Below are 49,253 nucleotides of genomic sequence, written 5' to 3'. Positions count from 1 at the left end.
CACTCTCGCCGCACCGGCCGAAAGCCCACGTACGTCCAGTACGCGGGCATCCGGCCGGCACGCCGAGAGCACGCACCGGACACCGCTCCTTCACCGCGGACCTCCGTCAGACACCCCCTAGCCTGGAGGCATGGGCGGCGAGCTCGTGACGCTGTTCCTCGCCGGTGACGTGATGCTCGGGCGCGGCGTGGACCAGATCCTCCCGTACCCCGGCGATCCGCGCCTGGCGGAGGCGTACGTGCGTGATGCCCGCACGTACGTCGAGCTCGCGGAGGCCGCGAGCGGCCCGATTCCCCGGGGGGCGGCCTTCACCTGGCCGTGGGGCGAGGCGCTGGGCCTCCTCGACGCGGCCGCGCCCGACGCCCGGATCGTCAACCTGGAAACCTCCGTCACCCTGAGTGACGACGCATGGCCCGACAAAGGGGTGCACTACCGCATGCACCCCGACAACCTGCCGTGCCTGGCCGCCGCGCGGCCCGACGTCTGCGTCCTCGCCAACAACCACGTCCTGGACTACGGCCGCCGCGGGCTGGCCGAAACCCTCGACGCGCTCGCCGGCGCGGGCCTGCGGACGGCGGGAGCCGGACGGGACCTCGCCGAGGCGCGCAGGCCCGCGGTCCTTCCCCTGCCCGGGGGCCGGCGCCTGCTGGTGTTCGCCCTGGGGATGGCGTCCAGCGGTATCCCCCACGCCTGGGCGGCCACCGCGGACCGCAGCGGGGTCGACTTCCTCTTCGAGGCCTCGGAGGCCGCCGCGGCGGAGGTGGTCCGCCGCATCCGCCGGGCCAAACGCTCCGGCGACCTCGCGGTCGTCTCCGTCCACTGGGGCTCGAACTGGGGCCACACCGTCCCCCGCGACCAGATCCGCTTCGCGCACGCGCTCGTGGACGGCGGCGCGGACCTCGTCCACGGGCACTCCTCGCACCATCCGCGCCCGGTCGAGGTGTACCGCGGACATCCGGTGTTCTACGGCTGCGGCGACCTGATCGACGACTACGAGGGCATCGGCGGCCACGAGCGGTACCGGGACGACCTGCGCCTGCTGTACCTCGTCGCGCTGGAGCCGGACACCGGACGGCTCGCCCACGCCCGGCTTGTCCCGCTGCAGGCGCACCGGATGCGCCTGCGCCGCGCCTCCCCGGAGGACTCCGGCTGGCTCCACGGGGTCCTCGCCCGCACCAGCCGGGACTTCGGCACCCGCATCGCCCTGGACCCGGAGGGCGCTCTCACCGTCCACCCGGTCCGTCCGCCGGCGCGGCCCCCGGCCGCCGTCAGGGAATGGTGAGTTCGCCTCCGCGGTGGAAGCTCTCGCGCTCCTCCACGACGTACGGGGCCATGACCTCGCGGCGCTGCTCCTCCGCGTCGGAGGACCGCCACTCGTCGCAGGCCTGCCGGGAGTCCCACAGGGACACTCCGGTGATCTCCTGCCCGTCCTCGGACCAGTACGCGAACGCGCGGCGCATGCCGTCCGGGTGGGACGCCGGGCGCCACGCCCTCTCGAACTCCTCCAGCGTGCCGGGCTTGATGCGGCGCGTCGTCACCCAGACGAACGTCTCCTGCATGGCGGCCTCCTCGCCTCCTCGTTCTCTGACCACCGTAGGTCCGCGGAGCCGCTTCCGCCTGCCGCCGGTGCCCGGCGCACCCTCCACCCGTAACCGATCGGACGGCGGCGGGTTAACACGAGGGGCCTTCGAGAGGCGTGCCGATCCGAAGGAAACGTGCATGGCGCAGGAGTACACGACGTCCCTCCGGCTGCGCCTGCGGTACCGGTTCGACCATCTCGTGGCAGGGGGGACCACCGCACTGATCGGCTGGCTGGCGCTGGCCTGCCTGGCCGTGGTGGTCCCGGCGAGCGCGGTTCTCGTGTGGGCCGACCGGTCGGCCCCGACGACCCTCTCCGGCCGGCTCACGGCGATGTGGGTCAGCGTCGGGCAGACGCTCAAGATCGGCGGCGCGGTCGGCCCCCCGCTCTACGTACTGGCATCGGTGGCGCTCGCCCTGGTCGCCCTGCTGTTCGTGTCGACGCTGGTCAGTCTGATCACCACCGGCATCAACCGGCGCATCATGGCGCTTCGGCTCGGGCACTCCACGGTGCTGGAAGCGGGGCACACGGTCGTCCTGGGATGGTCCGACCAGATCTTCCCCGTGGCCGGGGAGCTGGTGGCCGCCAACGCCAACCAGCGCCGGTCGGCCATCGCGGTGCTCGCCCCGAAGGACAAGGTGGAGATGGAGGACGAGCTCTCCACCCGCATCACCGACCGGGGCAGGACGCGCATCATCTGCCGCAACGGCAGCACCACCGACCCCACGGAGCTGGTCAGGGTGAGCCCGCGGACGGCGAAGGCCGTGCTCGTGCTGCCGCCCGCCGGGGAGGCCGGCGACTCGCACGTGGTGAAGACCCTGCTCGCCCTCAACGCGGCCGTACCCGGGGGCGGTGAAACGGTGGTGGTGGCCGCCGTCCGCGACGCGCGCAACCGCGCCACCGCCAGGCTGGCCGCCGGGCCGGGCGGACACGTCCTGTGCGTCGACGACATCGTTGCCCGGCTCCTCGTGCAGACCGCCCGTCAGCCCGGCCTCTCGCTCGTGTACCAGGAGCTGCTGGACTTCGCGGGCGACGAGTTCTACACCGTCGCCGCCGGGGACCTCGCGGGGCGCCGCTTCGGGGAGGCACTGCTGTCGTTCGCCACGTCCTGCGTGGTCGGCCTGCTGCACGCCGACGGACGCGTCGCCCTCAATCCGGATCCGGAGGCGGCCGTCATCGGACCGGGCGACCGGATCATCGTCATCTCCCGGGACGACGACACCGCCGTACCGGCTGACGTGGGCGCCTGCGTCGACGAGGAGGCGATCGTCGCCGCCCGGCCCGGGGCCGCCGTGGCCGAACGCCTGCTCCTGCTCGGCTGGAACCGCCGTGCTCCGTTCCTGGTGGATCAGCTCGACCAGTACGTGAGCCCGGGCAGCGCTCTCGATGTCGTCGCCCTCGACGACGGGGCGGGCAGCGCCTGCACCACGGCGATCCGGCGGCGTCTCGAAGTGGCCTTCCACAGCGGCGACATCACCGACCCGCACGTCCTGTCCAAGCTGGACGTGCCGTCGTACGACAGCGTGATCGTGATCGGTGAGGCGGACGCGGTGGTCACGGGCACGGCCGCGCCGGCCGACCAGGAGGACGCGCTGGCGGACGACAGGACGCTGGTCACGCTGCTGCACCTGCGGGCCATCGCGGAGGCCGCGGGGCGCGAACTCGTCCTCACCACCGAGATGTCCGACGACGGCAACCGGCTGCTCGCGCCCGCCCGGGACGGCGCCGACTTCATCGTGAGCGGCAGGCTGATCAGTCTGCTGATGACGCAGATCTCGGAGAGCCGCTACCTCGCCGAGGTCTTCGAGGAGCTGTTCGACGCGGAGGGCAGCGAGTTCCACCTCAAGCCGGCCGCGGACTACGTCCGGGCCGGCCGTGAGGTCCCGTTCGCCACGTTCGTCGAAGCGGCGCGCCGCCGCCGTGAGTGCGCGGTCGGCTACCGGCTGCGGGCTCAGGCCGCCACGGGCCCCGGCTACGGGCTGAGGATCAACCCCGACAAGCGGGAATCGGTCCGTCTCTGCGAAGGGGACTGGCTGATCGTGCTCGCCGAAAGCTGACGGCGCGCACGACCCGGGCGGTGGGGGCGAGCGGGGCGCTTCGGCGGCCGGGACGGCGCGGCCGCCGAAGCGCCGGCAGCCGCTCAGGGCGCCAGGTGGACCTCCAGGGCGGTCCGCACCGCGGACTCGAGGGCTCCCTCGATCCAGGCGGGCTTGATGGAGGTGTGGCACCCGGCGAAGTGCAGGTTGCCCTCGGGCTTGCGCACGTGGGGGAACAGCTCGGTGTGCTGGCCGGGCAGCAGTACGGAGGCCTCTCCGTAGGCGTACGGGTCGCGCATCCAGGACTGGGTGCGGCCGACTCCGGTGTAGAAGACCTCGATCCGCTGCCCGAACACCTCCTGGACTCCGGCCAGGGCGCGCGGGTAGCGCTCCTCGTCGTCGAGGGAGTCCCACTTCAGGGCGTCGTCCGACCAGCTGTACGAGGCGAGGACCACCCCGCCGGCGCTGCCCTCGACGGGGTAGGACGGCTGGAACATGAAGCGGTTGGGGTTGTCCGTGGCCGAGCCGCCTCCGATGACGCCGGCCGCCTCGGGCTGGTCGCGGCTGACGGACCGGCAGGCGGCGTAGTGGGCGCGCTGGGCGTCCGAGATGTGGCCCTTCGGCACGGACGGGTGGGCGCCCAGCAGGCTGCCGGCCTCGGGGGTCTGTGCGACCTGGTACTTCCGGTAGAGGCCGGGCTGCACGGCCTCCAGCTCGCGCTTCCAGTCGGCCTCGTCGAACTCCCACCACCGGCGGCTGAATTCGAGCAGCACCTTGGTGGCGGCGTCGTAGTGCAGTTCGGTGACCGCGCGCCGCTTGCCGTACGAGAGCGCGGGGGCGACCGGGATGTGGCGCAGTCCGGAGAAGGGGACGGTGATGATCGCGGTGTCGGCGGTGAAGCTCTCGCGGCGCACCGGGCTGCCGCCGCGGCCCTCCGAGACGGTGTCGACGGTGACCTTGCCCTCGCCGTGCGTGATGCGGGTGGCCCGGCGGTCGAGCCGTACCAGGTCCTTGACGCGGGCGTAGAGCGCGTCGGCCAGGGTGGCGGTGCCGCCGGGCAGTTCGAAGAAGGCTGTGTCGGGGCTGATCAGCGAGGCGCCGATGAAGCTGTGCACGAAGGCGAGGTGCAGCCGGGAGGTGAGGTTCTCGACCGTTCCGATCAGGTCGATGGTGCGCTCGTCGAGCTCGGCCACCTCGGTCAGGTAGCGGTACATCGACATGTGGCCGTAGCGCTGGATGACGCGGGCCCAGCCCTCGACGAGTTCCTTGTCCTTCTTGCCCTCGATCTCCTTGCGTACGGGAGCGAAGGCGTTGCGGACGATCTGCGCGGCGGGTACGGACTCGTACGCGGCCGGAACCCCGAAGGAGCGGTTGAGCGCCTGCGGGCTGCGCGCGTAGTCGGCCCGGCGGACGCGGATGCCGTTGACGAGGATCCACGTGCGGTAGGCGGGGCGGCCCGACCCGTCGACGTCGACCAGGTGGAAGCGCCTGCGCTTGAGGCCGAGGCTGTCGATCAGGCCGGTGACCAGCGGGTGGCTGTCCGGGATGCGCATGGCGCCGGCCTCGGCGTACTGCTTGGGGTCGGCGAAGGGTGCGGCCGCCTTCTCGTGGCCGCCGGTGCGGAAGGTCTTGATGCGGCCGCCGACCCGGTTGGCGTTGGCCTCGATGACGGTGACCTGGTGCCCGGCCTCGCGCAGCAGGTGCGCGGTGGTGAGCCCGGCGGGCCCGGCCCCGACGACCAGCACCTTCTTGCCGGGGCGGCGGGACCGGGGCAGGCCGTTCTTCAGGAGGACGTCCGCGTAGCGGGGTACCAGGGGCTGGTCGTCGTCGTCCCGTACGAGGATGGCCCGGGCGACGGTCAGGCAGGTCTCCCAGTCGGGGCGTGCGGAGCCGGACGGTGCCTGCGGGGTCCCGGCGGACGCGGCCGCGACCGAGAGCGCGCCGGCTCCGGCGACGGCGGCCGCGCCGGCGATGACGGTACGGCGGGAGGGGCGGCGGGCGGGGGCCGGTGCGGGCTCGTCCGGGGAGCCGGAACGGGAGGGCGGGTCGATGATCATGGGTCAACTGTTGCGGGCGGCAGGTGCCTTGGGCCCCGAAAAGCGCCCCGGCGGGGAACAACCACCCGGACGTGGTCACGGCCGACCGACGCTGACGAACTGGGTTTCGTACCGCGTCACCCGGCGGCCGGGTGGAGGGTGGCCTCTCCGGTGACCTCGATGCCGGTGCGTTCGCCGGGGGCCGCGGGGGCCGGGCCCGCGACGCGGACCTCGACGGGGGCGTCCACTCCGTCCACGTCGACGGTGACCATGGCGTCGTGGCCGTAGAAACGCACCTCGGTCACCGTGCCCGTGGCCGGGGCCGACTCCAGGTCCGTCAGCCGGATCTGCTCGGGCCGCAGCAGCACCACGCCGTGGCGCAGACCGCCCGGCGGGTCCGCCAGGGGGACGCGGCCCAGGGGCGTGGCGGCGGCGCCCTGTTCGACCGTGCCGGTGAGGAGGACGGCGTCACCGACGAAGGCGGCGACCCACGGATCGGCGGGGCGGCGGTAGACCTCGTGCGGTGTGCCGCACTGGGCGATCGCCCCGTTGCGGACGACGGCGACGAGGTCGGCCGTGGAGAGGGCTTCCTGCTGGTCGTGGGTGACCAGGACGGCGGTGGCCCCGGTGGCGTGCAGGGCGGCCCGTACGTCGTCGCGCAGACCGGACCGCAGGGCGCTGTCCAGGGCGTTGAACGGCTCGTCGAGCAGGACGAGTTGCGGCTGCGGGGCCAGGGCGCGGGCGAGGGCGACGCGCTGCTGCTGGCCGCCGGACAGTTCGTGCGGCATGCGGTCGCCGTAGCCCCCGAGGCCGACCAGTTCCAGCATCTCCTCGACGCGCAGGCGACGGGCGGCCCGGTCGAGGGCGGTCAGCCCGAAGGCGACGTTGCGCGCCACGTCGAGGTGCGGGAACAGGGCGCCTTCCTGGGGGACGATGCCGATGCGGCGGCGTTCGGGCGCGAGGTGGGTGCCGGGGCCGCTGAGGGTGCGCCCGCCGATGGCCACGGTGCCCGCGTCGGACCGCAGGAAGCCGGCGATGACGCGCAGCATGGTGGTCTTGCCGCAGCCCGAGGGGCCGAGTACGGCGGCCAGGGAGCCGGCGGGGACGGTCAGGTCGAGGCCGTCGAGCACGCGGGTACCGGAGCCGTACCCCTTCGTCAGGCCGGTGATCCGGAGGTCGTTCATGTGCGGTGCCTTCCCAGGAGGTAGGACGGGACGGCGGCCAGGACGATCAGTGCGGCCGCGTAGGGCGCGGCAGCGGCGAACGATCCGGTTCCGGTTTCCGTCCAGAGGCGGGTGGCCAGGGTGTCCATGCCGGTGGGGCGCAGCAGCAGGGTCGCCGGGAGTTCCTTCATGCAGACGACGAAGGTCAGGGCGGCTCCGGCGGCGACCCCGGGCGCGGCCAGCGGCACCGTCACCTCGCGCAGCACGCGCAGCGGGCTGCGGCCGAGCGAGCGGGCGACGTCTTCCAGCACGGGCGGGGACTGGAGTACGGCGGCGCGGGTGCCGGCCACGGCGACGGGCAGGAAGAGCACGGCGTACGCGCAGACCAGCAGCGGGAGTTCCTGGTAGAGCGGTTCGGCGTAGCGGACCGCGAAGAAGACCAGCGACAGCGCGACGGTGATGCCGGGCAGGGCGTGTCCGGCGTACGCGGCCTGCTCCAGGAGCCCGGCGGTGCGGCCCCGGTGGCGGGCGGCGATGACCCCGACGGGCAGGGCGAGGAGGGTGGTGAGCGCGGCTCCCGCGGCGGCGGCGCCGAGGGTCGTGCCCGCGGTGTCGAGGAGCCCGGCGGGGTCCCAGGTCGCGGAGTTGCCCACGGCCAGCCAGTAGGCGAGCGTGCCCAGCGGGGTGAGGACGGCGACGGCCGTGACGGCCGCGCACCAGGCCAGCGCGGGTATCCTCCACCGGCCCAGGGGTGCGGGGAGGGCGGGGCGGGCGGTGCCGCTGCCGGTCCTGGCGTGGCCGGCCCGGCCGCGGGTGCGGGCCTCGGCGGCCACGAGCAGGACGGTCATGACGACCAGGACGACGCTCAGCGCGGCGGCCGGGGTGCGGTCGAAGCTGGCCCGGTAGGAGGTGTAGATGCCGCGGGTGAAGGTGTCGTACCGCATCAGGGAGACGGCGCCGAAGTCGGAGAACACGTAGAGCGCGACGAGTACGGCGCCTCCGGCGGCCGCGGGGCGCAGCTGCGGCAGCGTGACGCGCAGGAAGGTGCGCAGCGGTCCGTGGCCGAGGGAGCGGGCGACCTCTTCCTGGGCCGGATCGGTGCCGCGCAGTGCGGCGGTGACGGGGAGGTAGACGTACGGGAAGCTCACCAGGGTCAGGGCGAGCGCGGCCCCGGTGAAGCCGGCGAGCGCCGGGGCCGCGGAGAGCCAGGCGAAGGCGGCCACGTAGCTGGGCACGGCCAGGGGCAGGGTCACCAGCACCGACCAGGCGCGGGCGCCGGGCAGGGCCGTACGTACGGTCAGCCAGGCCAGCGAGACGCCGAGCAGCAGGCAGGCGGCGACGACGACCGCGGCCAGTGCCAGGCTGCGGCCGAGCAGCTGGGCGGTGCGCTCGTTGGCGACGGCCTCCCAGGCGAAGGCGGGGCCGCGCTCCAGGGAGCGGACCGCGAGGTAGCCGAGGGGCAGCAGCGCGAACACGGCGGCGACGGCCGCGGGAAGGAGCAGGACGGCGGGCGGACGGCGCCCGGCAGGCGTCCGCCCGGCGCGCGTCCGCCCGGCGCGCGTCCGCCCGGCCGGCGGGGTGGCGCCGGTCGGGCGGACGGCCGGATCGGTCTGCGGGGCAGGATCCGCGGGGTGCATGACGGTCAGACCATCCCGGCTTCCTGCAGCATCTTCAGGGTCTCCTGAAGGGACTCGAGTTTGCCGAGGTCGATCTTGGGGGCTTCCAGGGAGGCCAGCGGCGGCAGGTTCTTGACCGAGCTCTGCACGCCCGCGGCCAGCGGGTATTCCTTGGTCTCGTCGGCGAAGTACTTCTGCGCCTTCTCCGAGAGGAGGAAGTCCACGGCCTTCTGGGCCGCGGCCGCCTGGTCGGTGCCCTTGACGATGCCGACCCCGGCCGTGTTGACGAGTGCGCCCGGGTCGCCGCCCGGCAGGAAGTGGATCTTCGCGCCGACCTTGCCCTCGCCCTTCTCGGCGACGCGCTCGTACCAGTAGTAGTGGTTGATCAGGCCGAGCGAGACCTCGCCCTTGCCGACGGCGTCGAGGACCTTGAGGTTGTTGTCGTAGACCTTGGGCTCGTTGGCCTTGAGGCCCTTGAGCCAGGCGCGGGTGGCCTCATCGCCCTCGAGGACGCGCATGCCGGTGACGAAGGCCTGGAAGGAGGCGTTGGTCGGCACGTAGCCGATCCTGCCCTTCCACTCCGGCTTGACCAGGTCGTGCACGCTGTCGGGCACCTTGGCCACCTGGCCCGGGTGGTACGCCAGGACGCGGACGCGTCCGGAGGTGCCCACCCAGTCGCCCGCGCCGCCGCGGAAGGCGGCATCGACCTTGTCGAGCGATTCCTGCGGCAGCTTCTCCAGCAGGCCCTTGGCGGAGAGGGCTCCGAGGGCGCCGGCGTCCTGGGAGAAGAACAGGCCGGCCTTGGTCTTGCCGCCTTCCTCCTGGATCTGGGCGGCGAGTTCGGCGCTCTCGCCGTAGCGGACGGCGACCGTGGTGCCGACGGCCTTCTCGAGGTCGTCCAGGAGCGGTTTGACGAGCTTCTCGTTGCGGCCCGAGTAGATCACGAGCCCGGCATCGTCCTCGTCGGCGCCGCAGGCGGCGGCAGCGGGAAGCATGAGCATCGCCGCGAAGAGCGCGGTCAGACGTCGGGCCAAGGGGCGTCGCATGGAATGCCTTCCTGCACTGCAAGAGGAGATAACTACTCCCGAACGCCCAATAAGTAAGGTAAAGCTAACCTAAAGGTCAAGGGTGACGCACGCAACGTTTCGGTTGCACCACCCTCCTGCCGGAGCGGCGGCGGAGCCGACCCTACCGGCACGCTCGCCCGTGTACTCACAGTGGATCTTCCGTGTACCGGATGTGATGTTTCTGTGACTATCCCGCCAGGTAAGCCTTTCCTAAGATGCGCTCGTGACAGCCCCCTCCGACCTGCTCCCCGGCGCCCACGACGCCGCGGCCGCCCCTGGTGCCGCGTCCGTCGCGTCCGTCGCGTTCGCCCGCGGGCTCGCGGCGCACGGCGACCGCACGGCCGTCATCACCGCCGACGGCCACGTGACGTACCGCGAGCTGGCCGCACGGGTCGGCGCGACCGTCCGCCGCCTCGGCCGGGAACGCCGTCTGGTCCTGCTGGTCGGTGCCAACACCCTCGACGCCCTCGTGGTCCACCTGGCGGCGCTCGCCTCGGGGCACCCGCTGCTGCTGGTGCCGGGCGACCACCCGGAGGCCGTGCAGTCCCTGATCGATGCGTACGACCCGGACGTCGTGGCCCACTGCGACGGCGGGGAATGGGTGCTCGACGAACGGCGCCCCGTCTCGGCACACGTGCTCCACCCGGATCTCGCGCTGCTGCTGAGCACCTCCGGCTCCACGGGATCGCCCAAGCTCGTCCGGCTGTCGCACGAGAACCTCCAGTCCAACGCCGAGTCCATAGCCGCGTACCTGGACGTCCGCGACACCGACCGCGCGGCCACGACCCTCCCCCTGCACTACTGCTACGGGCTCTCCGTCGTCCACAGCCATCTGCTGCGCGGCGCCGGGCTGATCCTCACCGACCTGTCCGTGGCGGACCGCTGCTTCTGGGAGCTGTTCAAGAACGGCCGCGGGACGGCCTTCGCGGGCGTCCCGTACACCTTCGACCTGCTGGACCGGGTCGGTTTCGACACGATGGAACTGCCGCACCTGCGCTACGTGACCCAGGCGGGCGGACGGCTCTCACCCGACCGGGTGAGACGGTACGCGGCCCTCGGACGTGCCGCCGGCTGGGAGCTGTTCGTGATGTACGGGCAGACGGAGGCGACGGCCCGCATGGCCTATCTGCCTCCGGCCCTCGCCGCGACCCGGCCCGAGGCGGTCGGGGTGGCCATCCCCGGCGGGTCCTTCCGGCTGGAGCCGCTGCCGGACCGGCCCGAGGACGGCGCCGGTGAACTCGTCTACAGCGGGCCGAACGTGATGCTCGGCTACGCCCGCGCCCCCGAAGACCTCGGTCTGGGCCGGACCGTGGAGGAGCTCCGCACCGGTGACGTCGCCCGGCTCGCTCCTGACGGGCTCTACGAGATAGTCGGCCGCCGCAGCCGGTTCGTGAAGATCCTCGGCCTGCGGATCGACCCCGGGCAGGTCGAGGCGATGCTCGCCCGGCACGGCATCGCCGCGCTGTGCGCGGGCGACGACGAGGGCCTCACGATCGCCGCCGTCACCACCACCACCGGCGCACGGCAGGTCCGCAAGCTCGTGACGGGCGAGTGCGGTCTGCCGGCGCGCGCCGTCCGGGTCCGGGCGGTCGCCGAGCTGCCGCGCCTCACCTCCGGCAAGCCCGACTACCGGGCGGTGCGCGAGCCCGGCCGTCCGGCCGACGAGGCGCCGGCCGCGACCGGGCCCGCCGGCGGCGGGGATCCGGAGGACCTGTGCGCGCTGTACGCGCTGGTCCTCGACCTGCCCGGTACGGAAGTCACCCCGGACAGCAGCTTCGTCGGCCTGGGCGGCGACTCGCTCTCGTACGTGGAGATGTCGCTCCACCTCGAGGAGCGGCTCGGACACCTGCCCGCCGACTGGCACACGACGCCGATCCGCGCACTCGGAGCGCCGGAGCGGCCGGTCGCCGGGAACCGGCGTGCCCTGGAGACCAGCGTCGCCCTGCGCGCCATGGCCATCTTCTGCATCGTCGGCTCGCACATCCACGTCTTCGGGATCAAGGGCGGAGCGCACCTGCTGCTCGCCCTCGCGGGCTACAACTTCGCCCGGTTCCACCTGACCACGGCCGACCGCCGCGAGCGCGTCCGCCGCATCGGGACGAGCATCGGCCGCATCGCACTGCCGAGCATCGCCTGGATCGGCTGCATGCTGCTCCTGGGCGACGACTACACGTGGGCCAATCTCGCCCTGCTCGACAGCGTCTTCGGCGACCAGAACAGCAAGACGGGCATGCACTTCTGGTTCATCGAGGCGCTGCTCTACATCCTGATCGCCGCCGTCGCCGTCCTGAGCCTGCCCTGGGTGGACCGGGCGGAGCGCCGCTTCCCGTACGCGCTGCCGCTGACGATCGCCGCGCTGGGGACGCTCACGCGCTACGACCTCCTCGGCCTCCCCGACCGCACGGCCATGCCCGACGCGGTCACCCTCTTCTGGCTGTTCGCGCTGGGCTGGGCGGCGGCGAAGGCCGCCACCGCCCGGCGCCGGCTGGTGGTCACCGCCGCGGCCCTGGTCACCGTGCCGGGATTCTTCCCCGGCGACCCCGGCCGCGAAGCGATCATCATCGGCGCCTTCACCCTGCTGGTGTGGGTGCCCACCCTGCCCGGCCGCGAACGCGTCAACCAGCTGGCAGGCCTGCTGGCGACCAGCTCGCTGTACATCTACCTGACCCACTGGCAGGTCTTCCCCCTCATCGACGGGTTCTCGCGGCACGTGGCGTTCCTGGCCTCCCTCGCCTTCGGAATCGCCTACGCCGCCGCCGTCACCTCCGTCACCCGCGCGGTGCGAAGCCTTTCCCCGTTCGGTCGAGCGGGTCTCCGGGCAGGCCGAGGAAGAGGGCGCGCAGCGAGTCCCACGGGTTGGACAGCAGGACGGTCATCATCTGTTCGCCGCGGCCGTTGAACAGGCGCACGCCCCGGCTCACGGGGGCGCCGCCCGAGCCGATGCGGCGGTAGGGCTCGGCGCGGGAGCAGCGCCGGGGCTTTCTACGACGGCCGGCCGGGTGGTGGTCATGCGGGTGTCTCCTCGCGGTCGGGGACACGCCGAACACCTCGTGGACGGTGTCGGACAGCGGCCGCAGTTTCCGTACGGCGCCGGTCTCGTGCGGTGCGCCGGCCGGGTCCTGCGGCAGCGTGCGCACCTCGGGCAGCCAGAGGTCCAAGGGACCGGAGGGCGGCCGGCGCCACCACGGCCGCCGTGGGCTCAGGTCGGGAACGCCACCGGTCAGCGACCGCACAGGCGAGCGCCGGCGACCAGAGCGGGAGGCCGTCCCCAGGTGCAGGGTGGAGGGGCCACGCGCAGCCGGCCGGTGCCGAGCCGCTGGGCCACGGCCCGTACGCGGCCCGGTCGGCGTACAGATCGGTCATCGGCCGGGAAGGGGTGGTCGGCGTCGAAGGCTGTTCCAGGCCGTGCGTACTGACGACCACCGTCAGGCCCTTGTCCCTCAATGTGCCTCGAGCCACAGGAGATCAGGTGCGGCGGCTCCTGCCCCCATGGCTGCCGGCGGGAGGCACGGCAGGAGGCACGGCGCGGCAAGATATCAGCCTTTCGGGGGCTCGCCCGGATGTTTATCCAAGGGTGATGTCCTCCGGTCCGGGCACCACCCGGGGCACTAGCGTCCCATGACACCCCGGGAATGCGGGTGTGCCACGCACGGCGCGTGCGGACCCTCCGGCCCCGCTGCCCCTCCCGGCCCATGGACCTAGGAGGCACTGTGCTGTCACTCCGGTGGCGTTCCCTCAGCAGGTATTCGGTGGCCACGAGATACACGATCGGCAGCGCCTTCGTCATCATGGCGCTCGCCGTCACGCTGATCGCCCTGCTGATCCCCGTGGAGAAGTTCGGCGCCCGGGCCTCGGCTACGGCCGCGCGGCCGGCCGCCGAGGACGACGGCGCCGGGATCATGAGTACGGCGTACGGTCCGCTGACCCCCGCGGACCGGGACTTCGTACGCAAGGTACGGCTCGCCGGCCTGTGGGAGCTGCCCGCGGGACGGCAGGCCCAGCAGCGCGGAACGCGCGCGGCGGTGCGCACGGCCGGGGAGCACCTCGTGGAGGGCCACACCGAGCTGGACCGTCAGGCCATCCAGGCCGGCCAGGCCCTCGGGGTCGACCTGCCCAACCAGCCGTCCGAGCAGCAGCGGGGATGGCTGGGCCAGCTGACCCGGGCTCAAGGGGACGAGTACGAGCGGCTGTTCATCCAGCTGCTGCGCCGTGCGCACGGAAAGGTGTTCGCGCTGCTGGCCCAAGTGCGGGCGCAGACCCGCAACTCCATGGTCCGCGCCCTGGCCACCTCCGCCAACGCCACGGTCCTGGACCACATCACGGTCCTCGAGGACAGCGGGCTGGTCGACTTCGACGCGCTCAACGTCCCCGACGGGACCCCTGCCCCGTCCGATGTCCGAACCACGAAGTGAAGTGAAGTGATCGCATGAGCGAAAAGGGCCGCAAACGCCCCCGGTTGTCGAACAAGTTGCTGGCCGTGGTCTCCGCACTCGTCCTGGGCGGCGGCGGGGTCGCCGTCGTCGCCGGGAGCGCCAACGCGGGTCAGGACGGCCGCCTGGACGCGGGCGGCGCGGCGCAGGTGACCGCCACCATCGACTGCCCCGACGTCGGTGACCGGCTGACCGCCGTACCCGACCAGGCGCGGGCCGAGGTCGACGAGGGCCTCGCCCAGCTGGACGTCCAGGTGGCCGACGCCTACCGGCGGCTCGCCGCGGGCGAGGCGGGGGGAGAGGAGCTGATCGGCGGGCTGCGCGAGCAGCGCGAGGAGACCATCGGCCGCATCTCCGACGCGATAGCCCGCTCCGCGGCCCGCCCGGAGGAGCTCAAGGCCATGAGCGGGTGCGAGGTGAAGCAGGCTTCCGTGGAGGAGGACCCCGCGCAGGACGGGGAGTTCGGTGCGGCCGCCGACGCGGGCGCCGCGCGGAGCATCGGCGGCAAGGGCGGTCCGGCGCGGAGCGACTTCGTCGCCATCGGCACGGTGCGCCCGAACGTCCGCACGCCGGGGGCGTCGGCCGGGGCCTCCGCCGGCTCCTTCAGCTCGCGGTGCGGGCGCAACGAGAACGGCCACTTCAACCCCGACAACGTGATCGTCGCGCCCGGTGTCTCCAACGGCGCCCACCACATGCACGACTACGTGGGCAACGAGTCCACCGACGCCTTCTCCACCAACGACAGCCTCGCCGCGGCCGGCACCACCTGCGGCAACGGCGACCTGTCCAGCTACTACTGGCCGGTCCTGCGGCTGCGCGACGGCAAGGCGGAGCGGGACGCGCAGGCGCCGGGCGGCGGCCTGGACGCGAACGTGGGCACGATCCTGCGGCCCAAGCAGGTGACGATCACCTTCAAGGGGAGCCCCGAGGGCAAGGTCAGGGCCATGCCCCGGTTCCTGCGGATCATCACCGGCGACGCCAAGGCGTTCACCAACGGCACCGGCAACGCCAACGCCTCGTGGAGCTGCACCGGATTCGAGAACCGCCAGCTGAAGGACAAGTACCCGATCTGCCCCAAGGGCAGCGACGTGGTGCGCACCTTCAGCTTCCAGAGCTGCTGGGACGGCCGCAACACCGACAGCGCCAACCACCGCACGCACGTGGCCTTCGCGAACCGCGACGGGCGCTGCCCGAAGGGCTTCAGCGCCATCCCGCAGCTGGTGCAGCGGATCACGTACGGGGTCGCGCCGGGGTCGCGGTTCGCCGTGGACAGCTTCCCCGAGCAGCTCCACAAACCGGTGACCGACCACGGGGACTTCATCAACGTGATGCCGAACGGCCTGATGGCCACCGCCGTGGACTGCATCAACAGGGGGCGCACCTGCCGCTGACGCGGCGGGTTCCGCGAACTCCCGGGCGGGGTGCGGCACCTCCCCCTCGCACCGCCCCCGTCCGGGACCCGAACCCACGAGGAGTGCCATGTCCGGCCCTCTTGAATCCGCGGACGGTCCGCGGTCCGCGACCGCGCCCTCCGACGGGGAACTCACCCGGCGGCTCAGGAGCGGATACGGCTCGGGCACCGTGGACGAGGCCGTGGGCGATCTCCTCTACCGGCGGCACCGGCGGGCCGCCCTCGCGTACGCGCGCACCTGCTGCCGGACCCCGCAGGACGCCGAGGACCTCGTCTCCGAGGCCTTCGCCCGGACCTTGCAGGCCGTCCGCTCCGGCGCGGGGCCCCGGGGCCCGTGGCGCGCGTACCTGCTGGCCGTCGTCCGCCACACGGCCATGGAGTGGAGCGACGGCGACGGCAGGACGCTCCTGACGGCGGATTTCGACACCTGGTGCCGGCAGGCGGCGGCCGGAGGCGATCCGCAGCGCCGGCTGCTGGCCGACGAGGACCGCCGGCTGCTGGCCCGCTCCTTCCGGACGCTGCCCGCCCGCTGGCGGGCCGTCCTGTGGCACACCCTGGTCGAGGAGGACTCTCCGCACGAGGTCGCCGCGCTGCTGGGCATCACCCCCGGCGCGGTGGCCTCGTTGGCCTTCCGGGCCCGGGAGGGCCTGCGCGAGGCGTACCTCCTCGCCCATCTGAACTCCGCGGCGGACGGGCGGTGCGGCCACTACGGCCACATGCTCGGTTCGGCCGTCCGGCGCGGCCGTGCGCAGCGACCCCGCGGCCTCGTACGCCATCTGGCGGGGTGCGAGGCCTGCGCGCGGGGGTACGAGGAGCTGCTGTACCTCGACTCGACGCTGCGCGGGGCGGTTTCGGCCGCCTCGTGAACGGCCGGCCCGGCCCCGTCCGTACGGGGCCGTGCCGGCCGTCGTTGCCTCCTCGTCCGTCCGTCACAGGCCGTTGACGCGGGCCATCCGTCCGACGACCACCGGGGTGAAGTCCGCCGTGACCAGCCGGGCCGTCCTGCGCCCCACCCGCGAGTGCCGGCGCACCTGGGCCATCAGCCGGCGGCTGCGCAGGGCCATCTCCAGTTCGAACCGGGTGCGGGGGTCGCGCAGGCCGGGTCCGAAGAGCTTCTCCAGCTGGCGCATGCGGTACCGCACGGTCTGCGGGTGCACGCTCAGGGCCTTGGCGGCTTCGGGTGCGCCGCCGCCCTCCAGCCAGGCGAGGAGGGTCACTTCCAGGCGCTCGCTCTGGCGCGGGGTCAGGTCCGCCAGCGGCCGGAGCCAGCGGGCGGCCAGCGCATGGGCCAGGGGTTCGTCCTGGAGCAGCAGCAGGGTCGACAGGTGGTCGTCCACGAAGACGGGGCGGGCCTCCAGACCCGCGCGGGCGGGGGTCAGCGCGAGCAGGCGCAGGGCCCAGCGCAGCGAGGACGCGGTGTCCCGGAGCGGTACCGCGTGGCCGACGGCGGCGAACCGGCCGCGCAAGGGGAGTTCGAACGGGGCCCGGGTGTCGGGATCGGGGCTCGGGACCAGCAGGCAGGGGCGGCCCGCGAACGTCCCGGCGAGGGCGTCGTCCAGTACGGTCGCCAGCTGCTGGGCCTCTCCGGGCGCGGCAGGCGCGATGGCCCGTACGGCCACCGGGAGGGGCCAGCCGGCCGTCTCGGCGAGCTCGGAGAGCTCGGCGAGGGAGGTCCCGGAGGCGGTCCGGTCATCGGTGAGGGCCTTGAACAGCTCCTCACGCGCCCGGTCGCCGGCAGGCCCGGGGTGCCGGCGCCTCTCGTGCTGCCTTCCGTGAACGACCTCCAGGCCCGCGTGCCGGTGCCCCGGGTCGGTCTCCGCGGGTATGTCGGCTTCCGCGCAGGGGTGTTGCTGCCGGTCCGGGTCGGGGTCTCGGTCCTGGTCGCGGTCTCGGTCCTGGTCGCGGTCGCGGTCTCGGTCTCGGTCCTGTTTTTCCTTGTGCGCCCCGTCTGCCTTGGCGCGGTAGCCGAGTGCGATGAGCAGGGCTTCCTCCACCCGCCGTCTGAGCACTTCGTCGTCGATGGCATCGTTGTCATCGATAAGGGCGGAAAATCCCGGAATTCCATGCAGAAGCTCCTCCACTATCTCGGCGGCCAGTGCGGGGAGTTCCCGTCGCAGGACGCGGGTCCACTCGCCGCGGGGGCGGGACCAGATGCGGTTCAGAAGTTCGCACATCGTTTCCTCGTTCGTGCCGGGGTGAGGCCTGTCCGGTTGCGGAGGACAAGCCCGCCGAGGTTGCCTCTCGCGCCAATGTCCCGGCGCGACAAGGGAGTTGTGGCCCCTCGTACTCCCTCCTGGAGGGGTCCGGCCCCGTTCGGTCCCGCGGTTTTGCCGTGTTTTTGCCGTCGGGGACGCGTAGGCGGCGGGTGGCGTGGTGGCCTGTCGCAACCTCCGCTGGAGGGGAATCTTCCGGGGTTGTTCGATGCCCCGGAGACGCGGTGCGAGAAATTATCACGTTTCGATAAATCCTGTGGAGGCGCCGTGTAGCTCCACGATGCTTCTGCACTCCGGCCCCAGCTCCTCGGCCGGCGCGGGAATTCCACAGCGCTGCCGGGCAGAGCGACAACGACCCCCGGGTACCGAGCGCCAGGTGGAGTGCTCGGGGCCCCGGGCGCACAGGAGATCTGGATGCCCCTGTCTCAGCCGTACCTACGCCGCTCGCACCGGGCCCGCCGCAGGAGTCGCCACCCGGCGACCGCACCGGCGGCCCTCGCGGCCCTCGCCTCCCTCATCGTGGTGGTCCGCGCGGGCGCCCTGACCCAGCTGTGGGACTTCCTCGACTTCGGAGCGGGCGTGCTCTCGCTCGTCTCGCTCACCGCCACCGTCCTGTGGGGGCTGGCGGCCACCGACCGGGTGCTGCTCGGTCCGGGCCACCGGCTGCTCGCCCAGGGCGCGCACCGCGGACTGGCCGTGGCCGGGCTCTGCTTCCTGGCCCTGCACATCTGGGTCAAGGTCGCGGAGGCACAGACCACCGCCGCCGCCGCGGTGCTGCCGTTCGCGGACGGCGACCGGCCCGTCCTCATCGGACTGGGCACGGTGGCCGGCTACCTCTTCGTGGCCGTCGCGGTCTCCGGCGCGGTGCGCAGCGTGTTCGCGACCAAGAGCCGCTCCCTGTGGTGGCGGGCCCTGCACTTCGGCGCCTATCCGGCCTGGGGCGCCTCCCTGGTGCACGGGCTCAAGGCGGGCCGCCCGGGCGGCGCCTGGGTGACGGCGGCGTACGCGCTCTGCCTCCTGGGTGTCGCCGCGGTGCTCGTGTTGCGCGTGAAGTCGCGGGCGCACGGCGGCCGTTCACGCCCCACTTCCGCTCCCTCTCCGGCTCCGGCTCCGGCTCCGGGGCCGCGTACGGGCACCGGTCCGCGCACGGGAACGGCCCCCCGCCGCGGCGTCGGTGCCGGCTCGGGCACCGGAGCGGGCGCCGGCGGCGGGACGCGTCCGCTGATGGCCCCCGGACGGGCGCCGCTGCCGCGGCCGGGCCCCCGGGCCTACGCCACGGCCGGCCGGAGAACGCGGATCTACGGCGAGCGGCCGGCCGCCGCGGAGCGGTGGCTGTGACCGGCGAGCCGCGCCCCGGACTCGGCTGTGTGGGCGCCCCCAGGCTGCTGGCCGGACTCGACCGGCTCCCCCGGCTGGACCGCGCCGCCCATCTCGCCGTGCACGGGACGCTGCCCCGGTTCCGCCCGGACGACCTGGTCCGGCTCGCCGACGACATCGACCTGCGGGGGCGGGGCGGAGCGGGCTTCCCGTTCGCGCGCAAGCTGCGCGCCGTCACCCGCTCGGCCCGGGGGCGGGACGCGCCCACGGCCGTCGTCGTCAACGGCAGTGAGGGCGAGCCGAGTTGCCTGAAGGACACCGCGCTGCTGCTGCACGCCCCGCATCTGGTGCTCGACGGCGCGCTGCTGGCCGCCGCGGCGCTCGGCGCCGACGACGTCGTGGTGGCTGTCACCCGGGCGGACGTGGAGCAGTCGGTGCGCGACGCCGTGGCGGAGCGCGGTCCGGCCGGGCGCCGGGTGCGCGTGTCGCGGCTTCCCGAACGCTTCGTCACCGGGGAGGGCACGGCCCTCGTCAGCGGTCTGAACGGCGGTGCGGTGCTGCCGTCCGGCCGGAAGGTGCGGACCAGCGAGCGGGGCCTGGGGGGCGTGCCCACCCTGCTGTCGAACACGGAGACCTTCGCCCAGCTCGGCCTCGCCGCACGGCTGGGCGCGCGGGAGTACCGCTCCACGGGGCTGCCGGCCGAGCCGGGCACGGTCCTGCTGACCGTGGCCGGTTCCACGGTCGTCGAGACGCCGACCGGCTCCTCGCTGCCGTACGTCCTGGAGCTGTGCGGTACGGGCCCGGGGCAGGGCGTCCTGGTCGGCGGCTACCACGGCAGATGGCTGGACCCGGTGGCCGCGCGGTCCGCCCTGGTGTCCCGGCACTCCCTGGCGGCCTTCGGCGCGGTCCTGGGGGCGGGGGCGGTACTGCCCCTGCCCGAGGAGACCTGCCCGGCCGGTGAGGTGGCGCGGGTGGCCCGGTGGATGGCGAAGGAGTCGGCGGGCCAGTGCGGGCCCTGCGTACGGGGGTTGCCCGCGCTGGCCGACGTACTGGACGACGCGGTCCGCGGCGGGGGCGGCACGGCCCTGGAGACGGTCGAGGCGCGACTGACGGCGGTCCGTGGGCGCGGTGCGTGCAGCCATCCCGACGGCACCTCGCACTTCGTCGCCTCGGCGCTCGCCGCCTTCCCCGACGAGTTCCACGACCACGCCCTCGGCAGCGGGTGCGGCCGGCGGGTGCTGGGGGCGCTGCCGCTGCCGCGCGACGAGAGTCCGGAACGGCTCGTCGTGGACTGGACGCTGTGCAAGGGGCACGGGCTGTGCGTGGACATCCTCCCCGATGTCGTACGGCTCGACGCGGACGGCTATCCGGCCGAGGCCGCCATGCCCGTGCCGGCCCGGCTCCGGCCCAAGGCGCTGCGCGCGGTCCGCCGCTGCCCGGCGCTCGCACTGCGCATCCAGGACTGATGGGGGTGCACGTCCGCGGACCGTCCCCCGGTTCATTTCTTGGCGCGATCCGATAAATTCCCCGGGAATGGGTTCCGGTCCGGTCCCGGCCCCGTATCAATTACGGCAGGGACGAACGGAAAAGCTGGACCGGACCTGGAGGAGAGATCGTGCGGAAAATGCGTCGGGAGATGGGCATCGGGTCGGCGGCGGTCGCGGTATTGCTGCTGACCGCCGGATGCGGGCTCGCCGAGAAACCTCCGGGAAAGGCGAATGCGGTACAGCCGGCGGGTGGCAGCAAGAACGTCGGGTCGGTGTACGGCGCGGACGGCGGGGACGGCGCGTACGGGTCCGGCTCGGGGGCGGATCCCGCCTACGGGGACAGCGGCGCCGGGGCCGCCCCGGCGGGCGGGGCCGGAGCCGGGGCCGGAGCGGGAGCCGGGAAGAACGGTCCGGCCGGGGAGCTGAAGGTCGCCGAGCTCCCGAACGTGGGCGGCGCGGTCACCGACAGCGAGGGCTTCACGCTCTACCGGTTCGACAAGGACACGCCCAAGCCCCCCAAGTCGGCCTGCGAGGGGGACTGCGCCACGGCGTGGCCCCCGGTGGCGGCGGACGACGTCACCGCAGGTGAGGGCATTGACGCAGGGCTGCTCGGCTCGGTCGCACGGGCCGACGGCACCCGTCAGCTGACCCTGGCGGGCTGGCCCGTGTACCGCTACGCGAAGGACGCCGCACCGGGGGACGCGCTCGGTGAGGGCGTCGGCGGAACCTGGCACGCGCTCGGAGCGGACGGAAAGCCGGCCGCCGCCGCCGAGAAGGCGCCGGCGCAGGGCGCCGGACTCTCCGTCGCGCAGAACGCCATGCTCGGCGCCATCCTCACGGACGGGGAGGGCCGCACGCTCTACCGGTTCGACAAGGACAGCGCCTGGCCGATGAAGATCGGCTGCCTCGATGCCTGTCTGAACACCTGGAAGCCGGCCGAGCCGGTGGACAAGTCCAAGGTGTCGGGAATTCCCGCCGAACTCATCGGCTCGGTGAAGCGTCCCGACGGTTCGGAACAATTGACGATCGACTGTTGGCCGGTCTATTCGTTCACCGGCGACAAGGGGCCCGGTGATATCACCGGGCACAACAAGCAGGGCCTCTGGTTCGCCGTGACCGACAAGGGAAAGAAGGCGAAGGCGGCGCATTAGGAAAGGCCCTGGACCCGTGGCGCCCGGGCCCCCTCCCCGCCCGGGCACCACGGCCGCTCCCCCGTCGGCCCGTGAGGAAGAGAGAGCCATGCCGTCGCCGTCCGCCGCCCTCCCGCACCACCGTGTTCCGCGTGCCGCCGCGCCGGCGGTCGCCGCCCTGTGCGCCGTACTGACGGCCGGCGGCTGCGCGGCAAGTCCGTCCGCGCACGGCGCGCGGGACCACGAGAGCCGGGCACCGTCCGCCTCGATCGAGGAGATCGCCGCCGCCGTCGGCTGCACCGCCCATGTGGACGTCCAGGCGGAGGAGTTGCGCGAGGGCGGCTGCGAGACGGGGCAGGGCGCCTACCGTATGGCCACCTTCGCCGCCGACGAGGGACTGCGCTCCTGGCTGACCGAGGCCCGGGCGTACGGCGGCACCTACCTGGTGGGGAGCCGCTGGGTGGTCACCGCCCCGTCAGCGGACGCCCTGACCGCGCTGCGCGGCCGCATCGGCGGCGCCGTCGAGACCGGCGCCGCGCACGGCGGCCACCACTGACCGCTGCGCTTCCTCGGACGGCATCCGGCGGTCGATGGCCCACAGGAGCGGACCGCACAGCGCCGTGGTGAGCAGCGCCATGACGACGAGCGCCAGATGGAGCGGGGGCGTGAGGATCCCGGCGCCGTAGCCGACCTGCAGGACGACGATCTCGGTCAGGCCCCGGGTGTTCATCAGGGCGGCCAGCCGGAGTCCGGTGGGGTGGGACAGGCCGCCGAGGCGCGCGCCGGCGTAGCTGCCGGCCAGCTTCGCGACGACGGCCAGGGTGGTCGCGAAGAGGAACACCCGCCAGGAGAACGCCGGTTCGGGGCCGGCCGCCAGGGTGGTACCGGTGATCACGAACAGCAGGGGCAGCAGCAGTCGTCCGGTGCGGCCGAGCGCCTTGGCCGCGGAGGTCCACGGGCCGCCCCGGCCGTCGGCCGGCAGGGCCAGGCCGACCAGTACCGCGCCGAACACGTCGGTGAGCCCGAAGTGCCGGGTCGCTCCGGCCGCCGCCCCGGCGGCGGCGGCCACCGCCAGGGTCGCGGGGAGGGGGAACCGTACGGCGAGCGCGGCCGCCGCATGGGTGCCGGCGAGCCGCCGCAGTACGAAGGCCGCCGGCACCCCGACGGCCGGTACGGCCAGGGCCGTGCCCAGGCCGCCCCGGCCCGTGGCCAGTGCGACCGCGACGGCCAGCAGGACCCAGGTGACCGCGTCGATGGACACGGCGGAGGCCATCGCGAGCCTGCCGCTCTCGGTGTGCTCCATCTTCCGGTCGGCGAGGATCCGGGCGAGTACCGGTACCGCCGTGACGGCGAGGGAGATCGCCAGCATCAGCACGAGGGCGGCGGCCGGCGCCGTCCCGCGCAGCCGCGGGTCGTCGGAGCGGATCACCCATACGGCCAGCAGCGCTCCGGCGGCCATGGGCAGCAGCGCGGAGCCCGCCGAGAGCCACAGGACCGCTCTTCCCGGCAGCCGGGCGACGCCCGAGCGGATCTGGTGGACGGCCCCGGCCAGGAAGACGGCGAGCCCGAAGTGGCCCAGCTCCGCCAGCAGTTCCCGGCCGGGTGAACCGGGCCCGCCCCAGCCGGCCCGCGCGACCAGGAGCGCTCCGAGCAGCAGGCAGAAGGTGATCTCGCCGATGACCTCGGGCTGACCGATCCGGCGGGCCAGCCGGCGGCCCAGCAGGGTGCCGGGCACCACGGCCGCGACGACCAGGACGGGTGCGATCAGCCGGAGCGCTTCCACGGTGCTTCTCCTTCGCAGGTTTCCGGGAACTCCCCCTGGCCCCCTGAGCGGTCGGGGATTACCCGGCCGGCGGTCGGAAGACACGGTTCGGCTCCAGGCGACGGCGACTAGGTGTACTCGAACGGGCCGGGAACCGCGCCGAGCGCCTACGACGGCGGCGTGTCGGCCAGTTGTCCGGATTTCGGCTCATTCGTGAGACGCACATGTCCCGGCCTTCGGGATGATTCGCCCCGCCGCCGCATACAACAAGGTGGGCGGGTAAGCGACTTCGCCGAAAGGAACGTCACATCGTGCGCATGAAACGCCTCGCACCGCTGCTCGCCGCCGCGGGACTCATCGCGTCCACCGTGCCCCTGCTGACCGCGACGCAGGTCTCCGCCGCGTCGGCGCCGAAGTACCTGAGCCAGCAGCCGTCCTGGCACCGGTGCAGCCCGGACCAGCCGGCGTCGTACGAGTGCGCCACCCTCAAGGTGCCCCTCGACTACCGGCGTCCGCAGGGTTCCACGATCGATCTCGCGATATCCCGGGTGAAGAGCGAGAACCCCGCCAAGCGGCACGGTGTCATGCTCCTCAACCCGGGCGGTCCGGGTGGCAGCGGCCTCGATCTGCCGTTGATGGCGGGCGAGTTGATGTCCAAGGAGGTACGGGACCAGTACGACCTCATCGGCTTCGACCCGCGTGGGGTCGGCGCCAGCAGCCCGATCTCCTGCGGGCTCACCGACAGCGAGCAGGCCTTCGACCGGGCGTACCGGCCCGAGACCTTCTCCTCCGACGTGACGTGGGCGCGCACGGTCGCCGACAAGTGCCGTGAGAACGCCGGGTCCGTGCTCCCGCACATCACCACCCGCAACACGGCGCGCGACATGGACACCATCCGTGCGGTGCTGGGCGAGCGGAAGGTTTCGTACCTGGGCTACTCGTACGGCACCTACCTCGGCGCGGTGTACTCGCAGATGTTCCCGGAGCGGACCGACCGCTTCGTGCTGGACAGCGGCGTGGACCCGCAGCGGATCTGGCGCGGCATGATCCAGGTGTGGGCCACCGAGGCCGAGCCCGCCTACGCGCGGTGGACGGGCTGGGCCGCCGAGCGGTCGGCCGAGTTCGGGCTCGGCGACACCCCGAAGGCGGTCTCCGACACCTTCTGGTCGCTGGTGGCGCGCGCCGACCAGGAGCCGATCGACTTCGAGGGGCAGAAGGTCGACGGCGACCTGATCCGCTCGGCGCGCGGGGTGTTCTTCTACCCGGCGCAGGCCACCCCGCTGATCGTGGCCCTCAAGGCCGCGGCCGAGGGGAAGCCGCAGCCCGCGGGCGCGGACCGGGCCGAGCTGAAGCGGCTGCTCACCGGCGGGCGGGCGGCGGACGGGCCCGCCCCGGACAACGGCACGGCCGTCTTCTGGGCCGTGGTGTGCGGGGACACGGGCAACTGGCCCCGCTACACCGAGCAGTACGAGCGGGACGCGGCGAGGGACAAGGTCCGGTACCCGCTGTACGGGGACTTCGCGTCGAACATCAAGCCGTGCGCCTTCTGGGACCGGCCGGTCGAGTCGGCCACCCCGATGAAGAAGAAGGCGAACGTCCTGACCGTGCAGAACGAGTGGGACTCGCAGACCCCGCTGACCAGCGGCGAGGGCCTGCACCGCGCGCTCAAGGGTTCCCGCATGGTGCTGGTGGCCGGCGGCGAGGGCCACGGCGTGTACCTCACCAACCCCGGCTCCTGCGCCGACGTCCAGGTCAACTCCTACCTGACGACGGGCCGGCTGCCCGCCGAGGACGTGACCTGCCAGACCGCGCCGGCCGCTGCCGAGCGGCAGGACTCGGCGAAGCCGTCGAAGCCGCTGCCGTTCCCGGTGGGCCCCGGCCGGTTCTGACCGCTACCGCCCGCGCTTGAGGGACGCCCCCGCGGCCGCCTTGATACGGCGGCCGAAGCCGGGGGCGTCCTTGCGGGCGGCCCGGCGCGGGCGCAGCGGCGTCAGCAGGCCGGCGCCGAGCACCAGCAGGCAGAAGGCGCCGGCGGCCAGGCTGACCGCGGGGACCCCGTGGCGGGCGGCCAGCACCGTGAGCACGGCCGCGCCCACCGGGCCCGAGGCGTTGTGCACGGTCCAGAAGGCGGAGGTGACGCGGCCGAGCAGGTGGTCGGGGGTCACCTCCTGGCGCAGCGTCATACTGCACACTCCGGCCAGGGTCAGCCCGAACATGAGCACGGCGGCCAGCGCGGCGATCACCGGCACGCTGCGGCCGGCCCCGGTCACCGCCACCGCGACCCCGATCATCGCGACGGAGGCCAGCCAGCAGGGACCGAAGCCGAAGGTCCGGCGCAGACGCCCGGCGGTGGCGGCCGCGGCGACCACGCCGGTCCCGCTCACGGCGATCACGTAGCCGACGGTGGCGGCGTCCCGGCCCAGATCGTGCTGGACGCGGTAGATCAGCAGGTCGGTGGCGCCCATGGTGACGAAGGTCAGCAAGGTGAGCAGCACGGTGAGGGGGCGCAGCAGCGGATGCGCCCACAGGAAGCGGAAGCCGACGACGAACACCTCGCGGAACACCCCTGCCGCCGGTTCCGCACGCTCTCCCGCCGGCTTGCCGAACCGCACCCAGGCAAGGCTGGCGGCGGAGACGAGGAAGGTCGCACCGTCCACGGCCAGCGCCCGCTCCGCGCCCACCCCGGCCGTGAGGAACCCGGCCGCCACGGGCCCGAGGAGCGTTCCGACGGCGAAGGTGCCCATCAGCCTGCCGTTGGCGGCGGTGAGGTCCTCGGTGCGCACGAGCTGCGGCACGGCCGTCACGTAGGCCACGTCGAAGAGCGTCGTCAGTACGGTGGCCAGCGCGGTCAGCACGTACAGCAGCCAGACCCGCGGTCCGGCGGCCCACCACACGAGGGGCACCGCGCAGAACAGCACGGCCCGCAGCAGATCGCAGACGATCATGAGCCGGCGGCGGTCCGCCCGGTCCACGACGTAACCGGCGAACATCCCCGTGGCGATGCCGGTGACCCCGGAGATGACGGTGATGAGGCCCATCTGGACGAGGGACCCGGTCGCGTCGAGGACGAGCAGCGGCAGCGCCAGCAGCGAGATGGACCCGCCGAGGACGGACAGCGCCTGGCCGAGCAAGAAGACGTTGAAGTCCTTGTTCCGCCTCAGGGGCTCCGCTCGCAGCACACGGGGACGGTACGTGAGGTGCCGGTGACGTGTCGCACGCTTTTCATGCGGCAGGGTGACCGGCGGTTCGCCGTCGCCCTCGTACGGGGCTTCGCGCTCTCGCGCACCGGTGAACTCGGCACCTTCTGGGCCGACCTGGTCCGCGGTGTCTTCCGCGTCCTGCTGCCGATCTCGGTGATCGGCGCGATCGTCCTCGTCACCTGCGGCGCCCTCCGGAATTTCTCCGGCATCCACGAGGTCGGCCAGTTCGCGGGCGGCACCCCGCTGGGGAACGGCGGCGCGGTGGCCTCGCGGACATCTCCGGCCCTGCGGCCCGTCGCTGCCTGCACGGGAGTACTCGCCCGCGACCTGTGGCTTCTGTCTAAATCTCGCCTTATCGCATGGCGCTAAACATGAGAGATCGATTTGCTTTCTCACCTTTTGATAACTCTCGATCAACCTAAGGCAGGGCGTGGGTGGTTCTGTCCGGTTCTTAGAAGCGGAACATCCGGTTACTCTTCGCTCCGCGCTGTGCCATTTTGAGCCATGCGCTGAGCACTTTCCTGGGGGGATAGTGAATTTTCGTAGCAGATCGGGCATGCCCTTGCGGCGTACCCGTCCGTTGACCGGTGGCCCACGCAGGTGGGGTGTCACCGCGCTGGGTTTGGCCCTCGTGATGGGGGTTACGGCGCTCCACGGCTCCGAACCGGCGCTCGCCGCTCCTCAGCCCAAGCCCGCCGGGAAGCCCGAGGCGCCGGCGGCGACGACCGCGGCGGACATGGCTTCCGCCCGCGTGGCGGCCCGTTTGTCGGGCAAGCGGGTCGAGGCCCTGTCGGAGCGGACGGAGACGTCGACGACATGGGTGAACAAGGACGGCTCGCTGACCTCCGAGGTCGCGGCGGGGCCGATCCGTTTCCAGGACGCGGTCACCGGCCAGTGGCGTGACGTGGACGTCGACCTGACCGCGGCCGCTGACGGCTCGGTCGTGTCCAAGGCACACCCGCAGGGGCTGAGGCTGTCCGGCAAGACGGGCGCGAAGGCGCAGTCGCTGAGCGCTGCCCAAGCGACGCCCGCCACCGACCTGGTGACGCTGGGCCAGGGTGACGAGGCGATCACGCTGCAGTGGCGTGGCGGGCTGCCCGCGCCGAAGCTCGACGGGACCCGGGCGACCTACGCGGAGGCGGTTCCGGGTGCGGACGTCGTCGTGGAGGCGACGCGCACCGGTTTCGAGCAGTTCGTCGAGGTCAAGGCGAAGCCCGCGGCGGGCTTCGGCTACACGCTGCCGCTGAAGACCAAGGGTCTGAAGGTCGAGCAGCAGCCCGACGGCAGTGTGCTGTTCACCGACAAGAAGTCGAAGAAGACGGCGACGATGCCCGCCCCGGTCATGTGGGACGCCACCGTCGACCCGGTCTCCGGTGAGCACACCCGCCGCGCCAAGGTCGGCCTGAAAGTCGTCAAGACCAAGGACGGTGTCGACCTCGTCCTCACCCCCGACGCCGCGTTCCTCGCGGACCCGGCGACGAAGTACCCCGTGACCGTCGACCCCTCGACCTCCTCGATGGGCAACCTGTTCGACACCTACGTCCAGCAGGGCGAGACCGTCGACTGGTCCCACGACACGGAGCTGGACCTCGGCAATCCGGGAACCAAGAACGCAGACGGCACCTGGCGCACCGCCCGGTCCTTCATCACCTGGAACACCGCGCCGGTCGCCGACGCGCTGATCTCGGACGCGAAGTTGTCGCTGTGGGCCTTCCACTCGGCCAACACGGACTGCACCGCCCAGCCCTGGGAGGTGTGGACCGCCAACGGTGCCACCACCGCCTCCCGGTGGACCGACCAGCCGGCGATGGTCACCAAGATGGCCACGTCGACCGAGACCAAGGGCAACCCCGCCTGCACCTCGGCCCCGGACGGCTGGATCAACGCGGACGTCACGAGCCTGGTCCAGCACTGGTCCAACAACAAGTGGACGTCCTCCGGCATGGGCCTGCGGGCCACGGACGAGAACAACGTCAAGCAGTGGAAGCGGGTCAACTCCGCCAACGCCGCGAGCAACGTCCCGAAGCTGGTGGTGACGTACAACTACCGGCCCAAGACCGGCACGAACCAAGAAGCCGGGCCGCCGTTCTTCTCCTACAACGGTGCGTACACGGTCAACACCTTGACCCCCACCCTCCGCGACACCTTCGTCGACGCGAACGGTGACAGCGTCAACGGCACGTTCCAGATCTTCGACTCGGCCACCGACACCCAGGTCGGCGGTGTCATCGCCTCCTCGTTCGTTCCCTCCGGCCAGGTCGCCTCGGTGACCGTCCCCGCAGGGGTTCTGGCCGGCGGCAAGACGTACAAGTTCCGCACCAGCCCCTACGACGGAACCCACTACAACACCAGCTGGTCGGCGTGGAAGACCTTCACCGTCGACACCACCGCCCCGGCCACGACCGGCATCTCCTCGGCGGCTTTCCCCGTTGATGCCTGGTCCGGCACCCCGGATGCGGACGGCAAGCTGTCCGGCGGATTCACCTTCACTCCCCCCGCCTCCGATGTCCGCGACATCCAGTACTCGCTGGACGGCGCGCCCTGGACCACCCTCACCACGACGACTGCCGTCACCCAGCAGCTGACCTTCGGCGCGGGCCAGCACACCGTGCGGGTCCGGACCCGGGACGAGGCGGCCAACCTGTCGGCCGAGACCTCGTACTCCTTCGCCGCCGGTACGGGTGCCGCCCTCACCTCCCCCTCCGAGGGCGACCGGGCGGCGCGCCGTACCGTTCTCGCCGCCGAGGGCAAGGACACCTACACCGGGGTCACCTTCCAGTACCGGCGCGGGGACACCGACGCCTGGCAGGACGTTCCGGTCGCCGATGTCCGCAAGGCCGCCGACGGCTCGGCCGTGGCGTCCTGGCCGCTGGCCTCGCCGCAGGGCCGCCCCGAGGCCCTGAACTGGAACATCACCGACACGCTGGCGCAGGACGGCTCCGTCTCGGTCCGCGCGGTCTTCACCGTCGGCGCCCAGACGGCGAACTCCCCCGCCCGCACCCTGACCGTGGACCGGAACGCGGGCACCGCCCCGACCCAGACCATGGGCCCGGGCGTACTGAACATGCTGACCGGCGACTACGTCATCTCGGCCACCGACGCCAGCGCCTACGGCCTGACGGTCGCCCGCAGCGCTGCCTCCCGGGGCCGCGTCCAGGCCGCTTCGGACACGGTGCCGATCTTCGGCAAGGAGTGGCTGTCCGGCACCGCGCTGGACGGCAACAGCTCCTGGCTGCACGTGCGCAAGACCTCCGAGACCTCCCTCGCGCTGGTCACCCTCGGCGGCCTGGAGATCGGTTTCACCTCCGTCGCGGGCGGCGGCTGGAAGCCGGAGCCCGGGTCCGAGGAGTTGACGCTCACCGGCTCCTTCGCCACCTCCTTCTCCCTGAAGGACAACGGCGGCCACGTCACCGAGTTCGCCAAGCAGGACGCGGCCCAGCTCACCTGGCCCGCGACGACCTCCGAGCAGGAGGGCCTGTCCGGCAGCGAGACCAAGGTGATCGCCGAGACGGTGACCATCGACGGCAAGAAACTGTCGCGCCCGAAGCTGCTGGTCGGTTCGACGTCAGCGGTCCCGCTGACGACCTGTGCCACGGCCCCGGCCACCAAGGGCTGCCGGGTGATCGAGTTCGGCTACGCCACCAGCACGACGGCCACCACCTTCGCGTTCGGCGACTTCACGGACCGGGTCAAGGAGATCAGGCTCTGGTCCACCGAGCCGGGCGCGTCCGAGGCCACCTCCAAGCCGGTGTCCACGTACCGCTACGACAGCACCGGACGGCTCCGCCAGCAGTGGAACCCCAACCTGGCGCAGTCCACCATGGTCGAGTACGACTACGACCCCGCGGGCCGCATCACCTCGCTGAAGTCGCAGTCGGAGCTGCCCTACACGTTCACCTACGGCAAGGCGGGCAGCAGCCCCGCCGCCGGTGAGGGCATGCTGCTGAAGCTGTCCCGTCCCGGCCTGAAGCAGGGCACGGTCGACGTGGAGGAGGGCTCCGCCGCCTCCTCCATCGTCTACGACGTCCCGCTGACCGGTGCGAAGGCCCCGTACCAGATGGGTCCGAACGACGTGAAGGCCTGGGGTCAGCAGCAGCTGGTCACCGACGCCACCGCCATCTTCCCGGCGGACAGCGTGCCTTCCTCCGGCGACGGCGCCCAGCTCTCCGCGTCGCACTACACGCGTGCGGCGCTCATGTACACCGACGCCTCCGGGCGCGAGGTGAACTCCGCGGCCCCCGGCGGGCACATCACCACCAAGGAGTACGACCGGTACGGCAACGCGGTCCACAGCCTGTCCGCCGCCAACCGTGCACTGGCCCTCGGCCTCAGCGCCTCCGACCAGGCCACCCTCGCCGACCTGGGCATCCAGAACCTGCCGTCCGCGGAGCGCGCCGAGCTGCTCTCGGCCCGCACGGTGTACGACAGCACCGGGACCCGGGGCCTGGAGGCCCTCGCCCCGCTGCGCAGGGTCACCCTCGCCCAGCCGCTGACCTCCGGCGGTTCCACCCTGGTGGCGGCCGGCCAGTCCGTCGTGGCGCGCAACTGGACGAAGAACACCTACGACGAGGGCCGTCCCACCGACGGCTCCGCCACGGTGGAGAACCAGATCACCCGCGTCTCGATCGGCGCCCAGCTCCTGGCCCACCCGTCGCTGATGGCGGAGCCGCGGATCACCGAGCACACCTACGACTGGGTGAAGGGCCTGAAGACCAGGACGGTCGAGGACCCGCACGGTGTCGCGCTCGTCGAGACCACCGAGTACGACGACCAGGGCCGGGCCACCAGCGAGACGCTCCCCGGCGGTGGCGGCCAGGCCGCGACCACCCAGCTCACCACGTACTGGTCGGCGACCGGTACCGGCGAGTGCAAGGGCCGTCCCGAATGGGCCGACCGTCCCTGCATCACCCGTCCCGCCGGCGCCATCACGGGCGGCGGCACCAATCCGAGCGAGCGGCCCTCCGTCGCCGCCGAATACGACTTCTGGGGCAACCCGACGAAGTCCACGGAGACCATCGGCGGCCAGACCCGGGTCACCGAGAAGACGTACGACGCCGCGAGCCGGCAGATCGGCGTGAAGGTCACCGGCGGCCTCGGCACGGCGGTGCCGGAAACCCGGACCGAGTACGACCCGGTCACCGGGCGGGCGGTCAAGAGCGTCTCCCCCACGGCCGGCACGATCACCACCGCCTATGACAAGCTCGGCCGTGTCGTCTCCTACACCGACGCGGACGGCGGGGTCAGCACGAGCGAGTACGACCTCCTCGACCGCCCGGTCAAGGAGAGCGACTCCGTTCCGTCCACGGTGACGTACACCTACGACCACGCGACGGAGCCCCGCGGCGTGGCCACCCAGACCACCGACTCGGTGGCGGGCACCTTCAAGGCCGTGTACGACGCCGACGGCGCCGTCGTGTCCGAGACGCTCCCGGGCGGCTACTCGCTCACCCAGCGCCGAGACCCGGCGGGCGGTGTCCTGCTGCGCCAGTACACCCGCACCAGCGACGGCACGGCCGTCCTGTCGGACAGCGTGACCCGTTCCATCCACGGCCAGGTACTGGAGCACTCGGGCCTGACCTCTCAGGCCTACGGCTACGACGGCCTCGGCCGCCTGACGTCCGTCCGGGACGACTCCGTGGACGGCTGCACCACCCGCACCTACTCCTTCGACACCCGGAGCAACCGGACCGGACAGACCACCGCGACCGGCGCCGCCGGCGCGCCCTGCCCGGCCTCGGGCGGCACCTCCGTCACCCACACCTACGACAGCGCCGACCGGCTGACCGACAACGGCTACACCTACGACACCTTCGGCCGCACCACGGCCCTGCCCGGCTCCACGATCGGCTACTACGCCAACGACCTGGTCCGCCAGCAGACCACGGGCAGCCAGCGGCAGACCTGGGAGCTCGACGCCTCCATGCGCTTCCGCTCGTGGACGGTGGAGCGCAACACCTCCGGCACGTGGACGCAGACCGCGTCCAAGCTCAACCACTACGCGGCGGACGGCGACAGCCCCAGCTGGATCGTGGAGGACGGGTCGGGCGCCGTCACCCGCATCGTGAACTCGGCCCCCGGCGACTTCGCCGCGACCACCACCGCCACGGGCGGCACGGTGCTCCAGCTGACGAACATCCACGGTGACGTGGCCCTCCAGCTCCCGCTGGACGCGTCCCAGCCGCCGGTGGCGATCGCCACCGACGAGTACGGCAACCCGCGTGCGGGACAGGCGGACACCCGCTACGACTGGCTGGGCGGCAAGCAGCGCTCCAGCGAGAACGTCGGCGGCCTCACCCTGATGGGCGTGCGCCTGTACGACCCGGCCATCGGCCGCTTCCTGACCCGGGACGCGGACCCCAAGGGCGGCGCCAACGCCTACGCGTACTGCTCGGGCGACCCGGTCAACTGCTGGGACACGACGGGCCTGCTGGACTACAGCTTCCAGTTCTTCATCGGCTCCGGGAACGCAACGCCGCAGGGAGTCTTCAGCTACTGGATGAACTACTTCGGCAAGATCTTCCCGCTGGCCGGTCGCGCCAGCCGCGTCTCCTCCTACTGGCAGTACATGCCGCTGCGCGACAGCATCGCCGGCTGGGGAAGCATCAACTTCAACGTGCGCGTCGGCTACATCGGCTCCACCTATCTGCTGCTGTGGGCCGCCCCCGGCAGCATCGTCTACGGCCGGAACTCCTACATCGAGTTCTGGATCACCAAGTGGTGGACCGGCGGAAGGTGGGGCTACCTCTACCTCAACGTCCACGGCCACACGGAAGGCAACACCTTCGCGGACCGGTGGATCCCGGGCTGGATGTACAGGGCGGGTGCGGGAGCCACCTGGCGCCGGCTGGCCAACAACCTGAACCGGATCCTCTGGTAATCGCTTCACCGCACTGAACCGAACCGGACCGATCCGATCCGATCCGGGGACCTGAAACCCGGCACCCCGGCGGGGGTGGTGCGCACGAACTGCGCACCACCCCCGCTCCACGATCACCGAACCCCCAAGGCTGGACGTCTCCCATGAAGATCCTCGAAGTGGCAGTGCCGGCCTGGCGGGAGCCGGTCTCCCGCGTGTACATGGCACTGCTCGCGGTGTGTGCGCTGTGGGCGGTGGCCGGCGGCATCGGCCTGGGCGAGGAATGGCGACTGCCGCGCTTCCTCGCGGTGGTCCTGACCATGCCGTGGATCCTGGTCGTCCACCTCTTCCTGCTGGTCACCCAGGCCGACTGGTGGCTGCTCGGCTACAGCTTCTACGCCGACTCTCCCGCCTGGCTGTTCGAACCCCTGTGGATCGTCTACTGCCTCACCGCGGGCCTGCTCAACGCCCGCCTCCTCGCGCGCTGGTCCCGAGCCGCGAAGCACCCCTGGTCGGTGCCGGTGTGCGCGCTGGTCTTCTTCGCGGCCGTGTTCACGCTCTGGCACCTCTGAGTACCACGCGGGTACGCCCCGCCCCTCCGCCACGAAAGACAATCCTTTGAACGACATACGACGCCCGCTGGGCGCGGGCCTCGCCGTGCTCGCCACCGCTGTCACCCTCACGTGCGGCATCAGCGGCGCCGCGCAAGCCCACACCGCGGCCGGCACCGTTTCGACCAACTGTGACGTCCCGTGGATCACCTGCACCCAGGGTGACCTGTGGCTGTTCTACAACAGCAAGGAACTCGCCATCCAGGACGGCAGGATCGTCTCCGCGTACGCGCTGTTCTACGGGAACGTGCACGACTACTACGGCAGCAGCGCCTACCAGGGCTCGACGCTGGTCACGTACCGGTACGTGTTCGACGGCGCCGCCAACGGCCACGGCCAGTACGTGAAGAACAACGCCGCCAGCGTGCAGAACTGCTCCATGGATGACAACTACCGCGTCTACTACAACTCCGGGTACGGCGGCACGTCCCAGTACTTCGCGAAGTCCCTCGGGTGGGACTGCACCCACACCAATCTGATCACCGCGCTGAAGAACGAAAACGCCTCCCAGCACTTCGCCTGAGAAAGAGAACAGCCGTCCCATGAAGCGCATCCCCGCCGCCGCCGTCGTCGTGGCCGCCACCGCGGTCCTCACCGGCTGCGGCACGCAGACCGTCACAGGTGGCGCCGCGGCCGCCCCGGCAGCCCTCCCCGGCCCGGCGGCCGACAAGGGCCACTGGCCCGCCGCCGCCCCCGAGCGGGGGCTGGCCAAGGGCCTGAACCTGCCGCTGGAAACCTACATGCAGGACTACGCCGACACCGTCGCCATCGCCAACGGAAAGCGCCTGCTGGCCCAGGACTGCATGAAGACCTACGGCCTCGAGGTGCAGCTCCCCGTCGCGGGGCTCAACCCCTCGCCCACCGAGAACGACGCCAACATGGAGCGCCGCTACGGCCTCACCGACCGCGAGACCGCCGCGCGGCACGGCTACGGGCTGCCCGGCCAGGACAAGCCCCGCCTCAAGCAGCCGACCGCGCAGCTCACGGCGGTCCAGGTGGAGGTGCTGACCGGCCGCAAGATGCCACCGCAGGCCGGTGACGGCAAGCAGACCCCGCCGGTGCCGATGGAGGCCCGCGAGAAGGCCCGCGACTCCTACAACGGAAAGAAGATCCACGACAAGGGCTGCGGCGGCTGGGCCGAGGATCAGCTCAACGCCCCGTCCCCGGACGAACTGACCCGCATCAGCGAGCTCAACGGCACCAGCTTCACCGAGTCGATGAAGGCCCCCGCCGTCGTCAAAGCCCTCAAGGACTGGTCGACATGCATGGACGGCAAGGGCCACCCCGGGCTGAACAGCCCGTTCGAAGCCGCGAACGGCATCCAGCACATCGAAGGACGGCCCGCCTCGAAGGAGGAAATCGACCTGGCGCTGGCAGAGGTCGACTGCAAGGCCGAGACCGGGCTGGTCGGAACCTGGTTCTCCGAAGAGTCGAGGATTCAGCAGACGATCATCGTCGAGCAGCGGCACGTGCTCGACGGCTTCAAGAGCAAGAACGAGGCGGCCGTCAGCGAGGCCGGCGAGAAGGCCGGGCACTGACCTTCCCCCGTTACGAGGGCATGGAAGCGGTCCTGCCCGGTGCGGGCTGACCCCTGGGGCCGGGATCGTTGAGGGCCGGCCCGGCTGTTGTCGCAGCCGGGCCGGCCCGTGTGTCATCCGGTGTGCGCCACCCGCTCGCGCCACCAGTCCACGGTCGCCCGGACCTGCTCGTCGAGGGGCGTGGCCCGTACCGTGAACTCCGCCTCGTAGGCGCTGGAATCGACGACGAACGGGCGGTCGAACTGGTAGCGGATCTCCTTCAGTTCGCGGAGCAGCGGGGAGAACAGCGAGGCCGCGCCCAGCACGGCCGGCGGCAGCCTGCGCACCGCGACCGGCCCCGTCCCCGCCTGGGCGGCCAGGCGGTCGACCATCTCGCGGACGGACCGCGCGGTCTCCGTCGGGACGTGCCAGGCCCGTCCCCAGGCCCGCTCCTCGGCCGCTGCCTCGGCCAACGCCCGGGCCACGTCGGGGAGATAGGTCCAGCTGTGCGGCGCGTCCGGGTTCCCGAGCGTGGAGACCGCCTTGCCGCGCAACAGCGGCGGCATGACCCGCGAGGCCAGATGGCCGCCCTCGGTGACGCCGGGCCCGAAGAAGTCCGAGGCCCGCACCTCGACCGCCCGGACGCGCCCCTGCTCGTGCAGGGTCCGCGCCTGCTCCCAGGCCGCGGCGCGCACCTGCCCCTTGGGGCCGGTCGCCGCGAGCGGCAGCCCCTCGGTCAGGGGGCCGGCCACCGGACCGTACCCGTAGAGGTTGCCCAGCATCACCAGGACGGCCCCGGTGGCCTCGGCCGCCGCGCAGGCCGCGGCGCTCAGCGGCGGCCATTCGCTCGCCCAGCGGTGGTAGGGCGGCGCGGCGCAGCCGTAGAGCGCGACCGCGCCCTTCGTGGCCTCGGTCAGCCGCTCGGGGTCCCTCGCGTCCAGCGCGACATGTTCGATCCCGGGCTCCGGGCTGCGGCCCGAGGCGGTGACGACCCTTACCTCATGGCCCTGTTCGGCGAGCAGCCGAGCAGTGGCGGCGCCGGCGGGTCCAAAACCTACAACGACATGAAAGCTCACCCGGCGCACACTAGCGCGGGGTGCGGGAGCCTTGGCGGCCGGTCCCCCGCCCGCGGCCTGGCGGGGGTTCCCTTCCCGGGAACAGCGGCGCCTGCGCGCCGCCGTACCCGGTCGTGGAGCGGCCGGACCGGCCCGACTACCGCCGGGCGACGGGGACGTTGCTGGTGACGGTACCGTCCGCGCCGGAGACCGTCACCGCGTGGCGGACTCCGTCCGGTCCGAGGACGACGGCCAGCCAGGCGCTGCCGCCGCCTTCCTGGGCGACCACGCGGATGCTCTCCACCTTGCCGCCGTCCACGGCCCCGGCCGCCTTCTCGGCCGCCGTCGCGATGGCCAGCGACGGCAGCGGCGCGGGGGCCGCCTTCACGGAGCCCCCCGGGCCGGCTTCACCGGCGCCGTGCTCCGGGTCCGCGCCCTGCATCCTCCGCATCTCCTTCAGGGCCTTCAGGTCCATGGGGTGCCGGGGATCCTTGAAGTTCTCGGGCCCGCGGAACGCGCGGTCGCCGTGCTCGCCGTGGTCGCCGTGGTCGCCGTGGTCACCGCCGTGTCCGGGGCCGCGCAGCTTGCCGCCCTCGTGGCCGGCCTCGGCCCAGGCGAAGCGGGGACCGGCCATCCGCGTGTCGTGGTGGTGGTCCACCGCCACCGCCACCGCCGTACCGCCGACGATCACCACGGCCGCGCCCAGCGCCGCCCAGCGGGCGCCCTTGCTCCGGGGCACCAGACGCCCCAGGTCCACGCGCTTGCGCTGCCGCGCACCTGCCTCCGGGGCGTTCACGGGCTGCGTGGGCTGCTCGGGCCGCTCGGACGGCGGGAAAGACTCAGACATACCGGGACTCCTCATACACAACCGGGCACGGCACCCGGCTCGTTGGAGAGCATGCTGAGCGGATGCTGAAGCCCACCTGAAGCCGGCTGAAGACCTCTTCAGCCGGCCGCGGACCGGGCCTGAGACCCTGGTCGGCATGCGCGTACTGGTGGTGGAGGACGAACGGCGGCTGGCCGTGGCCCTGCAGCGGGGCCTCCAATCGGAGGGGTTCGCCGTGGACGTGGCCCACGACGGGCTCCAAGGGCTGTGGATGGCCACCGAGCACGACTACGACCTGATCGTGCTCGACATCATGCTGCCCGGCCTGAACGGCTACCGGGTGTGCGCGCGGCTGCGCGCCGCCGGGAACGAGTCCGGGATCCTGATGCTCACGGCCAAGGACGGCGAGTACGACGAGGCGGAGGCCTTGGACACCGGCGCCGACGACTTCCTGTCCAAGCCCTTCTCCTACCTCGTCCTGGTCGCCCGATTGCGCGCGCTGGCCCGGCGCACGGGCCGCCGCGGCCCGCAGATCATGCGTTTCGGGGATCTGGTGCTGGACCCGGCCCGGCACAGCTGCTCCCGCGGTGACACCGAGATCCGGCTGACGGCACGGGAGTTCGCGGTCCTGGAGTACCTGGCCCGGCGCCCCGGGGAGGTGGTGCCCAAGCGGGAGATACTGGAACAGGTGTGGGACATCGCCTTCGCCGGCGATCCCAACGTGGTCGAGGTCCACATCAGCGCCGTGCGCCGCAAGATCGACGCGCCGTTCGGCCGCGCCGCCCTGGAGACGGTGCGCGGCGCGGGCTACCGGCTGGCGGTGGACGGTGGCTGAGCCCGCACTCCCCCGCCGCCGGTTCCCGCACCTGGACGGCCTGCGACAGCTGCACGGCCCGCGCTACCTGCGCCGCGGCCTGCGCGGCCTGCGACACCTGCGCGGCCTGCGACACCTGCTTCAGCGCTCTCCGCTGCGCCGCCTGTGGCCCACGACCGTCCGGGCCCGCGCCACGGTCGGCGCGGTCGCGGTCGTCGCCGCGGCCCTGACGCTGGCCTCCTTCGCCCTCCTCGGGCTGCTGGAGGCCAACCTGCTGCGCAATGCCGAGCGCGACGCCGCGCGGCATGCCGAGACCGTCGCGCGGCTGGCGGCCTCCGGGGAGCTCGAGACGATGCGGCCGAACCTGCACGGCGTCGAATTCGTCCAGGTCGTCAACGCCCGCGGCCGGGTCCTGCGCGCCTACCCGAACCTGGCCGGGGACTTCCCGCTCGCCCCCGTCAAACCCCTGCGCCCCGGGAGGGAGTCCCACACCTGGCAGAGCGGCCCGCTCGGCGGGGAGCACCGCCAGCGGGTCGTGCAGGTGACCACCGAGACCCCGCAGGGCATGGTCACCGTCTTCGTGGGGACCTCACTGCGCGATGTGGACGCGGCCGACGACACCACCGCCGCCGCGCTCGCGGTCGGCGGCCCGCTGCTCCTCGCCACCGTCGCCTTCGTCACCTGGCGGGTCACCGGCCGGGCGCTCGCACCGGTCGAGGCGATCCGCGCCGAGGTCGCCGGGATCAGCGACCGGGACCTGCACCGCCGGGTCCCCGTACCGCCCACCCAGGACGAGGTGGCCCGCCTGGCGCAGACGATGAACACCACCCTGGACCGGCTGGAGTCCGCCGGGATCCGTCAGCGCCAGTTCATCGCGGACGCCTCCCACGAACTGCGCAGCCCCCTCACGGTGCTGCGCACCCAGCTGGAGGTGGCCCTGGCCGTCCGGGACCCGGAACTGTGGCCGGAACTGATCAGTGGCGCGCTCCAGGACACCGAGCGGCTCCAGCAGCTCTGCTCCGACCTCCTGCTGCTCGCCCGGATCGACGCCTCCCAGCCGATGGCCTCGGTCCGGCTGGACCTGGGCGCCGTGGTCCGGGGCGCCGTGGAGGCACGCCTCGGGGACCGCGTACCCGTGCGCACGGAGCTGGCGGCCGGCATCCGGGTGGAGGGCAGCGAACTGTGGCTGGCCCGGGTGGTCACCAACCTGCTCGACAACGCCCAGCGGTTCGCCGCCCGGCGGGTGGACGTCGTCCTGCGCGCCACCGGTGGACCGTACGGACCGACCGCCGTGCTGGAGGTGACCGACGACGGCCCCGGCATCCCGAACGGCGACCGGGAGCGGGTCTTCGAGCGCTTCACCCGCCTCGACGACGCCCGCAGCCGCGACCACGGCGGGGCCGGCCTGGGCCTCGCCATAGCGCGGGACCTGACCGCCCACCACGGCGGCACCCTCACCGCCGAGGACTCCCCGCGGGGAGCCCGGCTGGTGGTCCGGCTGCCGGTGGCGGACGGGACCAAGGACGGGACCAAGGAATGGACCAGGGACGGGACCCCGGGCGGGGCCGCGGAAGGGGCTCAGCCCAGCAGGGCGTAGACCGTGGAGGCGGTGGCGGCCGGCTCCGCGGCTCCCTCGGGGGTCATGGTGATGTCGGCGAAGGCCATCCGCCGGCCGAGCTTGGTGACCTGTACGCGGATCAGGACGTCGGCGCCGGTCACCGGGCGCTGGAAGCTCGTCGACTGCTGGACCGTGGTCATCGGCCCGTACGCGCCGCGCGCGCTGGAGATCGCGATGACGGTGGCGGTGTCGGCGGCCGCCATCAGTGCCTGGCCGGAGAGGCCGCCGCCGTCCCGGGCCAGGGTGTCGGACCAGGGCAGCCGCAGCACGGCGTGCCGTTCGCCGGTCTCCTGGACGCTCAGGCCCAGGGCGAGCACCCAGGGGGCGAAGTTGTCGGCGAGGATCTTGTCTGCGTCTGCGGGTGAGAACGTCACCGGGAGATTGTGGCGGCCCGGCCGGACCACCACAATCCCTTTCGTTCGGACGGTTCAGGTGCTAAAGGCTTGCGGCCAGTTCGGTGCCCTGGCGGATGGCCCGCTTGGCGTCGAGTTCGGCGGCCACGTCGGCTCCGCCGATCAGGTGCGCCTCGACACCGGCCGCGCGCAGCGCCTCGTACAGGTCGCGGCGCGGCTCCTGCCCGGTGCACAGGACGACGGTGTCGGCGGGTACGAGACGCTGCTCGCCGTCGACGGTGATGTGCAGGCCCTCGTCGTCGATGCGGTCGTACGCGGCCCCCGCGACGGAGACCACCCCGCGGTGCTTGAGCTCCGCCCGGTGGATCCAGCCCGTGGTGGTGCCGAGGCCTGCGCCGACCTTGGTCGCCTTGCGCTGGAGCAGGTGGACCTGGCGCGGCGGTGCGGGGCGCTCGGCGGCGGTGAGTCCGCCGGGGCCGGTGTACGAGGTGTCCACGCCCCAGTGGCGGAAGTAGACGGCCGGGTCCTGGGAGGCGCCCTCGCCGCTGTCGGTGAGGTACTCGGCGACGTCGAAGCCGATGCCGCCGGCGCCGACGACGGCGACACGCTCACCGACGGGGGCGCCGTCGCGCAGCACGTCGAGGTAGCCGACGACATTGGCGTGGTCGACGCCCTCGATGTCCGGGGTGCGGGGGGTGACTCCGGTGGCGACGACGACCTCGTCGTAGTCCTTAAGCGTCTCCACGTCGGCGCGGGTGTTCAGGCGGACCTCCACCCCGCTCTCCTCGAGCTGGTGGCCGTAGTAGCGGATGGTCTCCTCGAACTCCTCCTTGCCGGGGATGCGGCGGGCGATGTCGAGCTGGCCGCCGATGTGGCCGGAGGCCTCGAAGAGGGTGACGACGTGGCCGCGGCCGGCGGCGGACACCGCGCAGGCGAGTCCGGCCGGACCGGCGCCGACCACGGCGACGCGCTTCTTCAGCTGCGTCGGGGAGAGCACGAGCTCGGTCTCGTGGCAGGCGCGGGGGTTGACCAGGCAGCTGGTGATCTTGCCGCTGAAGGTGTGGTCGAGGCAGGCCTGGTTGCAGCCGATGCAGGTGTTGATGGCCTCCGGGCGGCCGGCCGCGGCCTTGGCGACGAAGTCGGCGTCGGCGAGGAAGGGCCGGGCCAGCGACACCAGGTCGGCGCGGCCGTCGGCGAGCAACTCCTCGGCGATCTCCGGGGTGTTGATGCGGTTGCTGGTGACGAGCGGGACGGACACCGCGCCCATCAGCCGCTTGGTGACCCAGGTGTAGGCGCCGCGAGGGACGGAGGTGGCGATGGTGGGGATGCGGGCCTCGTGCCAGCCGATGCCGGTGTTGATGAGGGTGGCGCCGGCCGCCTCGATCTCCTTGGCGAGGCGCACGACCTCGTCGAGGGTGGAGCCGCCGGGGATCAGGTCGAGCATGGAGAGGCGGTAGATGACGATGAAGTCCTCGCCGACGGCCTCGCGGGTGCGCCGGACGATCTCCAGCGGGAAGCGCACGCGGTTCTCGTACGCGCCGCCCCACCGGTCGGTGCGCTTGTTGGTCGCGGCGGCGATGAACTCGTTGATCAGGTAGCCCTCGGAGCCCATGATCTCGACGCCGTCGTAGCCGGCGAGCTTCGCGAGGCGGGCGGCGCGGACGAAGTCCTCGACGGTCCGCTCGACCTCTGTGTCGGTGAGCTCGTTCGGCACGAAGGGGCTGATGGGGGCCTGGAGGGCGCTGGGGGCGACCAGGTCCTTGTGGTAGGCGTACCGGCCGAAGTGGAGGATCTGCATCGCGATCTTCCCGCCTTCGGCGTGCACCGCCTCGGTGATCACCCGGTGCTCGGCGGCCTCGTCCTCGGTGGTGAGGCGGGAGCCGCCCTCGAAGGGGCGGCCGGCGTCGTTCGGGGCGATGCCGCCGGTGACGATGAGGCCGGCGCCGCCGCGGGCGCGCTCGGCGTAGAAGGCGGCGAGGCGCTCGAAGCCGCCCTGGTGCTCTTCGAGACCGGTGTGCATCGAGCCCATGATCACGCGGTTCGGCAGCGTGGTGAATCCGAGGTCCAGCGGGCTCAGCAGGTGCGGGTACCGGCTCTGGGACATGGGGGGCGCCTCCTCGCGCGGGGGTGATGGACCTGTTCTAGCGAGGGCGGCCCGGTTTTGCAACTAGGTGCAAAACCGGGTGGGGGCCGTCCTCCCCGGTTTTCGGGGGAGGACGGCCCCTCTTGTGGCGGAGTTCACTGCCGCGACCGCACCGGCGCGGGGCGGGCGGGGCGGCGACCGGCCCGGCCCTCAGGCCCGCCGGAGGCGCAGCGTGAGGATCTGGAACGGGCGCAGGGTGAGGGTGAGCGTGCCGGCCGGGGTGAGGGGGCCGGCCCCCGATCCGGACAGGGGGCGCTCGAGGAGGTCGCTCTCGACTGCCGCCGTGACCGGGAACCCGGGCGCCAGGGTGGCCGTGGCGCGGCCGCCGCGGGACTCGTACAGGCGGACGATCACGTCGCCGCCGCGGTCCTCGGCGAGTTTGACCGCCTCGACGACCACCGCGTCGTTGTCCACGGCCAGCAGCGGGGCGACCGGGCCCGCGCCGGGCACCACCCGCTCCGGCAGGTTGAACGCGTGGCCCTCGCGGACCGCGTCGCCGATCCCGGCGCCCGGCGCCAGCGCGAACCGCAGGGTGTGGGCGCCCTGGTCGGTCTCCGGGTCGGGATAGCGCGGCGCGCGCAGCAGGGAGAGCCGGACCGTGGTGGTCTGGCCGCCGTCGGGCCGCATGTCGCGGGTCACGTCGTGCCCGTAGGTGGACTCGTTGAGCAGGGCGACGCCCCAGCCGGGCTCCTCCGCGTGGATCCAGCGGTGAGCGCAGATCTCGAATTGGGCGGCCTCCCAGGAGGTGTTGGTGTGGGTGGCCCGGTAGACGTGCCCGAACTGGGTTTCCGAGGCGGTCCGTTCGGCCTTGACGTCCAGCGGGAAGGCCGCCTTGAGGATCTTCTCCGTCTCGTGCCAGTCCACTTCCGTGGCGATGTCCAGCGTCTTGGGCCCGGACCGCAGGGTGAGCGACTGCACCGCCGTCGAGGAGCCGAAGGAGCGGGTGACCCGGACGGTGACGGCCGACGGGCCGCTCTCGGCGACCTCCATGGCGTCCAGGGCGACGAGGTCGGTGACCTTGTTGCGGTAGAACGCGTCGATGTCCCAGGCGTCCCACATGTTCGGGAAGTCGGGGTGGATCTGGAGCAGGTTCGCCGCGCCGCCCGGCGCGACCGCCTCGCGGCCCGCCTCCAGGTCGTACGCGGAGACCACCAGCCCGCGGGCGTCGATCTCCACCAGCAGCCGGCCGTTGGCCAGGACGTGGCCGCCGCCGTGCCGCTCCTCCACCGTCACCAGCTGCCCCGGCCCGGCCGGGACGCCCGCGCCGCCGGCCGGGATGCCGCGCCGGGTGTGCGGGGCGCAGTTGAAGACCAGCTCCTGCCCGCCCGGTCCCGCCAGTGCCGTCTGCGCGGCCAGGGTGATCCCCTCCAGTTCCTCGCGCACCGACCGGTACGTCTCGCGCGCCTCGCGGTGCACCCAGGCGATGGAGGAGCCGGGCAGGATGTCGTGGAACTGGTGCAGCAGCACCGTCTTCCAGATCCGTTCGAGGTCCTCGTACGGGTAGGCGTACGCCGGCACCCGTACCGCGGCGGTGGCCGCCCACAGCTCGGCCTCGCGCAGCAGTGATTCGCTGTGCCGGTTGCCCTGCTTGGTCTTGGCCTGGGAGGTGTACGTGCCGCGGTGCAGCTCCAGGTAGAGCTCGCCGGCCCAGACGGGCGCGTCCGCGTACTCGGCGTAGGCCTTCTCGAAGAAGGCGTCCGGCCGCTCGACCTCGACCCGCGGGGAGCCTTCGAGGTTCCGCTGGCGCTTGGCGCGGGCCAGGTGTTCGCGGGTGGGGCCGCCGCCGCCGTCGCCCCACCCGAAGGGCACCAGCGAGCGCGAACCGCGGCCCTTCTCCCGGTAGTTGCGGGCGGCGTGCGCCAGCTGGGCGCCGCCCAGGTCGGAGTTGTAGGTGTCGACGGGCGGGAAGTGGGTGAAGACGCGGGTTCCGTCGATGCCCTCCCACCAGAAGGTGTGGTGGGGGAAGCGGTTGACCTGGGACCAGCAGATCTTCTGGGTCAGGAACCACGTGGAGCCGGAGAGCTTGACGATCTGCGGCATCGCGGCGGTGTAGCCGAAGGAGTCGGGCAGCCAGACGCCCCGGGTCTCGATGCCGAACTCGTCCAGGAAGAACTTCTTGCCGTAGAGGAACTGGCGGGCCATGGCCTCGCCGCCGACCATGTTGGTGTCGGACTCCACCCACATCCCGCCGACCGGCACGAACTGCCCGTCCGCGATCTTCTTCTTGATCCTCTCGAAGAGCTCGGGCCGGTACGTCTTGATCCAGTCGAGCTGCTGCGCCTGCGACATGGCGAAGACGAACTCGGGGTGCTCGTCCATCAGGCTGACCATGTTGGAGGAGGTACGGGCGACCTTGCGGACCGTCTCGCGCAGCGGCCACAGCCACGCGGAGTCGATGTGCGCGTGGCCCACCGCGCTGATCCGGTGTGCGGAGGCGTGGGCGGGGGCGGTGAGCACGCCGGTCAGGCACGCGCGGGCGGCGGCCGCGGTGCCGGGCACGTCGCCGAGGTCCACGGCGTCCAGCGCCGCCTCGACGGCGCGCAGGATGTCGTACCGCCGGGCGTCCCGGGTGTCGAGCTGGGTCATCAGGTCGTGGAGGACCTCCAGGTCCTGGACCAGTTCCCAGACCTCGGTCTCGAAGACGGTGAGGTCCATCCGGGCGATCCGGTAGAGGGGCTGGTCGCCGCTGGTCCGCTTGTCGCCCTCGTAGGTGGCCGTGTGCTCGACGAGGACCGGGTTGGAGGCGGCCTCGACGTACCACTCGACGCGCTCGCCGCCCTCGGCCCGGTCGGCGACGCGCACCCAGTCGTTGTACGGGTTCAGCGCCTTGACCTCGCTTCCGTCGGCCCGGTGGACCAGTCCCTCGCACTGGAAGCCGGGCATCATCCGGTCGAAGCCCAGGTCGAGGACGGCCTCCACCGTACGGCCCGCCCAGTCGGCCGGGACGGTCCCGGTGATCTTGAACCAGGTGGTGCCCCAGGCCGGGCCCCACGGCTCGCCGACCGTGCAGGGCTCGTACGGCGCGGCCAGGCCCCGGGCGACGGGGACGGGCTCGCCCGGGGCCTCCCAGCGGGCGAGGGTCAGTGGGACCGGACGGGAGTGCACGGCGGGCTTGATGCGCTCCTTCAGGACCCGGCGGAGGCGGTGTTCGGTGATGCTGCGGTCGTCGTGCATGACGGCTGCTCCAGGAGGCAGAGGGGTCGGGTCAGGTTTTGACGGCTCCCTCTCCGACGCCCTTGAAGAAGAAACGCTGGAGGGCGAAGAAGAGGAGCATCATCGGGAGGAGCGCGGCCATGGCTCCCGCGGCGATGAGCCGCTGGTCGTTGACGGTGGTGGCGCCGGCCAGGGTCTTCAGGCCGAGCTGGAGGGTGTAGTGCTCGCTGTTGGTGAGGACCAGCAGGGGCCACAGGAAGTCGTCCCAGGCGCCCATGAAGCTGGTGATGCACACGACGGCCAGTGATCCCTTGGCGGCGGGGAGGAACACCCGGGTGAAGCGGGCCCACTCACCGGCGCCGTCCAGGATCGCGGCTTCCTCCACCTCCTTGGGTACGGAAAGGAACGACGCCCGCATGATCATGATGTTGAGGACGGAGACGGCGCCGGGCAGCCACACGCCGACGAGGGTGTCGACCAGGCCCATCTCGCGGACCGTGAGGAACATCGAGATCATCACGGACTCGAAGGGGAACATCAGGGTCGCCACGAGCACGGTGAAGACGGCCTTGCGGCCCTTCCAGCCGGGCCGGGACAGGGCGTAGCCTCCCATCGCCGCGAAGAGCAGGTTCGAGGCGACGGCGAGGGCGGCCACGACGAGGGTGTTGCCGACGTACTGGAGCAGCGGGAAGGACTCGGCGACGCGCACGTAGTTGTCGAGGGTGGGCTGCGAGGGCAGTGCGCCGTCGTAGACGTTCTCGGTGCGGCCGCGGATCGAGGTCAGGAACTGCCAGACGATCGGGCCCAGCATGATCACGAGGATCAGCAGCAGCGTGGCGTACCGGCCGGCGAGACCGGTCCAGGGGCGCCTCACGTCTCGTCCCCCTTCGTCAGGCGGCGGCCGAGCAGGCTGAAGACGAGCGTCAGGAGGAACAGCAGGAGGGAGATGGCGGAGGCGTATCCGGTCTCGCCGGAGAAGCCGAGGCCGACCTGGCGGATGAGGAAGGGCAGGGTGCGTGCGCCGCCGCCGGGGCCGCCGCTCTCGCCGCCGAGGATGTAGATCTCGGTGAAGACGCGCAGCGCCGAGATGGCGGAGAGGGTCCCGACCAGCAGCATCATCGGTTTCACCTGGGGGACGGTGATGCTGAAGAAGCGCCGGACGGGGCCGGCGCCGTCGAGGGCGGCGGCCTCGTAGAGGGAGGCGGGGACGTTCCCGAGGGCCGCGAGGTAGAAGACCATGTAGTAGCCGAGGCCCTTCCACACGGTCACGATCATGGCGGAGACCAGCAGCATCGTGCTGTCGGTCAGGAACGGGACCGGTTCGGAGACGATGTGCAGCTGCCGGAAGACGGTGTTGACGAGTCCGTCGCTCCGCAGCACCCACTGCCAGATGAGGCCGACGACCACGGCGGAGGCGATCACCGGGGTGTAGAAGGCGGAGCGGAAGAAGCCGATGCCGGGGACCTTGGTCCGTACGAGGACGGCCAGCGCCAGCGGCAGCAGCACCAGGCAGGGCACGACGACGGCGAGGTACAGCACGCTGTTGCCGGTCGCGGTCCAGAAGTCGGGGTCGGCGAAGGCGCGGGTGTAGTTGGCGAAGCCGACGAAGGTGCCGCCGCGCAGGATCCGGGCGTCGGTGAAGGAGAGGATGACGGTGTTGACGAAAGGCCAGAGACTGAACAGCGCCACCATCAGCAGGCCGGGGGCGAGGAAGAGGTACGGGGCCCACCGGGCGCGGTGGCGCACCGCGCGGGTCACTTCCGGGCCGCGTCGGCGAGCAGCTTGTTGGCTTCCTCCTGGGCCTTCCTGACCGCTGTTAGGGGGTCCTGTTCGCCCTTGATGGCCTTCTGCATCTCGCGGACGACGGCGTCGCCGACCTGGCTGGTCCACTGGACGGGGGTGTTGGCGTCGAGTTCGGCCGTCTTCAGCTGCTCGGCGCCGATCGCGCGGGCGAGGGTCTCGGCGTCCTTGCCGTCGCCCTTGTCCGCGAAGTACGGGTCGGCGAGGCCCCGGGCGTTGGACGGGTAGATGGTGGCCTTCTTGGAGAACGCCACCTGGTTGGGGCCGTTGGTGACCCATTTGGCGAACTCGGTCGCCGCGTCCAGGTGTTTGGTGTCCTTCTTGATGCCGAGGGACTGGGCGTAGATGCCGATGTGGCCGAGGGTGCCCGTGACGGCGCCGGCGACGTGGGTGTTCGCATAGACCTGCGGGGCGTTCTGCTTGATGTCCTTGACGAACCCCGGGGAGCCGGGGCCGAAGACGAGCTTCCCGCCGCCGTACAGCTGGTTGATGTCGTCGGACGTGAGGAGGGACTCCTTGGGCATCGCGCCCTTGGCGTAGAGGTCCTTCATCCGCTCCACCCACGCGACGGCCCGGTCGGTGTCGAAGGTGAACCGCTCCCCCTTCGCGTCGAGGATCGGGACGCCCATCTTCTGCCAGTCGCCGGGGAGCCGGCCCTTGGGGTCGGCCATGAACGCGGCGTAGCGGCCGCCGGACGTGGCGGCGATCCGCTCGGCGTAGTCGAAGAACTGCTCCACGCTGGCCGGCGGCTTGGCCGGGTCCAGGCCGGCCTTGACGAAGAGTTCCTTGTTGTAGGTGAGGATTTCCGGGGTCACGTACCAGGGGTAGGCGTACACGCCGTCGCCCTTGCCCGGGAGCTTGAACTGCTCCCAGGCGCCCGGCACGTACTCCTCGGCCAGCGCGCCGTCGAGCTTGGCCACGTCGGCGAGCATGCCCCGGTCGCCGAGGAGCTGGAAGGAGTCGGTGGACAGGTTGACCACGTCCGGCAGGGCTCCGGCCTGGGCGTCGGCGACGAGCTTCTCGTTGTAGCCGTCGCCGGGGACGTCCTCCCACGTGACCTTCGCGTCGGGGTGCGCGGCCTCGAACCCGTCGATGACGCCCTGTACGTACGCCGTGAACGCGGGCTTTAACTGGAGTGTGCGGAAGGTGATCTCACCCGCCACTCTGCCCGTCTTCTCGGCCTCCTCCACCTCCCCCGAGCCACCGCTCAGCCCGCATCCGCCGGTCGTGAGGAGGGCGCCGGCCACCAGCAGGGCAACGGCCGTACGGGTCGGGTTCGAACGGGTCATCGTCGCCGCCTTCGCAGAAGTCCGGCCTCATTGCCGGAGGCGGAGCCCACGGTCGTCGGGATTCAAGAGCTCGTCAATGAGGCAGGATCCCCGGTGGCCGGTGAGGCCCTGGTGCGGAATGCCGCGGCAGTGGTACCGGGTCCCCGAAAGGCCCGTGCGGAGCCCATCGCGACCTGCGCTAATGCGCTTTAGCCCCAAGGCGGTTGACGGTGATATCGATTCGATAACGAAGCCGGAACTAATGCGGTTTACTTCATCGGATACTCGGTCTTCTCCACGAGCTTGCCGTCCTTGAAGCAGAACCTGAGCACGGTCTCCTTGCCGTTCTTGGGGTCGCCGCTGGATATGTACCAGGAGCAGGCGCTGCCCTCGGGCTCGGCCGGGCCGCCGTCCTTGAGGGCGCTCTTGACGAAGGAGTCGCCGGACGGGAGCTTGGCGCGGACCTCGCTCTCCGCGTCGCCGGTCTTCACCGCCCCGTAGACCTCGGGGTCGACCAGGGTCTTGTCGGCCATGTCGAGGACCTTCCCCATGCCGAACACCGCCAGCACGGCGAGGCCCACCCCCAGCACCAGCGCCACCCCGCAGCCGATCAGACAACCCTTGCGCTGTGCCACGCCCGTTCCTCCGTGTCGTGTGTGTCCGTGTCGTTCCGTGTCCGGCGGCGGTCGTCCGCCCGGACACTCCGACCTTCGCAGACGGCGGGGGCCGGGGCTGTCCTCGAAAGTCGTCGGCTGCCGCGACGATCGTCGTTCGAGGTCAGGCCCGGAAGGC

Annotated in this window: 34 protein-coding genes and 2 pseudogenes; 18 read left to right on the top strand and 18 right to left on the bottom strand. The window is 72.3% G+C overall.

All coding sequences use genetic code 11. The features are described from left to right. The first annotated feature begins 130 nt into the window (after window positions 1–130). The gene (locus ACZ6I1_RS23845) at window positions 131–1,282 is read left to right on the top strand and encodes a CapA family protein (protein WP_469290277.1); all 1,152 of its coding nucleotides are present in this window, start codon (window positions 131–133) and stop codon (window positions 1,280–1,282) included. Here the strand turns inward: ACZ6I1_RS23845 and ACZ6I1_RS23840 are convergent. Further along, the gene (locus tag ACZ6I1_RS23840; RefSeq protein WP_469290275.1) at window positions 1,269–1,559 is read right to left on the bottom strand and encodes an antibiotic biosynthesis monooxygenase; all 291 of its coding nucleotides are present in this window, start codon (window positions 1,557–1,559) and stop codon (window positions 1,269–1,271) included. The genes ACZ6I1_RS23845 and ACZ6I1_RS23840 overlap by 14 nt on opposite strands. A 160-nt stretch (window positions 1,560–1,719) precedes the next feature. Between ACZ6I1_RS23840 and ACZ6I1_RS23835 the strand changes: the two genes are divergently transcribed. Beyond that, window positions 1,720–3,636, top strand: a complete 1,917-nt coding sequence (locus ACZ6I1_RS23835) for a CASTOR/POLLUX-related putative ion channel (protein ID WP_469290273.1) — start codon at window positions 1,720–1,722, stop codon at window positions 3,634–3,636. Between the two features lie 83 nt (window positions 3,637–3,719). Here ACZ6I1_RS23835 and ACZ6I1_RS23830 read toward each other — a convergent pair whose 3' ends face one another. From ACZ6I1_RS23830 to ACZ6I1_RS23815, 4 genes are all read right to left on the bottom strand, one after another. Next, window positions 3,720–5,672 (bottom strand): flavin monoamine oxidase family protein, encoded by a 1,953-nt coding sequence (locus tag ACZ6I1_RS23830; protein WP_469290271.1) that lies wholly within the window; start codon window positions 5,670–5,672, stop codon window positions 3,720–3,722. A 116-nt stretch (window positions 5,673–5,788) separates the two neighbouring features. Then, window positions 5,789–6,835 (bottom strand): ABC transporter ATP-binding protein, encoded by a 1,047-nt coding sequence (locus ACZ6I1_RS23825; protein ID WP_469290269.1) that lies wholly within the window; start codon window positions 6,833–6,835, stop codon window positions 5,789–5,791. After that, window positions 6,832–8,451, bottom strand: coding sequence for an ABC transporter permease (locus ACZ6I1_RS23820; protein WP_469290267.1), 1,620 nt, complete (start codon window positions 8,449–8,451; stop codon window positions 6,832–6,834). The genes ACZ6I1_RS23825 and ACZ6I1_RS23820 overlap by 4 nt, the downstream gene beginning before the upstream one ends. Window positions 8,452–8,456: 5 nt before the next feature. Next, the gene (locus ACZ6I1_RS23815) at window positions 8,457–9,476 is read right to left on the bottom strand and encodes an iron ABC transporter substrate-binding protein (RefSeq protein ID WP_469290265.1); all 1,020 of its coding nucleotides are present in this window, start codon (window positions 9,474–9,476) and stop codon (window positions 8,457–8,459) included. Window positions 9,477–9,720: 244 nt separating this feature from the next. Here ACZ6I1_RS23815 and ACZ6I1_RS23810 point away from each other — a divergent pair, with 244 nt between their 5' ends. After that, window positions 9,721–12,396: an AMP-binding protein gene (locus ACZ6I1_RS23810; protein WP_469290263.1), complete on the top strand. Its 2,676-nt coding sequence runs from the start codon at window positions 9,721–9,723 to the stop codon at window positions 12,394–12,396. A 10-nt stretch (window positions 12,397–12,406) separates the two neighbouring features. On the opposite strand, the pseudogene ACZ6I1_RS23805 reads toward ACZ6I1_RS23810, so the two are convergent. Then, window positions 12,407–12,535 (bottom strand): annotated as a pseudogene (locus tag ACZ6I1_RS23805) (hypothetical protein); the annotation flags it as partial. A gap of 711 nt (window positions 12,536–13,246) precedes the next feature. On the opposite strand from ACZ6I1_RS23805, the gene ACZ6I1_RS23800 reads away from it, so the two are divergent. From ACZ6I1_RS23800 to ACZ6I1_RS23790, 3 genes are all read left to right on the top strand, one after another. After that, window positions 13,247–13,909, top strand: coding sequence for a DUF4142 domain-containing protein (locus tag ACZ6I1_RS23800; protein ID WP_469290261.1), 663 nt, complete (start codon window positions 13,247–13,249; stop codon window positions 13,907–13,909). A 14-nt stretch (window positions 13,910–13,923) separates the two neighbouring features. After that, window positions 13,924–15,318: a DUF1996 domain-containing protein gene (locus tag ACZ6I1_RS23795; RefSeq protein WP_469290259.1), complete on the top strand. Its 1,395-nt coding sequence runs from the start codon at window positions 13,924–13,926 to the stop codon at window positions 15,316–15,318. 88 nt (window positions 15,319–15,406) lie between these two features. Further along, window positions 15,407–16,204, top strand: a complete 798-nt coding sequence (locus ACZ6I1_RS23790) for an RNA polymerase sigma factor (protein ID WP_469290256.1) — start codon at window positions 15,407–15,409, stop codon at window positions 16,202–16,204. A 63-nt stretch (window positions 16,205–16,267) separates the two neighbouring features. On the opposite strand, the gene ACZ6I1_RS23785 is transcribed toward ACZ6I1_RS23790, so the two are convergent. Further along, a complete protein-coding gene (locus ACZ6I1_RS23785) occupies window positions 16,268–17,512 on the bottom strand; it encodes a PucR family transcriptional regulator (protein ID WP_469290254.1) in 1,245 nt (414 codons plus the stop codon). A 453-nt stretch (window positions 17,513–17,965) separates the two neighbouring features. Here ACZ6I1_RS23785 and ACZ6I1_RS23780 point away from each other — a divergent pair, with 453 nt between their 5' ends. From ACZ6I1_RS23780 to ACZ6I1_RS23765, 4 genes are all read left to right on the top strand, one after another. Then, a complete protein-coding gene (locus ACZ6I1_RS23780) occupies window positions 17,966–18,889 on the top strand; it encodes a hypothetical protein (RefSeq protein WP_469290252.1) in 924 nt (307 codons plus the stop codon). After that, window positions 18,886–20,334, top strand: coding sequence for an NADH-ubiquinone oxidoreductase-F iron-sulfur binding region domain-containing protein (locus ACZ6I1_RS23775; RefSeq protein ID WP_469290250.1), 1,449 nt, complete (start codon window positions 18,886–18,888; stop codon window positions 20,332–20,334). The genes ACZ6I1_RS23780 and ACZ6I1_RS23775 overlap by 4 nt, the downstream gene beginning before the upstream one ends. A 158-nt stretch (window positions 20,335–20,492) precedes the next feature. Continuing rightward, window positions 20,493–21,506, top strand: coding sequence for an SCO0930 family lipoprotein (locus ACZ6I1_RS23770; protein ID WP_469290287.1), 1,014 nt, complete (start codon window positions 20,493–20,495; stop codon window positions 21,504–21,506). Between the two features lie 88 nt (window positions 21,507–21,594). Next, entirely contained in the window at window positions 21,595–22,041 is a 447-nt protein-coding gene (locus ACZ6I1_RS23765; protein ID WP_469290248.1) for a hypothetical protein, read from the top strand. Here the strand turns inward: ACZ6I1_RS23765 and ACZ6I1_RS23760 are convergent. Beyond that, complete coding sequence (locus ACZ6I1_RS23760) at window positions 21,961–23,268, bottom strand: cation:proton antiporter (RefSeq protein ID WP_469290246.1); 1,308 nt, start codon at window positions 23,266–23,268, stop codon at window positions 21,961–21,963. The genes ACZ6I1_RS23765 and ACZ6I1_RS23760 overlap by 81 nt on opposite strands. A gap of 296 nt (window positions 23,269–23,564) precedes the next feature. Here ACZ6I1_RS23760 and ACZ6I1_RS23755 point away from each other — a divergent pair, with 296 nt between their 5' ends. After that, on the top strand, window positions 23,565–25,136 hold the full coding sequence (locus ACZ6I1_RS23755) for an alpha/beta hydrolase (RefSeq protein WP_469290285.1): 1,572 nt from the start codon (window positions 23,565–23,567) through the stop codon (window positions 25,134–25,136). Window positions 25,137–25,139: 3 nt separating this feature from the next. On the opposite strand, the gene ACZ6I1_RS23750 is transcribed toward ACZ6I1_RS23755, so the two are convergent. Then, complete coding sequence (locus tag ACZ6I1_RS23750) at window positions 25,140–26,426, bottom strand: MFS transporter (protein WP_469290244.1); 1,287 nt, start codon at window positions 26,424–26,426, stop codon at window positions 25,140–25,142. A gap of 69 nt (window positions 26,427–26,495) precedes the next feature. Between ACZ6I1_RS23750 and ACZ6I1_RS23745 the strand changes: the two are divergent. From ACZ6I1_RS23745 to ACZ6I1_RS23725, 5 genes and pseudogenes are all read left to right on the top strand, one after another. Continuing rightward, window positions 26,496–26,720: pseudogene (locus ACZ6I1_RS23745) on the top strand (potassium-transporting ATPase subunit KdpA); the annotation flags it as partial. A gap of 361 nt (window positions 26,721–27,081) precedes the next feature. Further along, window positions 27,082–33,324: a DNRLRE domain-containing protein gene (locus ACZ6I1_RS23740; protein WP_469290283.1), complete on the top strand. Its 6,243-nt coding sequence runs from the start codon at window positions 27,082–27,084 to the stop codon at window positions 33,322–33,324. 143 nt (window positions 33,325–33,467) lie between these two features. Further along, window positions 33,468–33,875: an SCO4225 family membrane protein gene (locus ACZ6I1_RS23735; RefSeq protein WP_469290241.1), complete on the top strand. Its 408-nt coding sequence runs from the start codon at window positions 33,468–33,470 to the stop codon at window positions 33,873–33,875. Between the two features lie 46 nt (window positions 33,876–33,921). After that, window positions 33,922–34,437: a hypothetical protein gene (locus ACZ6I1_RS23730; RefSeq protein WP_469290239.1), complete on the top strand. Its 516-nt coding sequence runs from the start codon at window positions 33,922–33,924 to the stop codon at window positions 34,435–34,437. A 19-nt stretch (window positions 34,438–34,456) separates the two neighbouring features. Then, entirely contained in the window at window positions 34,457–35,452 is a 996-nt protein-coding gene (locus ACZ6I1_RS23725) for a hypothetical protein (RefSeq protein WP_469290238.1), read from the top strand. 113 nt (window positions 35,453–35,565) lie between these two features. Here ACZ6I1_RS23725 and ACZ6I1_RS23720 read toward each other — a convergent pair whose 3' ends face one another. Together ACZ6I1_RS23720 and ACZ6I1_RS23715 are read right to left on the bottom strand one after the other, a co-directional pair. After that, the gene (locus ACZ6I1_RS23720; RefSeq protein ID WP_469290235.1) at window positions 35,566–36,507 is read right to left on the bottom strand and encodes an NAD-dependent epimerase/dehydratase family protein; all 942 of its coding nucleotides are present in this window, start codon (window positions 36,505–36,507) and stop codon (window positions 35,566–35,568) included. A 136-nt stretch (window positions 36,508–36,643) separates the two neighbouring features. Further along, the gene (locus ACZ6I1_RS23715; RefSeq protein WP_469290233.1) at window positions 36,644–37,333 is read right to left on the bottom strand and encodes a hypothetical protein; all 690 of its coding nucleotides are present in this window, start codon (window positions 37,331–37,333) and stop codon (window positions 36,644–36,646) included. 136 nt (window positions 37,334–37,469) lie between these two features. Between ACZ6I1_RS23715 and ACZ6I1_RS23710 the strand changes: the two genes are divergently transcribed. Then, window positions 37,470–38,147 carry a response regulator transcription factor gene (locus ACZ6I1_RS23710; protein WP_469290231.1) on the top strand — a complete coding sequence of 226 codons (678 nt, stop codon included), beginning with the start codon at window positions 37,470–37,472 and terminating at the stop codon, window positions 38,145–38,147. Further along, a complete protein-coding gene (locus tag ACZ6I1_RS23705) occupies window positions 38,140–39,723 on the top strand; it encodes a sensor histidine kinase (RefSeq protein ID WP_469290228.1) in 1,584 nt (527 codons plus the stop codon). Before ACZ6I1_RS23710 ends, ACZ6I1_RS23705 begins: the two co-directional genes overlap by 8 nt. Here ACZ6I1_RS23705 and ACZ6I1_RS23700 read toward each other — a convergent pair. The 7 genes from ACZ6I1_RS23700 to ACZ6I1_RS23670 form a co-directional block, all read right to left on the bottom strand. Further along, a complete protein-coding gene (locus tag ACZ6I1_RS23700) occupies window positions 39,705–40,118 on the bottom strand; it encodes a PaaI family thioesterase (protein ID WP_469290226.1) in 414 nt (137 codons plus the stop codon). The genes ACZ6I1_RS23705 and ACZ6I1_RS23700 overlap by 19 nt on opposite strands. 61 nt (window positions 40,119–40,179) lie before the next feature. Further along, window positions 40,180–42,201, bottom strand: coding sequence for an oxidoreductase (locus tag ACZ6I1_RS23695; RefSeq protein ID WP_469290225.1), 2,022 nt, complete (start codon window positions 42,199–42,201; stop codon window positions 40,180–40,182). A gap of 189 nt (window positions 42,202–42,390) precedes the next feature. Beyond that, window positions 42,391–45,414 carry an alpha-mannosidase gene (locus ACZ6I1_RS23690; protein ID WP_469290223.1) on the bottom strand — a complete coding sequence of 1,008 codons (3,024 nt, stop codon included), beginning with the start codon at window positions 45,412–45,414 and terminating at the stop codon, window positions 42,391–42,393. 31 nt (window positions 45,415–45,445) lie between these two features. Next, a complete protein-coding gene (locus ACZ6I1_RS23685; protein ID WP_469290221.1) occupies window positions 45,446–46,267 on the bottom strand; it encodes a carbohydrate ABC transporter permease in 822 nt (273 codons plus the stop codon). Continuing rightward, on the bottom strand, window positions 46,264–47,085 hold the full coding sequence (locus ACZ6I1_RS23680; protein WP_469290281.1) for a carbohydrate ABC transporter permease: 822 nt from the start codon (window positions 47,083–47,085) through the stop codon (window positions 46,264–46,266). Before ACZ6I1_RS23680 ends, ACZ6I1_RS23685 begins: the two co-directional genes overlap by 4 nt. 62 nt (window positions 47,086–47,147) lie before the next feature. After that, window positions 47,148–48,482, bottom strand: coding sequence for an ABC transporter substrate-binding protein (locus tag ACZ6I1_RS23675; protein ID WP_469290218.1), 1,335 nt, complete (start codon window positions 48,480–48,482; stop codon window positions 47,148–47,150). 248 nt (window positions 48,483–48,730) lie between these two features. Further along, window positions 48,731–49,096 (bottom strand): hypothetical protein, encoded by a 366-nt coding sequence (locus ACZ6I1_RS23670; protein ID WP_469290216.1) that lies wholly within the window; start codon window positions 49,094–49,096, stop codon window positions 48,731–48,733. Window positions 49,097–49,253 lie beyond the last annotated feature (157 nt).

This window comes from Streptomyces sp. NPDC046303, from assembly GCF_055588085.1.
This window is presented reverse-complemented; position numbering and strand designations above follow the sequence as displayed.

Bases quoted from the DNA above. Each gene is read 5' to 3' on its own strand.
- ACZ6I1_RS23675 (WP_469290218.1), bottom strand. From the start codon at position 48,482: ATGACCCGTTCGAACCCGACCCGTACGGCCGTTGCCCTGCTGGTGGCC.
- ACZ6I1_RS23680 (WP_469290281.1), bottom strand. From the start codon at position 47,085: ATGGTGGCGCTGTTCAGTCTCTGGCCTTTCGTCAACACCGTCATCCTC.
- ACZ6I1_RS23715 (WP_469290233.1), bottom strand. From the start codon at position 37,333: ATGTCTGAGTCTTTCCCGCCGTCCGAGCGGCCCGAGCAGCCCACGCAG.
- ACZ6I1_RS23840 (WP_469290275.1), bottom strand. From the start codon at position 1,559: ATGCAGGAGACGTTCGTCTGGGTGACGACGCGCCGCATCAAGCCCGGC.
- ACZ6I1_RS23825 (WP_469290269.1), bottom strand. From the start codon at position 6,835: ATGAACGACCTCCGGATCACCGGCCTGACGAAGGGGTACGGCTCCGGT.
- ACZ6I1_RS23755 (WP_469290285.1), top strand. From the start codon at position 23,565: ATGAAACGCCTCGCACCGCTGCTCGCCGCCGCGGGACTCATCGCGTCC.
- ACZ6I1_RS23835 (WP_469290273.1), top strand. From the start codon at position 1,720: ATGGCGCAGGAGTACACGACGTCCCTCCGGCTGCGCCTGCGGTACCGG.
- ACZ6I1_RS23815 (WP_469290265.1), bottom strand. From the start codon at position 9,476: ATGCGACGCCCCTTGGCCCGACGTCTGACCGCGCTCTTCGCGGCGATG.
- ACZ6I1_RS23725 (WP_469290238.1), top strand. From the start codon at position 34,457: ATGAAGCGCATCCCCGCCGCCGCCGTCGTCGTGGCCGCCACCGCGGTC.
- ACZ6I1_RS23695 (WP_469290225.1), bottom strand. From the start codon at position 42,201: ATGTCCCAGAGCCGGTACCCGCACCTGCTGAGCCCGCTGGACCTCGGA.
- ACZ6I1_RS23690 (WP_469290223.1), bottom strand. From the start codon at position 45,414: ATGCACGACGACCGCAGCATCACCGAACACCGCCTCCGCCGGGTCCTG.
- ACZ6I1_RS23710 (WP_469290231.1), top strand. From the start codon at position 37,470: ATGCGCGTACTGGTGGTGGAGGACGAACGGCGGCTGGCCGTGGCCCTG.
- ACZ6I1_RS23780 (WP_469290252.1), top strand. From the start codon at position 17,966: ATGCCCCTGTCTCAGCCGTACCTACGCCGCTCGCACCGGGCCCGCCGC.
- ACZ6I1_RS23790 (WP_469290256.1), top strand. From the start codon at position 15,407: ATGTCCGGCCCTCTTGAATCCGCGGACGGTCCGCGGTCCGCGACCGCG.
- ACZ6I1_RS23795 (WP_469290259.1), top strand. From the start codon at position 13,924: ATGAGCGAAAAGGGCCGCAAACGCCCCCGGTTGTCGAACAAGTTGCTG.
- ACZ6I1_RS23785 (WP_469290254.1), bottom strand. From the start codon at position 17,512: ATGTGCGAACTTCTGAACCGCATCTGGTCCCGCCCCCGCGGCGAGTGG.
- ACZ6I1_RS23820 (WP_469290267.1), bottom strand. From the start codon at position 8,451: ATGCACCCCGCGGATCCTGCCCCGCAGACCGATCCGGCCGTCCGCCCG.
- ACZ6I1_RS23845 (WP_469290277.1), top strand. From the start codon at position 131: ATGGGCGGCGAGCTCGTGACGCTGTTCCTCGCCGGTGACGTGATGCTC.
- ACZ6I1_RS23765 (WP_469290248.1), top strand. From the start codon at position 21,595: ATGCCGTCGCCGTCCGCCGCCCTCCCGCACCACCGTGTTCCGCGTGCC.
- ACZ6I1_RS23770 (WP_469290287.1), top strand. From the start codon at position 20,493: ATGCGTCGGGAGATGGGCATCGGGTCGGCGGCGGTCGCGGTATTGCTG.
- ACZ6I1_RS23830 (WP_469290271.1), bottom strand. From the start codon at position 5,672: ATGATCATCGACCCGCCCTCCCGTTCCGGCTCCCCGGACGAGCCCGCA.
- ACZ6I1_RS23740 (WP_469290283.1), top strand. From the start codon at position 27,082: ATGGGGGTTACGGCGCTCCACGGCTCCGAACCGGCGCTCGCCGCTCCT.
- ACZ6I1_RS23735 (WP_469290241.1), top strand. From the start codon at position 33,468: ATGAAGATCCTCGAAGTGGCAGTGCCGGCCTGGCGGGAGCCGGTCTCC.